The sequence below is a fragment of the Pseudorhodoferax sp. Leaf274 genome, from assembly GCF_001422445.1.
Classification (GTDB): domain Bacteria; phylum Pseudomonadota; class Gammaproteobacteria; order Burkholderiales; family Burkholderiaceae_C; genus Pseudorhodoferax.
On record NZ_LMNA01000028.1, the window covers coordinates 278,781 to 320,836 of the forward strand.

Here is a 42,056-nt window from a genome sequence, read left to right on the forward strand (position 1 = left end):
AACAGTTCTTTCCATCGGACCGCCTGCGGCGTCCGCTGAAATCAGGCGTTAGCCAGACCATGGATGCACTGATCGACTTGCTTATGCTGCTGGTGTTCCACTGGCGGCTGGGGTTGTCAGTAGTCTGCACAACCGTTTTTGCTGTATTTCTCGCCGCCACCCTCCCATGGTTCTCCGGGGCTTTCGGTCTTGCGCTCGTGATTGGCTCTGTCGGCTTGGGGCTGTTGTGGGAAGGCGCTGCCGATAAAAATCGAGCAGAGCGCGTTGCCAAGGTGAAAGAGGGACGTTGAAATGGCTAACATTTCTTTCCATCGGACCGCCTTCGGCGTCCGCTGAAATCAGACGTTAAACCTCACGCAAGACATGTTTGTGTTCGAGCTTCTGTTCCTCTTGGGCCTTCCGCTTCTCTTTGCTTGTGGCACGACCTACATGACTTGGAGGGCCCTGTCGCGGCCATTGGTATTCCTAATAGTTGCGACGGTAGTTCTGTATCTTGTCTACGCCGCGTCAATGTGGCTGCTGGCCGCCGGGCCTGTTGGCTACACACTTTCGATCCGGTCGCCAGGCGAGGCTCCCGCCTCTGAACCGTTGTTCCTACTGCTCCCGCCGTACAAGATTCCGCTCATCGCATTTGCGGGGGGCCTCAATTCCGGTGCTGGCAGTACTGCTGCGCGCGTTTAGGAAGGAGCGTGCCGATGAGGTTTAACCTGCCATTCGAGCGGACCGCCTACGGCGCCCGCTCACTTTCACGTTAGAGCGCAATCGGCGCATCTGTGGCTATTCGAATGAACCCGTTCCGGTGGTTTCTTAATCTCAGCGCAAACTTGGCGCAAAGAAGAGGTGGCTCACGCGATCCTTGGGCTTACTCATACGACGCCTCGGTTGACTCACGCGAGTACGAAGCCTGGATCGAATTCGATGGCGCCGGACTCTTTGTCGGGAACAAAAAATGGCCAGAGTGCTGGTCACTGCTTTCGCCGGATTCAATGCGGTATGCAAGGGTGGTTGAAGCGGGGGATGGATCAGTCCGACTCACGGTCTATGAACGTCGAGATTCCGAGCGCTACGGCCCTGTATGGAGTGAATGGGAGGGGCCGTCGTGCTTGCAACCCGTGACGAGGCAATGGCTTTAGGCCAGCAACTACTAATACGCTGAGAAGCATGCGCTCTAACATGTCGGTCAACGCGGACGCCTTGCGGCATGCGCCCACTTCGCGGCCTCTTGCCGCAAGTCACCGGTTACCTTTACGTTAGCCACCTAGGAAACTCATGCGACATCTCTACCAGACCCTCGTCTTGGCATTTTGCGCCGCTCTTATCAGCGCATGCTCAAACACTACGCCATCCCCCTCCCCAAAAATCGAGTCCAGAACAACCCAAGCTGGCAAGGGTGTCCCCAATGGTCGAAGTGACTCAGCAGCGCCATTTGCCAAAGTGGCAAGCGTCTCTACCGACTCAACCTACGGGCGAACCCCCAGCAATCCAATCAAGGTTGGTACTGGCACAGGCGACCCAAGGCAAGGTTCCCTCGTCTCTCGCATGTATCTCAATGCGCTTCGAGGCGCAAACGGCCAGCCCCTTGAGTACGAGCGTCGCGGCTCTTGTTGTGCTTTCGCTACACCAAACGGCGTAATGGGCGGAGGGCTTCTTGATGTCTACGACATAAAGGTTGACGGAGTTAAAGAGCCCGTTGTGCTTTATGTAAACATGTATGACCCTGGCACTCTTATGGCTCCTACGGGCTTTACCGCTAGGTCACAATAAATGTGGCTAACCCCTCGTTCCAGCGGATCGCCTACGGCTCCCGCTGACCTCCAACGTTATGCGTCAGTACCCACACGCTAGGCTTATTCGCTGGGATGCTTCAGTCGTCGTCGCGACTTGGGTGTTGCTGGTCGTCGCAGGCGCCGCCGTTTTGCTTGCTGGGCTGATCCAGCCGGCGGCTATGCGATGGGCAATGTTGGTGCTATATGTGGCCCTCGGCTTTGGGGCGTTGCACGCTGTCCTTGCCTTTATTCATAAGTGCCCGATGTGCGCAAAACGTCCGATGGTTGAAGGCTTCACCCAGATTCACCCCGACGCGGTCTCGCAGTCCAAGTTAAGAGGATGGGCCGGCGTGGCCTGGAATGTGCATCGCAATCAACGTTTCGTTTGTATTCACTGCGGAACTCCATTCAAATGCGACCTGTGACGCATAACAGGCCGCTGCATCCGACCGCCTTCGGCGTCGGCTGAGCGGCGGCGTTAAGCTCAGTCATGGGCGTCGAGAACTCGTTGAATGAATCCCGGCAGCGAGAGTTGCGCGCGGAAGTTGCAGCCGTTGCGCCCGGCATTTACTTGCGCACTACGCCCCTTCTAGACGGCGCTCGCCGAATTGCCGCATTGAGATTTGACGTTGCTGGATGTGAGCATGACGAAGACTTCATGCTGTTTGCTGTGATCGATTCCGAGACGGACCACATTCCAAAAGAGTCAGCTCGTGAGTTTTGCGCCTCAACTTGGCTTGCGCAGCGCGATCTGGAAATTCATGAGACTTGGGGGGTTTATGAGTGTCGTGTCAAAGCCTCCTGCGAGCGTCTTTGCGCTCGGTTCGCAGATGAGGCTTAACCTTTCATTGCAGCCGACCTGCGCCAGCTTCGCTGGCTGGTCGGCTGAATTCAAACGTTAGACCAATGCCGCTGTACACATACATCGCGACCTTCAAAGGGGCCTCCTGCGTTGTGCAGGGCAGCTACAGCAATTTCAGAGGTTTCGTATCTGCGTGGTCGGGTGATCTTCCAGACAACGCGCTGCCAGGGCTGACGGTAGCGCTGCGAAAGGAACTAAGCAGCAAAGCCTATCGAAGCGACTTTGTGGAAGTCCCGAATCGCAAGCATGTTTGGCGGAAAGTGATTGACTTAAATGGCGCGGAATTCTTGGTATATGCAATCCAAACTCAGGTCTAACATTTCGCTCCAGCGGATGGATTCGCCGTCCGCTGAGCTCGAACGTTAGACGCTGTCATATGCTTACCGAAATACTTGGTGTCCTCGAAAAAACAAATACACGTCCAGTCTTAACTGCGTTTGTAATCTTGTCATTGATGATTAAGGCAACAGATGGTGGTTTGATGAGAAACCCAGTATCTTGGGAAATGGCCCTACTGCTCGTTTTTGGTCCAATGGCTTATGCAATGGTTTTCTACTGGATAATTGGAGTGACTCGTTTAAATTCAAGTCTCCCAGAAAATGACGTTGTCAGCTATGGACCAATGCTCGGCAGCAGTCTGCTTGCGGTGTGCCTCATATTTGCTTTTTCGTACTTGGCAAATCATCCTGAGGGCTTATCATTTTCTCTTCTCGGGCAGCCAAACTTCATCTATTTTTGTACCTTGTTGCTCCTTTCGGCAGAAACAACAAAGATCCGCAGGCACTGAATGGCTAAGCACATGCTTTTGCCAGTATGGTCTAACTTTGCAGTCGAGAGGGACAGCCACAAGCTGCGCTTGTGGTTCCCTGCGCTTCGCTCCGTCTGCCCCTCAATTCCACGTTAGCAGGACAATCGCAATGAAGCGCGCTGCCACCGTACTTTTCTTGCTTGGTTGCTTTGCGACCGCGCGAGCCCAGCCTCTTCAGAACCCAGAGATCGCGGCCAAACTACTTCGCTGTTCTATTCTCTATCTGGCTATTTCAGATATCCGAGGCGAGCAGCAATCAGCAAGGAAGAGGTCCCAGCCCGTTCCTGTCTCAGGGTATGACGTACCGTGGAATGGCGTTGGCACTCACGAACTCGGAATTCGTAACTTCCGAACTTGAAATTATCGGAAAAACAATAGGTAGCCGCTCCGCCGCAGACGCTGTCGCATTGCTGAACAATGCCCAGCCAGCATGCATGGAGCTGCCCGTTGCCCATGCGCAGTCAATCACCGAGGCTTTCGAGCGCACGAAGGCTAAAAAGCAAGTGGAGGCGAGCACGAAATGAATGACAGTCCACCTGCTAACAGGTCATTGCAGCGGACGCCTTCGGCGCCCGCTGAATTCCAGCGTTAGGCCTTTCGGGCGTGGCAGCACGCCTATCTCCGTTGTCGCGGGTGTGACGAGCCGAAGGTTGCCCCTCGGCTAGGCTTGTTTCGTCCAAAACAGTTGAGGTAAATGTATGAGCCAAGACTGTCCGCCGCTCGAATCTCTGAGATCTCTCAATGCACTCGCTGCATTTAATCGTTGGTGTGCAATTGAAGTTGTTGAAGCATAGGTTGGGCGGGTTGTCATCGAAATGCCATGGCGCGCTGAGGTCGGCCAGTACGTTGGATTTATGCATGCTGGCGTTGTGGGGGCCTTGGTCGACACAGCATGCGGTGATGCGGCAGCCACAATGGCGGGCCACAACTTGTTGGCCTCCCACTTCTCTGTGAACTGCCTTCGTCCCGCAGTCGGGGAGCGCTTCTCAGCAAGGGCGCGAGGCATCAAGCCTGGAAAGTCCCAGGTATTTACGTCTTGCGAGCTGTATGCGCTATCGGAAGGAACGGAAGTTCTCGTGGCCACCGGAGAAACGCTGCTCACGGTGGTTGCCAAATGACAGATAGGCCTAAACGGTCTACAGGGACTTGCCCTTTTCAACAGCGGCTCTCTTCTTGATTGACGGCATTCGTATTCATTGATCGCAGATGCACGATGGATTCACAAGCCACCGCAAAAGGGACAGACTGCACATCGACAGACAGGCTTTTTTCGGCCAATGGTCCAAGCCCCCAGATACGAGCCGCTCGGCAGGACCCCACTCACTCGACGTGATTGAAGCACGCAAGGGTTATCGAGTTCCCCTGCCGCCGGTCTGATCTGTGGTGGGTATCTGCCATCGCACCTCCGACTCAGAGAATCAATTCGTACCGGTTGCGGCTTTTGCTGCGCTGCGGGCATCTGCAGCACATGGTCGGGGTCGAACTGGCCAGCGCGCGCGAGTACGGCCCCACGGGATGCGCTTGCTTTATTGGCCATCGCCACCATGGCTTTATGCCAGCACTGGCCGGCCGACGAGAAGCCGGGCGCGTCGCGCTGGGGGCACCGACGATCGGGTGCGCCTGCTGACGCCGTTCGACCCGGTCGTCTGGGACCGGCGCCGCTTCGAGCTCTTCTGGGGTTGGGCGTATCGGGTCGGGGCCTACACACCCGCGCCGAAGAGGAAGCTCGGCTACTACGCGCTGCCGTTGCTCTGGGGCGAGCGCGTGATCGGCTGGGGCAATGTCGCGATGCTCGAGTGGCGCTTGCAGGCGGTGATCGGGCGCGCTTCGGGCAAGGGCATCGAGCCGGCGTTGCGGCTCAGGCTCGATGCCGAGAGGGAACGCTTCGGCGCGTTCATGGGCGCGAGCAACGCACGCTGGGCACGCGCCTGAACCGCGCCTGCGTTCACTGCACGACGAGTTCGACGCGCCGGTTGCGCGCACGGCCGTCTTCGGCCGCGTTCGAGGCCACCGGCGCGAGGTTCGCCACGCCCTTCGCGACGAGACGTTTCGCGTCGACCTTGTACGTGCCGCTAAGCGCCGCGACCACGGCTTGCGCGCGCTGCTGCGAGAGCGCGAGGTTGGCGTCGAGCACGCCCTGGTTGTCGGTGTGGCCGACGATGTAGACCTTGAGCGACGGCTGCGATTGCAGGAGCTTCGCCATCTGTTCGAGCTGCGGATTCGACTCCGGCTTGAGCTGGGCTTTCGCGGTGTCGAAGTAGATGCCGTAAAGGGCGATCTTCCCGTCGGCCGCGAGGCCGGTCTGCAGCGCCTTCGCGTCGACCGTGACCTGGCCGGTCGGCATCGCTTTCGGCTCGACGATGATGAGCGTCGTGCCCGCTGTTTCGGTGGTCGGGTTCGCTGCGACGCCGGTGTAGAGAAGCACGTGCACATCCGCGCCACCGCGGGCGATCGTGCCGTAGAGGAAGCGGCCTTCTTCGGGCGCGATGGCGCCGTACATCGAGTAGCGGCTGCCGCTCGGCGTCGTGATGCTGCCGTCCGCCCACTTGAAGCCGGTCACGACGTTGAAGGTGTCGAACCAGGCGAAGTACAGGTCGGCGCAATCCTTCTCGCAGGCGAACTTGCGCTTGAAGCCGGCGGCCGTGAGCGCCTGCTCGTAATTGCGCTGCACTTCGAGCGGGCTCTTGCCGCGCGGCGCGAGGTAGACGAGCTTCGTCACCTTGCCTTCGAGCGTGACGCTCTCCTTCATCTTCTTGTCGGCGACAGCCATGCCGGTCGGCAGCGTGATCTGCTCCCAGTCGCTGTAGCGATAGCCGACGAGCGACGAGCCTGTGAAGCGCTTGATCAGCGGGTGGTCCTGCGCGCCGGGCACGTCGGGGACGGGCTTGTCGGCGGCGGGTGCCGCGGCCAGCGCCGACAGCGCGACCGACGCAAGGGTGAGGGCGAAGAACGAGCGAAGGCGGGTGAGCGGGAAGGTCATCGTCGACGATTGGGATGGATCGAGATGCCGAGGATAGTTCCTCGACCCGGCGGCTCAGCCCGCGGCGTTCGCCAGCGGCTTCTGCCCCCACGCGATCCCCGCGCCGAGCAGCAGCACTGCCGCCGAACACGCGAGCCCGCCGCGCAGGCCACCGGCGCCGTCGGCGACGAGGCCCACCAGCGTCGGCCCGACGATTTGCCCGGCCGCGAACACGATCGTGAAGGCCGCGATGCCGGCCGGCCAGGCGGCAGCTGGCAGGTTATGGCGCACCAGCGCGGTCGTCGAGGCGACCACCGAGAGGAACACGCCGCCGAACAGGACGCCCGACGCGAACACCGCGACCGGGTGCGCGCTCGCCACCGGCAGCACCGTCGCGACCGCGAGCAGCGCGTTCAGCAGCCGCATCGCACCGCCGCCACGGTGGCGCTGCAGGAGCCCCGCCCAGACGAACGACGAACCGAGCACCGCGACGCCGAGCAGCGCGTAGAACACCGTGATCGCGACGCTGCCGAGATGCTGCTCGCGCAGCAGCGTCACGACGAAGGTCATGTAGCCGATGTAGCCGAGTCCGAACAGGAAGTACGAGGCGAGGCCGGCCGCGAAGCGCGGCCACACGAAGCCGCTGCCGCCGGCCGGCGCCGCGCCGGCCGGATCGAGCGTGCGCGTTGCCGCCGCCGTGATGGCCGTCGCGACCAGCGCCGCAACGCCGAGCGCGATCCACGCGCCGTGCCACGCGTGCGGATGCGGCATCGCGCTGAGCGGCGGCACCAGCAGCGCCGAGAGCACGATGCCGACGCCCGTGCCGCCGTAGTAGATGCCGAGCACCAGGCCGGGCGACGGCGCGACCGTGCCGGCGCGCGGGGCGCGTCCGCTCAGACGCGCCGCGAGCAGGCCGCCCGAGACGAAGGTCGCCGCGCTGGCGACACCGGTCAGCGCGCGCAGCACATAGAGCGCCGCGTCGCCCGTCACCATGCCGTGCGCGGCCAGCAGGATTGCCGAGCCGATGCCGCCGGCGAGCAGCGCGCGTCGAGCGCCATAGCGCCGCAACCATCCTGGCGCGAGCAGCGCGCCGACGAGGTAGCCGGCGGCGTTCACCGTGTTCATCGCACCGGCCGTCGTGTAGCTCCACCCGAGGTCCGCGCGCATCGGCGGCAGCAGCAACGCGTAGGAGAAGCGCGAGAGACCGAGCGAGACGGCGGCGGCGAGCGCGAGCGCCGCGGCGATGGCGAAGGTGGGCAGTTCGCTTGGGGCGGGTGAGGCGGTCGCCTTTGGCATGGGCTCGACGGTATCAGCAGGCTGGCCGGGACGCCGGCGCCGGGAAATGCATCGCACGATGCGCGGTCTCCAGCATGACAATGGGCAAGGGGGCTGACAAGTCTTTCCAGCAGGCCGCCTTTCAAGGTGGCTCGATTGCAGGAGTCATCAACGACTTCAATGGAGGAAGTTGGTCCCGATGCGAGACTGCTTGTGTGGTACTTCCTGCTGGAGCGTCTATCAAAGAAATAAAGATTTCGAGTCGAGCGGGTGTAGAACGGGTTTCGTACCTGGCCAGTGGTTCGAATCCGCACGATCCGAATTCGCCAAACGTTCTCAAGTACGGCGGCGTTCTCAACGCCGGGTCAATGGGAGACTTCTCAGGTTATCAAGGACTTCAGTTCAATCCCAAAAGCCATTCTGTATGCACTACCGCCAAGAATTGGAGCGGCGACCAACCAACCGCACAGACGGTTCGCGTCATATTCGAACGCTAGACATTGGTGATGCAGTTCCGTTTAGCAACGCGGCAAGACCTTGCCAGCGTTGCCGACGTACTTTCTGCTGCTGAGGCTTGCTACTGCGTCATGCGGTCGAAGTGACGTCGGTGCGCGCAATGTCTAATATTTCTTTCCATTGGACCGCTTTCGGCGTCCGCTGAAATCAGACGTGAGGTGCCATGAAGGGTACTCCGCGCCGGTCGCGAGGGCGCAGCGGAGTTCTTTTCCCGTTGGGTTTCGAGCCCTCGGCTCTTGCCATGGAACGACGGCGCAGGTAGCGTGCGCTTGACCATTCCATCGAGCGGACGTCCATGGGCTGGCCGCGCTGCTCTAGTTTTTACTGGTAGCGCCTCAGATATGATGTGCAGCGCCCGTGAGAGCAGTCGGCATGACAGTCCTGATCGCGCGATGGTTTGCGCGCAAGTGACGCGGATTTACTGGCAACGATGGGACATCGCGGAACCGACAACACGCCGACCAAGGAGAAAACATGCCTATCATTTCTCTCGATGTCTATGCGCCTTTCGAGCCGACGCTGCCCGAGTTGGCGGCGCAGATCCTTCAATCCAACGCGATGCAGCACCTGCATTTCGACCCGGGCCTGACGACGGTGCGCATATCGTTCGCGTCTTCGAACGATCAATGGTTTCAGGATTCCAGGTTGTTGAATCGGCAGCAGGAGCCCACTTTTCACGCGAACACCATCATTGGAAACAAGACGGCGACCAATCTAGAGATCGCTTATTTCGTGACGGAGACAAGAAACGCGCTGGAACAACTGTTTTCACAGATTTTCCCGGGGACCCAATACCCACAGCTACCCGATCGGAACAAGGTGACGGTCGTTGAAATGCCATGAGTCGGCGGGCCAAAAACTTGTTTTGACAACGCCTGACCATCCTCGAAGCCCAATCCACCTCCAGCAAACAGACGCCCGCGGTCGATCCGGGATCGATGGGCTCGAACCTCTTGCATCTGGCCAGTCAGCAGCTTGCACATCAACTCAACCCACCCCAGCCTACCCCCCACCCCATGATCGACCACACCGGCATCACCGTCAGCGACTTCCCCAACAGCAAGTCCTTCTACGCCTGCGCATTGGCCCCGCTGGGCTACGCGATGGTCATGGAGCTGTCGGCGGCCGTCACGGGCCACACCGACACGGCAGGCTTTGGCGAGCCGCCGAAGCCGGATTTCTGGATCAGCACGGGCAGGCCGAACCAGCCGCCGCTCCACATCGCGTTCCGCGCACCGTCGCGTGCCGCGGTCGATGCGTTCTACGCCGCGGCCATGGCGGCGGGCGGCAGGGACAACGGCGCACCCGGGGTGCGGCCGCACTACCACCCGGACTACTACGGCGCCTTCGTGCTCGACCCGGATGGGCACAACATCGAGGCCGTCTGCCACGCTCCGCAGTAGGCGCAGGGCCATCTGCCGGGTCCGCGCAGGCGCGGCACGGCCGGGATGGTGGGCGCGCAGGGCTCAGCCCTGCGCTGCGCCGGCCAGCCAGCCCCCCAGCGCATCGCCCGCCATCGGCCGCGCCACAAGGTACCCCTGCGCCACCCCATACCCCTGCGCGCGCAGCAACTGGTCCTGCGCGGCCGTCTCCACGCCCTCGGCCACCACCGTCAGCTTGAGGCTGCGCCCGATCTCCAGCACGGCGTTGCTCAGCGCGCGCGCGGCGCCGTCGCTCTCCAGGTCGGCGACGAAGCTGCGGTCCAGCTTGATCTCGTCCACGGGCAGGCGGCGCAGGTAGCTCAGGCTGGAGTAGCCGGTGCCGAAATCGTCCATCGACATGCGCACGCCCAGCGCGCGCACGTCGGCGATGGTCTGCAGGGTGCTGGGGTTGGTGTCCAGCAGCACGCTTTCGGTCAGCTCCAGCATGAGGTCCTGCGGGGCCAGCGCGTGCTGCGCCAGCAGGTCGGCGATGGTGCGGGTGAGTTCGCGGTCGTGGAAGCTGGTGGGCGAGAGGTTGACGGAGACCGAGGGCACCAGCAGCCCTTCGCCGCGCCAGCGCGCGAGCTGGCGGCAGGCTTCGCGCAGGGCCCAGCGGCCGATGTCGGCGACCAGGCCACAGTCTTCGGCCAGCGGGATGAAGCGCGCGGGCTCGATCTCGCCCAGCACGGGGTGGCTCCAGCGCGCCAGGGCCTCCACGCCGTGCAGGGCGCCGCTGGCCATGTCGATCTGCGGCTGGTAGTGCAGCTGCATCTGGGCCGTGCCGATGGCCTGGCGCAGCGCGGTCTCCAGCGCCAGCTGCTGTTGGACCAGGTCGTTCATGTCGGCGCTGAAGAAGCGGAATCGCCCGCGGCCGCCGCTCTTGGCCTGGTACATGGCCATGTCGGCACGCTGCAGCAGCGCGTCCATGTCGCGCCCGTCGGCCGGGAACATGGCCACGCCCACGCTGGCGGTGACCGACAGCGTGGTGCCCGCCACCGCCAGCGGCGTGGCGAGCAGGGCCTGCAGCCGCGTGGTGATCTCGGCCGCGTGTTCGGCGTCGCATTGCGGCAGCACGACGACGAACTCGTCGCCCGACAGGCGCCCGGCGATGTCGGAGCCGCGCAGCTCCAGCTGCAACTGCGCCGCGGCGTGGCGCAGCACGGCGTCGCCGGCCGGGTGGCCGAGCGAGTCGTTGACCTGCTTGAAGCGGTCCAGGTCGACGAACAGCACGGCCAGCATTTCCCGGTTGCGCGACGTGGCGGCGATGGCCTGGTCGGCCTTGGCGTGCAGCAGGCTGCGGTTGGGCAGCCCGGTCAGGCTGTCGTAGAAGGCCAGCTGGCGGATGTGCTGGCGCGTGCGTTCGCGCTGCAGCGCCAGCGCGCACAGGTGGGTGCAACTGTCCACCAGGCGCTGGTGGAATGCCGCGCCCGCCGGGTTGCGCGGCTGGCGGAAGTAGAAGGCGAAGGTGCCCAGCACGCCGCCCTGGCTGTCGCGGATGGGGGTGGACCAGCAGCCGGAGTAGCCCAGCGGCAGGATCAGGTCGCGGTAGGGGGCCCACAGCGGGTCGGTGGCGATGTCGTCCACCATCACCGGCGCGTTGCGCCAGGCCGATGTGCCGCAGGAGCCGACGCCCGGGCCGATGGGCAGGCCCTCGATGTGCTGCGAATAGCTGGCCGGCAGGCTGGGCGCGGCCAGCGGGTGCAGCCGGCCCTGCTCGTCGACCTCCAGGATGCTGGCGCTGACCTCGGGCGCCAGGTGCTCGACCTGGCGGCAGATGAGCTCCAGCACCTCGGCCAGCGGCCGTTCGCGGGCCATGGCCTCCAGCACGCGGTGCTGCAGCGCGGCGTGGGTCTTGGCCAACGTGATGTCGGTGTAGACCGAGACGGTGTAGCGCCGGCCGTCGTGGTCGTCGAAGATGGGGTGGCTGATGATCTTGACCCAGCGGCTGTGCCCGTTCTTGCCCAGGGCGATGCGTTCGCGCTCCACGGGCCGGCCCGCGCGCAGCGTGGCGCGGAAGGCCTCGATGGCCACAGGGTCCTGGTTGGACATCAGCCACACCACGGCGTTCTGGCCCGCCACCTCGTCGGCGCGCCAGCCCAGCATGCGCGTGAAGCCGGCGTTGACATAGAGGATGCACGCCTGCGCGTCGGTGATGACGATGGCGGCATCGGTGGTGTCGGCCGCCAGCGAGAGGCGGCGCAGGTGGGCCGCGTCGGCCCGCTCGCGCAGCAGGCGTTCGGTCACGTCGGCGGCCACTTCCAGCACTTCGGTGACTTGGCCGCCGGCGTCCATCACGGGGGCGTAGGTCGATTGCAGCCAGCAGCTGCTGCCGTCGTGGCGCTCGCGTTCGACCGGGCCGGCTTGGGCCTGGCCGCGCCGCAGGGCCTGCCACAGCTCGGCGTATTCCGTGCTGACGGCCGTGGCCGGCGTGCACCAGCGGCTGTGGTGGCTGCCCACGGCCACGTCGGCCGTGCAGCCCAGCAGGGCAAGGTAGCGCGCGTTGGCGCGGCGCAGGGTGCCCTCGGGCGAGAACTCGGCGATGGCCATGACATCGTCCAAGGCACGCAGCTGAGCCAGCTGCTGCGCAGCGGGTATCTGGTCTGCCCCACGGATCATCGTGCCTCCCGATGGTGTTGGCGCCGGCATGGGCACGAGGCGGTGCCATGGTTTTGGTGGTGCCAACTTCTGTGTCGGGATGTTATTCGATACCACGTTGTGCAGATGGAGCGGTTGATCTGGCGCTAAGAGCGCGCTTATCGAATGCCGCGGCCGACATGGCGGCGCAGGGCTTCCAGCGCCTCGGTGCCGGCGCGGAACAGGGCCAGCGGCAGTTCATGGCTGCCGATGGCGGGCACGGCGGTGGCGGCCTCGGGCACCGCGACATCGGGGTCGTGGCGCACATGGCAGCGCATGAGGCGCAGGCCGGCGCGGCCCATGCGCGCGGCGATGGCGCCGACCTGCGCGCGCAGCGGCGCGACGCTGGCGGCGTCGGCCACGGTGAGCGTGAGGCCGACCTGCACGTCCAGCACGTCCAGCTGGAGCCCGACCGTGCCCAGTGGCGCCAGCGCCACCGACAGGCACAGGCGCGTGCCGGCGCGGCGGCGTGCGCGGCGGTTCGGCCCGCCGGTCCAGCGCCGTTGCTCCAGCCACAGGGTGAGCGGCCAGCCATGCCAGGGCAGCACGCGCAGCAGCAGGCCGGCTTCGGTGGCGCTGGGGGCATTGGCCGCGTTGGCGGCGGCTGGCGCCATTGGCGCCAAATTGGCCGATGGGGCGGCGGATGCGGCGGGGGCTTCGGCGCCCGCGATGCTGGCATGCGCGGGCGCCAGCGTGGCCGCCTGCTGCAGCGCGGCCAGCGTGCGTTGGCGCCAATGGGCGGCCAGTGCCATGGTGTCGTTCGACGCGGCGGCCAGGCGCAGGATGGCGGCCTGGTCGGGCCGCAGCGCGGGTGGCTCGGCATCGGAGCCGTCGTGCGGCCCGGCGGCCGTGCCGCCTTCGGGCGCCAGCACGCCGAGCACGCGCACTTCCATGGGCGGGCCGGCGCGCAGCACCTGCACCAGCACGGTCTGGCCTTCGCGCCACTGCGGCAGGCCGTCGCCGCCGCCGAGCCGGTAGACCTGGCCATGCTCGCCGCGGGCCAGCTTCTCGCCCGCGGCGCCGGCGCCCAGCACCAGGCGCAGCGTGAGGGCCGGGTCGGGCGGGGCGCGCTCCTGCGGGCCGGACGCGGCCGCGCGCATGGCGGCGGCGCGGCTGGCGGCGGAGATCGGCTCCAGGTTCATCGGTGGGCGGCGCGAGGCATTCGGGCATGAAAAAGCCAACCGGATCGCGGTTGGCTTCAGGGGGCGGCGTGGCCGCTTATTGCAGCAGCGACAGGGCCAGTTGCGACATCGCGTTGGACTGCTTGAGCATGGAGGTGCCGGCCTGCATCAGCATCTGCTTGGTCGTCATGTTGGCCGACTCGGAGGCGTAGTCCACGTCCATGATGCGGCCGCGTGCGGCCTCGGTGTTGGTGCTCATGTTGCCCAGGTTGTTGAACACATGGTCCAGGCGGTTGGAGATGGCGCCCAGGCCCGAGCGGAAGGTGCTCAGCTCGGTGATCTTGGTGTCGATCGTCGTGATCGCCGCGGTGCCGGTGGCCGCATCGGTGACGGCCGTGACCGTGCTGGCGAACGTGGTGGGGATGGTCAGGCTGGCCAGGGTCAGGGTTTCGCTGGCGGAGGCACCGATCTGGAACTGCGTCGCGGTGGTCAGCGCATTGGTGCCCGTGAACAGCGTGCGGCCGCCGAACGAGGTGTTGGTGAAGATGTTGGTCAGCTCGGCTTCCAGCGCCGTCAGCTCGGCGCTGATCGCGGTGCGGTCGTCGGTGCTGGCGGTGTCGGACGCGGCTTCGGTCGCCAGGTCCTTCATGCGCAGCAAGATGTTGGTGGACTCTTGCAGCGCGCCTTCGGCGGTCTGCAGCATGGAGATGCCGTTCTGCGTGTTGCGCTGGGCCACGGCCATGCCGCGGGTCTGCGAGTTCAGGCGGGTGGCGATCTGCAGGCCGGCGGCATCGTCCATGGCGGAGTTGACGCGGTAGCCGGTGGACAGGCGCGTCAGCGAGGTGGTCAGTGCCTTGTTGGTCGAGGTCAGCGTGTTCTGACCGGTCAGCGACGCCGCGTTGGTGTGCAGGCTCAGCATGGTGGTTACTCCTTGCGGTTGATGGGGTACAGGCCACTGTTGCGCCCGTACCTGGACAAGGCGGTCAATCGCAGGAAAAAACTAAATCGAAGTTTGCCGGGGGTGGCGCGGCGGGTGCGTGGTGCGCCGAACTGCGGGTGAAGCGGCAGTCCGTGTGGCGTCCCTACAGCGGTTCATGCGCCGGCCCGCAGGCTGTCCCCACCGCGGCCCACGCCGCGGTCCAGCAGGCCAGCCGTTCGGCCGGACTGCCCGCGGCCTGCGGCAGGCCCAGCCGGCCGGCGGCAGCCTGCAGCGCGGCGGCAGGGTCGCGCAGGTCCAGGGCCTGCGCGCCGTTCTGCTTGGACAGCTTCTCTCCGTCGGCCGCCAGCACCAGCGGGGTGTGCAGGTAGCGGGGGCTGGGCAGGCCCAGCGCGCGTTGCAGCAGGATCTGGCGCGGCGTGTTGTCGGCCAGGTCGGCGCCGCGCACCACGTCGGTGATGCCCTGGGCCGCATCGTCCACGACCACCGCGAGCTGGTAGGCCCACAGGCCGTCGGCGCGGCGCAGCACGAAGTCGCCCACGGCCCCCTGCACGTCCTGCTGCTGCGGCCCGAGCCGGCGGTCCTGCCAGGCCACCGGGGCCGCACGGTCGGTGCGCAGGCGCCAGGCGCGCGCGCGCCGGCCGTGCAGGCCGTTGCGGCAGGTGCCGGGGTACACCAGCTCGCCGTGGCGCTGGGTTGGGTCGGCCGCCTGGGCCAGCGCGATCTCGCTGCGCGAACAGGCGCAGGGGTAGGCATGGCCGGCGGCGACGAGGCGCTCGAGCGCCGCCGCATACAGGGCGCCGCGCCGGGACTGCCAGGTGGGGGCCTCGTCGGGCAGCAGCTGGCAGGCGGCCAGCTGGGACAGGACCAATGCGTCGGCGCCGGGCGGGCAGCGCGGGGTGTCCACATCCTCGATGCGCACCAGCCAGCGGCCGCCGTGGGCGCGGGCGTCGAGCCAGCTGGCCAGCGCGGCGACCAGCGATCCGGCGTGCAGCGGCCCGGTGGGCGAGGGCGCGAAGCGGCCGGTGTACGGGTGCGGCAGGGGGCGTGGCGCGGGGTTCACGCCATCTGCAGCGCCAGCTCCAGGCCCGAGACGAAGGCGTCCTCGACGCGGTGGCCCAGGCACCAGTCGCCGGCCACGCCGATGCGCAGCGCTTCGTCCCAGACATGGCTTGCGCCCAGCGGCGCCAGGGTCTGGGCCTGGTGCCACAGGTGGGCGGTGGCGAAGGCCGGCGCGGCGCGGATGCCGGTGACTTCGGCGAACGCGCGCAGCAGCTTGGCCTGCACGCGGGTGGGGTCGTCCTGCAGGTGCTCGGCCGACCAGGCGGTGGAGGCCTGCACGGTCCAGCGTTCGATGGTGCCGCGGCCGGGCTTGGAGTTCTCGCGCGCCAGCCAGGCGATGCGGTGGTGGGTGCTGCGCGCCGCGTTCCACTGCGGCCCCAGGTGCGGCAGGCCGACCTGCTGCGCCTGCGGAAAGGCCAGCAGCAGCGTCCAGCACGGGCCCACGCTGACGGCGGCCATGCGCTCCTGCAGGGCCGGCGCCAGGCTGCTGGCGCGCAGCAGCTGCAGCGCCTGCACCGACGGCACGGCCAGCACCACGTCCACGAAGCCGCCGAACACGCGCTGCGCATCCGGCGTGCCGAGCATGCCTTCGGTGGTCAGCTGCCACTGCTGCGGCTGCAGCCGGTCGGGGGCGATGCCGGTCACCCGGGTGCCGAACTCCACGGCCAGCGGCGTGGCCCAGTGCGCGGGCAGGGCCTGCATGCCGGGCGCCGGCACCCAGTGGCGCTCGCCGGTCGGCAGCGCGGCGGCGGCCACGCGGCCATAGGGGTCCAGCACGTGCACGGTGTTGGCGCTCCAAGGCCGGCACATGGTCTTGGCCGTTTGCTCCAGCGCCTGGGCGAAGCGCGTGTCGCGCACGGTGAAGTACTGGGCGCCGTGGTCGAAGCTGCCGAAGGCCGTGTCGGCCGTGGCCATGCGGCCACCGGGCACGGTGTTGGCTTCGAACACCTGCACGTTGTGGCCGGCCTGCGCCAGCGTGCGCGCGCAGGCGATGCCGGCGATGCCAGCGCCGATGACGGCGATGCGCCGCGCGGGCGCGGCGGATGTTGTGGATCTTGTGGGCCGGGTGCGCGTGTTCATGGGCCGACTCTACACGGTGGGCGCGGGGCTTTGCCCGGCGCACCCACCCGCATCAACCCGCATCAACCCGCATGAAGGGCATTGAGCAGCGCCGCGCGCGTGGCCGGGCTTTCCAGCTGCTGCAGCCACCACTGCACGGCGCGGCCCAGGCCCAGCCCGCTGGAGGCGGCATGCCAGGCGTAGCCCACGTCGACGATGCGCTCGGGCTGCTGCACGCGGCGCGCCACCAGGCGGCCGGTGTCGATGTAGGGGCGGGCCAGGCTCTCGGGCAGGAAGCCGCAGCCCAGCCCACGCAGCTGTGCCTCGAGCTTGGCGCGCATGGTCGGCACGGTCAGCACGTCCTGCCCGCCCAGCAGGCCCAGCGTCACATTGGCGCGCTGCGCCGAATCGGCCACCGCCACGGCGCGGTGTTGCTGCACCAGCGCGTCGGGCAGCGGTTCGTCGGCCTGCGCCAGCGGGTGGTGCGGCGCCATGGCATAGACGAAGCGCATCTTGCCGAGCGGCTTGACCTGCAGGTCGCGGATCGCGCCGCCGTGGGTGACGACGCCGATGGCCAGGTCGGCCTGGCCGGTGACGAGCGCCTCCAGCGTGCCCGAGAGCACTTCTTCGCGGATCTTCAGGCGCGTGGGCGGCGCGGTGGCGTAGAAGGCCTCGCACAGGTCGAGCATGGTGGTGCGCGAGATCACGCTGTCCACCGCCAGCGTGAGCTGGGGCTCCCAGCCCGTGGCCACGCGGCGCACGCGGTTGGCCACCGCGTCGATCTCGTGCAGCAGGCGCTGGCCTTCGCGCATGAGCTCGGCGCCGGCCTCGGTCAGCCGGGCCTGGCGCGAGCTGCGGTCGAACAGCAGCACGTCCAGTGCATCCTCGATCTGGCGCACGCGGTAGGTGAGCGCGCTGGGCACCAGCCCCAGCGCGCGGGCGGCCGCCGCGAAGCTGCCGGACACCGAGATGGCCTGCAGCATGGCCAGCGCATCGGGGGTCAGCACGTCGCGGGGGCTGGGAGGGCTGTGGATGGGCATGGCTTTGTTCAGTGGCTTTGAATGATGACGCGAATTCGCGTGCATTGTCTTTGAATGCCCGCCACCTAAAGTTCTCGCCATGCGCCGCCTGGCGCACGTCAAACCAAGGAGCCCCACATGCTGACACTGCGCAAATCCGCCGACCGGGGCCATGCCGACCACGGCTGGCTCAAGTCCCACCACAGCTTCTCGTTCGCCGGCTACCACGACCCGGCGCACATGGGCTGGGGCAACCTGCGCGTGATCAACGAAGACCGCGTCGCCCCCGGCAAGGGCTTCGGCACCCACGGCCACCGTGACATGGAGATCATCAGCTATGTGCTGTCGGGCGAACTGGCGCACAAGGACACTCTGGGCAACGTCAAGGGCATCCCGCCCGGCGACGTGCAGCGCATGAGCGCCGGCACCGGCGTGATGCACAGCGAGTTCAACCATGCGCCGGACCAGACCACGCACTTCCTGCAGATCTGGATCGAGCCGGCCAGGAACGGCATCGCGCCGAGCTACGAGCAAAAGCGCTTCGAGGCCGACGAGAAGCGCGGCCGGCTGCGGCTGGTGGCCTCGCCCGACGGTGCCGACGGCTCGGTGACGGTGCATGCCGATGCCGCGCTGTACGCCGGCCTGTTCGACGGCGCCGAGGCCGCCACGCTGGCCCTGGACCCGGCGCGCAAGGGCTACGTGCACCTGGTGCGCGGCGCGCTGGACGTGAACGGCCAGCGCCTGCTGGCCGGCGATGCCGCGCTGCTGCAGGGCGAGTCGCAGCTGGCGCTGTCGGGCGGGCAAGACGCCGAAGTGCTGGTCTTCGACCTCGCGGCCTGATACTGCGGGGCCTGCGCGCCAGGGTGGTGCGCAGGCCGTTTCCCTTGGGTTTCCACACGGAGCACGACATGAACACCTCGACCTCTCTTTCCCCCAGCCCGGCACAGGATGGCCTGGCGCTGCTCGGCCGCATCCTGCTGGCCGTGCTGTTCATCCCGGCCGGTTTCGGCAAGCTGACCGGTTTCGCCGGCACCGTGGGCTACATCGGCTCGGTCGGCCTGCCGCTGCCGCAGGTGGGCGCGGCGCTGGCCATCGTGGTCGAGCTGGGCCTGGGGCTGGCGCTGCTGCTCGGCTTCAAGACGCGCCTGGCGGCGCTGGTGCTGGCGCTGTTCACGCTGGCGGCCTCGTTCTTCTTCCACAAGTACTGGGCGCTGCCTGCCGACAAGGCCATGGTGCAGCAGCTGATGTTCATGAAGAACGTGGCGATCACGGGCGGCCTACTGGCCTTTGTGGCATTCGGCGCAGGGCGGCTCAGCATCGACCGGCGCTGACTACACTGCCCCGATCCACGATCAGAAAGTGCACACGCATGGCCATCGAACTGCTGTTGAACGGACACGACAAGGACCTGGGCGGCGGCTTCACCGTGCGCCGCCTGCTGCCGGCGGCGAAACGCCAGGCGGTCGGCCCCTTCCTGTTCTTCGACCATTTCGGGCCCGCCGAGCAGCGGCCCGAGGACAACCACGACGTGCGGCCGCATCCCCACATCGGCCTGGCCACGGTGACCTACCTGTTCGAGGGCGCGATCTTCCACCGCGACAGCCTGGGCTCGGAGCAGGAGATCCAGCCCGGCGCGGTCAACTGGATGACGGCCGGCCGCGGCATCGCGCATTCCGAGCGCCGGCCGGCCCGGCTGGCGCAGCAGGCTTACGTGAACCACGGCCTGCAGCTGTGGGCGGCGCTGCCCGAGGCCAACGAGCACGATGCGCCGAGCTTCCAGCACACGCCGGCCGGCAGCATCCCGGAGCTGAGCGTCGACGGCGTGCAGGTGCGCGTGCTGATCGGGCAGGCCTTCGGCAAGGTCTCGCCCGTGACCACCTTCTCGGAGACGGTGTACCTGGACGTGGCGCTCAAGGGCGGCACCAGCTTTGTGCTGCCGCCGCTGGCGCCCGAGCTGGCGGTCTACGCCGTCGACCATGCGCTGACCGTGGACGGCGAGGCGCTGGCCCCGCGCCAGATGGCGGTGCTGCGCCCGGGCGCCGGCGTGGCCATCCACAGCACCGCGCCGGCGCGCGTCGCCGTGATCGGCGGCGAGCCACTGGGCCACCGCCACATGTGGTGGAACTTCGTGGCCAGCCGCAAGGAGAGCATCGTGCAGGCGGCCGACGACTGGGAGGCCGGCCGCTTCGGCCGCGTGCCGGGCGAACGCGAGTTCATTCCCTTGCCCGAGCGGCGTTTCAGCGCGTGAACGGCTGAGCGCCACGCCACGCCACGAAAAAAGGCCGGCACCTCGCGGTGCCGGCCTTTCGCGTTGCGGCGGTCGACGATGGCTGTACTACGCAGATTTCTGCGAGATGCTCAGCGCACCAGCAGGGCCTCGATGGCCAGCAGGTCCTCGGCGCGCAGGCTGCCGCTGGCCTGGCGCAGGCGCAGGTCGCCCAGCAGCACGTTGTAGCGGGCCTGGGCGAGGTCGCGCTTGGTCTGGTAGAGCTGGCTCTGCGCGTTCAGCACGTCGATGTTGATGCGCACGCCCACCTGGTAGCCCAGTTTGTTGGCGTCCAGAGCGCTCTGGCTGGAGGCCTCGGCGGCCTGCAGGGCCTCGACCTGGCCCTTGCCCGACATCACGCCGAAATAGGCCGTGCGGGTGTTCTGCACCACGGTGCGCCGTGCCGCCTCCAGGTCGGCCGCGGCCTTCTCTTCGAGCGACAGGGTCTCGCGCACGCGGTTCTGCACCGAGAAGCCGGCGAACAGCGGCACCGTCATCTGCACGCCCAGCACGGCCTGGTTCTGGCGGGTGCCGAAGGCCAGGCTGTTGCTCGGATAGCCCTGCGGGTAGCGGTTGACGCCGTAGCTGGCCTGCAGGTCGACCGTGGGCTTGTGGCCGGCGCGCGCCTTCTCGGTTTCCAGCCGCGCGACATCCACGCCGATCCGGGCCTGCAGCACGACGGGATGGCCCTCGGCCTGCTGCACCCAGCCCTCGACATCGCCCGCCAGTGCGGGCAGCGGCACCGGCTGGGCCAGCGGCGTGGGCCGCGCGTCGGTGCGGCTGACCACGGTGTCCAGCGCCAGCTTCTTCACGCGCAGGTCGTTGGCGGCGGCGATCTCCTGGGCCATGACCAGGTCGTGCCTGGCCTGGGCCTCGCGGGTGTCGGTGATGGTGGCGGTGCCCACCTCGAAGTTGCGCCGCGCCGAGGCCAGTTGCTCGGCCACGGCCGTCTTCTGCGCCTGCACGAAGGCGAGCGTGTCCTGCGCGGCCAGCACGTCGAAATAGGCCTGGGCCACGCGGATGACGAGTTCCTGCTCGGCCACCAGCAGCTGGGCACCGGCGATGTCGGCCAGCTTCAAGCCCTGCTCGTAGCCGGCCCAGTTGCCGGGCCGGTACAGCGGCTGCGTGGCACCGATGCTGGCCGTCAACGAGGTGTAGGTGCCGTCGACGGGCGGCGTGGTGCTGTCGTAGGTGTTGCGCGACGCGCCCGCCGTGAGGTTGGCGCTGGGCAGGATCAGCGCGCGCGACTGGTCGGCCTTGGCCAGGTTGGCGTCGTACTGAGCGCGGGCGCCCTGGTAAGTGGCATCGGTGGCGCGTGCCGCCTCGAACAACTGCACCAGCGTCTGGGCCGACGCCGCCGGCACCACGCCCAAAGCCGAGAGGAGCAGCAGGCTGGAGGTGCTGCGCCGGAGTGCGATCTTGTATTTTCTCGTCTGCACCATGGCCTGCCTTCGTCCTAGTAACGGGGAACGGATGGGTCGCGCTGCTGCGACCAGGCGTCGATGCCTCCGCTGATGTTGGCGACGTGCTCGAAGCCCTGCTGGACCAGGAACTGCGCCACGCGCATGCTGCGCGCGCCGTGGTGGCACAGGCAGGCGATGGGCTGGCTGGGGTCGAGCTCGGCCAGGCGGGCCGGGATCTCGCCCATCGGAATCGCCAGCACGGCGAAACCATCGGGCTGGACGCTGGCCACGGCCAGCTCCGCAGGTTCGCGCACGTCCAGCACGGTGACCTGTCCTTCGGAAGCCTTGCCCTGCTGCCAATCGCCGAGCAGGGCGGGGGTGACGTGGTCGATCATGGTCTCAGAACTGGAAGGACGAGGGTTCCGCGAAGTTCTGCAGGCGCGGCACGATGGCGTCCCAGGGCGAGGCGGTCTCGAAGCGGCCCTCTCCCACGCGGGTGATGACCTGGGCGCGCATCATCGGCTCGCCGCCGACGATGGCGAACAGCCGGCCGCCCGGCTTGAGCTGCTGCAGCAGCGCCGGCGGCACGGCAGCCACCGAACCGCTCAGCAAGATGGCGTCGAACGGGCCATCGGCGGCGGCGCCCTTGGCACCGTCGGCATGGCGCACCTCGGCGTTGGCGATGCCGGCCTCGCGCAGGTTGGCGCGGGCGGTCTCGGCCAGCGCGGCCTCGATCTCCAGCGTCAGCACGCTGGCGGCCAGGCTGGCCATCAGCGCGGCGGAATAGCCGGAGCCGGTGCCGATCTCCAGCACGCGGTCGGTCTTCTTGAGCTTGAGGTCCTGCACGCTGCGCGCCTCCACGCGCGGGGCCAGCATGCAGTGGCCCTGGCGCAGGGCCGCTTCGTGCGGGGTGCGCAGCGGCACCTCGGTGTCCATGAAGGCCAGGCCGCGCAGTGCGGCCGGCGTGAACTGTTCGCGCCGCACCTGCCCCAGCAGTTCCAGCACGGCGGGATCCAGCACATCCCAGGGGCGGATCTGCTGCTCGATCATGTTGAAACGGCTGAGTTCGATTTCGGCGGAATTCATTTTTCGGGGGGGCGTAGCAGGGGACGCGGAGTCACGACAGAGCCGGGATTCTAGAGGCCGGTGCCTGGCCGGGCTGCAACAGTCCATGCAGGATGATGTCCAGCTGGGAGGCGATGTAGCGTTCCGGCATCAGTTGCTCGGGCACGGGGGCAACCAGGCTCAGCGCATGCTTGTGCATGACCAGGTAGAGGATGGTGCTGGTGATGCTGTAGACGGCGTATTCGGCATCGAGCGCGCGGAACTCGCCGCGGTCGATGCCGCGCTGGATGAGGCCGCGCAGCAGCTGCTGCGACGGCCGCACCACCTCGGCGTGGTAGCAGGCGGCCACCTCGGGGAAGTTCTGCGCCTCGCTCATGACCAGCTTGGTCAGGCCGGTGAGCTTGGTGGCACCCACCCGCGTCCACCAGGACTGCAGCGCATGGTGCAGCATCTCCACCGCGCTGCCGTCCATGGTCTCGTACTCGGCTTTCCAGTCGGCGAAGCGCGTCGACAGGTTTTCGTGCACCACGGCCCGGAACAGCTCTTCCTTGCTCGGGAAGTACAGGAACAGCGTGCCCTTGGAGACGCCGGCCCGCGCGGCCACGGCCTCCACCCGCGTGGCGGCGAAGCCCTTTTCGACGAACAGGTCCAGCGCCGCGTCCAGCAGTTCGCTCGGGCGGGCGTCCTTGCGCCTGGCGTGCCTGACGGCAGCCTTGGCGCGGGGGGAGTGGGAGGGTTCGACCATTCTTAATGACTGACCGGTTAGTAATGTAGGCAGCCGGGAAATGGCCTGTCAAGGCGGCGCGGGTGTGGCTGGCGTCAGCGCCCCAGGCGCAAGGCCAGCCACTCGCGCACGACGGCCGATGTGTTGGACAGGCCATGCGTCGACGGCAGCCACTCCAGCAGCGGCCGCTGCAGCGGCACCGCAAAGCCCATGGGCGCTGGCAGCACCTGGAGCCCGGCCGCCTCGAAGGCCCGCACGGAGCGCGGCATGTGCCAGGCGCTGGTCACCAGCGCGATGCGCTCGATGCCGTCGCGGCGCAGCAACGCGGCCATGTTCCGGGCGTTCTCGATGGTGTCGCGCGACTGGCCGTCGGCCCAGCGCAGCGGGGCCAGCCCGGTGCGGGACAGCATGCGTGCCACGGCATCGGCCTCGTCGGGGTGCTCGGCCTCGCCGGCATTGGCCCATCCGATGCCGCCCGCAAAGCCCAGCGGCAGGCCGCTCTCGCGCGCCAGCCAGGCCGCGTACAGCGCACGCGTGCCGGTCTGGCTGGATGGCTGGGGTCCTTCCAGCTCGGGCACGCGCGGGTACAGGCCGCCGCCGAGGGCGATCACGGCCTGCACCTGCCGCGCCTGCAGCATGGCCACGGCCTGGGCCGGCGGCAGCGCCACCACCGGCGGCAGCAGCAGGTCGGACAGCCGCACGGCCACCGCATTGCTGCACAGCAGCCACAGCAGCACCAGGCCGGCCAGGCCGAGCGCACGCCCGGCCCGGCGCCGACGGCGCGCGAGCAGCCAGCCGAAGGCGATCAGCAGCAGCGGGCCGGCCGGCGGCAGCACCAGCGTGGAGAGGATGGGGCGCCACTCGGCAGGGTTCATGGGCAGGCGGACCGGCGAAGGGTTGATGGAGGCGGGCGGGCATTCTCGCGGATGGCCACGGCACAATGCCGGCTGCAAATTCTGGCGAAGGGCATGGCATGGCAACGGAAACCATCACACTGGGCGGCGGCTGCTTCTGGTGCACCGAGTCGGTGTTCAAGGAGGTCGAGGGCGTGCTCGACGTGGAGAGCGGCTACAGCAATGGCCAGCTGTCCAACCCCAGCTACGAGCAGGTCTGCACCGGCCGCACCGGCCACAACGAGGTGGTGCGCCTGCAGTTCGATCCGGACCGGATCAGCCTGCGCGAGATCCTGGAGATCTTCTTCGTCGTGCACGACCCCACCACGCTGAACCGCCAGGGCAACGACGTGGGCACGCAGTACCGCAGCGGCATCTACCTGGACAACGCGGCGCAGGAGCCCGTGGCACGCGAGGTGATCGCCGAGCTGGCGAGCCACAGCGCCGCGCCCATCGTGACCGAGGTGCTGCCGTTGTCCAACTACTCGGCGGCCGAGGAGTACCACCAGGACTTCTTCGAGAAGAACCCGCACCAGGGCTACTGCATGGCGGTGGCCGCGCCCAAGGTGGCCAAGTTCCGCAAGACCTTCAGCCGCCTGGCCAAGCCCTGATCCTGGTCTGATGCACCGCCTGCGCCTGTTGCAGCGCCGGCCACTGTGGTGGCTGGGCCTGCTGCTGGGCGTCTGGCTGTCGGCGCAGACGCTGGCGCTGGCCCACCGCGAAGTGCATGGCAGCGCCAGCGACCATTTCCACCCCGGCCATGCCGCGGCCGATTGCCAGCTCTACGACCATGCCGGCGCGGCCGACGTGCTGGCCGGCGTGCCGCTGCCGGCACCGGCACTGCTCGATGCGCCGGCGCCCCATGCGCCGCAACGCCCGGCGCTGCGCGCGCCGGCGCCACCGCCGTTCCACGCCCGCGGCCCGCCCGCGCTTCGCTGAATTCCCTCGCCTTGGCCGCGCGCCTGCCCACACGGCAGGTGCGCGGCCGCATGCACGACCGATTCAACGAAGCCATTCCATGTCTCCTCATTTCTCGCGCGGCGCCGTCGCCGCCGCCGTTTCCTGCGCCTGCCTGGCCAACTGCTGGGCGCAGTCCGATGCCGCCACGCTGAAGGAAGTCACCGTCACGGGCAACCCGCTCGGTTCGGCCGACGCCGTCGCTCCCACCACGCGCCTGGAAGGCGACGAGCTGACCCTGCGCCGCCAGGGCACGCTGGGCCAGACGCTGGACGGCCTGCCCGGCGTGGGCAGCACCTACTTCGGCCCCAATGCCAGCCGGCCCGTCATCCGCGGGCTGGATGGCGACCGCATCCGCGTGCTGCAGAACAGCGGCGCCATGCTGGACGCCTCCTCGCTCAGCTTCGACCATGCCGTGCCCTCCGATCCGCTGACGGTCGAGCGCATCGAGGTGCTGCGCGGCCCCGGTGCGCTGCTGTATGGCGGCAGTGCCGTGGGCGGCGTGGTCAACCTGATCGACAACCGCATTCCGCGTGCGCCGCTGTTCGACGCCAAGGGCGGCGTCACGGGCGCGGCCGAGGCGGGCCTGTCCACCGGCGACAAGGGCCGCGACGGCGCGCTGCTGCTCGAAAGCGGCAACGACCGCTACGCGCTGCACGCCGATGTCAGCAAGCGCCGCACCGACGACGTCGCGGTGCCCGTCGAGCTGGCCTGCAGCAAGCCCGGCAGCGCGCAGCTGGCCCGGCGCATCTGCAACTCCGCCAGCGACACCGAGAGCGGCTCGGTCGGCGGCTCGCTGTTCTTCGACCACGGCTACCTGGGCGCATCGGTCACCGACTACCGCAGCGACTACGGCACCGTGGCCGAGGACGATGTGACGATCGGCATGCGCTCGCGCCGCTATGCGCTGGCCGGCGAATGGCGCCAGCTGCCAGGCTGGTTCAGCAGCGTCAAGCTGCAGGCCGCGCACACGCGCTACCGCCACACCGAGTTCGAGGGCGATGAGGCCGGCACGCGCTTTCGCAACCAGGGCAATGACCTGCGCCTGGAAGCGCGTCACCAGCCCATCGGCCCGCTGGAGGGCGTGGTCGGCCTGCAGCTGGACAGCAACCGCTTCTCCGCCGAGGGCGAGGAAGCCTTCGCGCCGGCCAGCCGAACGCGTCAGCAGGCGCTGTTCGTCTACGAGGAACTGCCCACCGGCTGGGGCAAGTGGACGCTGGGCGGCCGCGTGGAGCGTGTCAAGGTGCGCTCGGACCGCAGCAGCGATCCAGACGTCACGCGCTTCGAGACGGGCGAGCGCAGCTTCACGCCCCACAGCCTGGCCGGCGGTGCGCTCGTGAAGCTCTCGCCGGCCTGGCAGTTCACGGCCAATGTGGCGCACAGCGAACGTGCCCCGCGCGACTACGAGCTGTTCGCCAACGGCCCGCACCTGGCCACGGCCGCCTGGGAGACGGGCGATGCCTCGCTTGCCAAGGAAAAGTCCAACAGCGTGGACCTGGGCCTGGCCTGGCAGTCCGGCCCGCACAAGGCGGCGCTGAACGTCTATGCCAGCCGCTTTTCCAACTACATCGGCCTGGTGGACACCGGCAACACGCGCAACGCCGAGGGCGAAGTCAATCCCACGGACGGCGACGAGGCGCTGGCCGACCTGCGCTACGCCGGCGTGCGTGCGCGCTTCCATGGCGCCGAGGCCAGCGGCACCGTGCGCCTGCTGGGCGCGGGTGGCCTGGGCCGCGCGGACACCATCGGCACGCTGGACTTCCTATGGCGCGCCGACCTCGTGCGTGCGACCAACCTGGACAGTGGCGAGCCGCTGCCGCGCATCGCGCCGGCCCGGCTGGGCGGCACGCTGTCGTGGGCACAGGGCGCCTGGGGCGCGCAGCTCGGCGTGGACCTGGTGCGCGCGCAGCGCCGCGTGCCGGCCGAAGGCCAGCGCGCGACGGACGGCTATGCACTGTGGAACGCCGCGCTGAGCTACCGCGTGCCACTGGGCGGCTCCGAACTGCTGTGGTTCGCGCGCGTGGACAACATCACTGACGCGCTGGCCTACAGCGCGGTTTCGGTGCTGACCACCACGGCCTTCCCGAAGTCGCCGCTGCCCGGGCGCAGCGCGCGGCTGGGTGTTCGGCTGACCTTCTAGCCCGCGCAGACGCGGTTGCGGCCGGCGTGCTTGGCCGCGTACAGCGCGCTGTCGGCGTGGCCCAGCAGCGCGTCGGCACCTTCGCCGTCCTGCCACTGGGCCACGCCGAAGCTGGCCGTCATGCGCAGCGCGCAGTGCGGCGACAGCGGCACGTGCATGGCGGCGATGCGCTCGCGCAGCCGCTCCGCCAAGTGCAGCGCGGCCTCCATGTCCGCCTCGGGCAGCAGGATGCCGAACTCCTCGCCGCCCAGGCGGCCGACCAGGTCCTGCTGGCGCACCATGGCGCAGCAGGCGGCCGTGGCCTGGCGGATCGCCTCGTCGCCGGCCGAGTGGCCGTACTGGTCGTTGATCTGCTTGAAGTGGTCGATGTCCAGCATCACGATGGCCAGCGGCCGGCCGTAGCGGCGCGCGCGCTGCAGTTCGGACGCGGCCCGCGCCATGAAGTGGCCGCGGTTGGCCACGCCGGTCAGCGCGTCGGTGGTGGCCAGGCGGCGCAGCTCCTCCTCCATGTGCTTGCGGGCCGTGATGTCGATGACGGTGGCCATGACCGAGGCCTCGCCGTCGTAGACCATGGGCACCAGCGTGACCAGCCCCCAGCGGTCCTCGTCATCGCGCGTGCGCAGCAGCACCTCGAAGTCGCGCACCACGCCGTCGCGCCGGTAGTGTGCGTACAGCCGTTCGCGGTCGCGCACGTCGCGGTAGAGCATGGCGGCCGGCTGGCCGATGAGCTCTGCCGGCGTCATGCCCATGCCCGCGGCCGCCGGTCCATTGGCGTAGACGAAGATGCCGTCGGATGCGCGCGTGACGGTCATCGGCACCGGCGCGTTGCCGAGCAGGGCGAGCATGCGCTCCTCGCTCTCGCGCAGCGCGCGCGTGCGGTCGGCCACGCGCTGCTCCAGCGTGGCGTTGAGTTCGCGCAGGCGCTCGACCAGCTGCGCGTTGTCCAGCGCCGCCACCACGTTGCCCGACAGCAGCCGCAGGAACGCGGTGCGCTCGGACGAGAAGGCGCCGCCGGTGGCCTCGTTCTCCAGGTACAGCGCACCGACCACCTGGCCTTGCCGCAGCAGCGGCAGGCCCAGCACCGAGCGCCCGCCGTGCCGCGCGAAGTAGGGCAGGGCCTGCCAGGCGGGCGCGTGGCGCAGGTCGTCCACCAGCACCGGCTCGGCGCTGTTGAGCACCGTGCGCAGCAGGGGCAGCGGCAGGCTGGCATCGCAGTCTTCCAGCGCGCCCAGCCGGGCCGCCGCGCCGGTGTCGGCCGCCACCTGCCAATGCCCTGCGCTGCCGGTGCCGCCGCCGGTGCCGCCCAGGACGATGGCGGCGCGCTGGGCGCCGGCGTTCTCGCGCAGCAGGTGCAGCAGCCTTGCCAGCAGCGGCGCCAGCGCGGTCTCGGTGGTGATGGCCTCCACCGATTTCATGAGCGATGCCAGGTCGAGCGCGGCGCTCGGACCCTGGCTGGTGGCCGTGACGGTGGCCGGCGCGCTGCCCGCCAGCGCCACCGCCCCCCAGCGCAGGAAGGCGGCGCGGGCCTCGGCGGCGTCGGCCGCGGCCTGGCGCGGGGTGCGCTGGTGCCGCCAGCCGGCCCGGCCCTGCAGGGCCAGTGCCTGCAGCAGCGGGTGGTCGCCGGCCGCACCCAGCGCCCGCGCGTGCGCGGCCTCTGCTTCGTCCTCGGGCGCCAGCAGGGCCTGCAGCAGCAGGGCCAGCGGCGCCAGTTCGGGGTTGTGGGCGGTGTTGCGCTGCAGCTGGGCCAATGCCGTCTCGGCGCGCGCGCGGCGCTCGTCGGCCAGTCCGGGTTCGGCCGCGGCCAGGCGCAGTGCGGCGCTGGCCGTGAAGAACAGGCAGAACGGCACGATGAGCATGCCGCGGCCGGCGCTGAACAGCCGGGCGGCGGCCTGGCCTTCGGCCTCCGCGCGCGCGTCCTGGCCCGACAGGGCCAGCAGCATGCAGGCGAAGGCATGGCGGAACATGGCGCCGGTCTGGTCGCCGCGGGCCGCGTAGGTGGCGTCCAGCGCGGCGGTGGAGAAGCCTTCGCCGTCCAATGGCGGGTCGGCCAGCGCGCCCCCCTGCAGCACCGCCACCACGCGCTGCAGCACCCGCACGTAGTCCAGCGCGACGGGCTGGCGGATGCGCCGCAGCACCTCGGCGTGCGACTGCAGCACGGGCGCCAGCGCGGCCAGCGGCTCGCCGGCCAGCAGCGCATGGCAGCCGTGCAGGTACAGCGCCAGTCCGGCATGGCGCAGGTTGCCGAAGGTCTGGCCGTTCTCGGCCACCTCGCGCAGGGCCGGCAGGCCGGTGCGGATGGGTTCGATCCAGTGCCGCAGGAAGGCGTTGAACGAGAAGCCCGCGTGCGCCTGCACCTGCCGCCAGCCGTGGCGTTCGATCAGGCCCATGGACATGCGGCCGAGCCGGTAGCCGAACGGGTAGTCGCCCAGGAACTCGGCCACCATGAGCCCCAGCACCGAATAGGCCGACAGCGCCGCCGGCGCGTGGCCGCGCGCCACCATGAGGCGCACCTGCAGCACGGTCAGCAGCGGCAGCAGCGCCGGACGGCCGATGTAGGCCGCTGCCGTCATCTTGGCGGCGATGGCCAGCTGCAGCAGCGCATCGGCGTCCTGCATGGCGGGGCGCTCGGCCAGGGCGTCGACGCCGATGGCCTCGATCTCGGCGCGCAGCGCGGCCACCAGGGCCACGACCTCCTGCGCGCTGGCCGCCTCGGGCAGCACGGCGCCGAGTTCGCGCAGCGCCTGCAGGCCCAGGTCCAGCGTGCCGGCGAGCTGGCCGGCCGCGTACAGCGACTCGATGCGCACATCCATCAGCTGGGCGCGCTCGGCTGCGTTGCGGGCGTGGGGCAGGGCCGCGTCCAGGCAGGCGTCCAGGCGCGCCGGCCGGCCGGCCAGCGCGGCCATGCGGGCCGCGTGCACGTGCAGGGCGAGATGGGCCGCATGGTTCTGCGCCCAGGCGTCGGCGGGGGCCAGCGCCAGTGCGTGGTCGGCATGCGCGGCGGCCAGGTCGAAGGCGGCGGCGTCGCGGGCGCGCTGCGAGGCCCGCAGGTTCAGCGCGGCCAGTGCGGCGCGCTCGCGCGCATCGCCGATCAGCGCGGCGCCGCGGTTGAGGTGCTCGACCACGTCGAAGGCCGGCCGCTGCGGGTCCGTGCGCGGCAGCAGCAGCCGGCCGATGCGCAGGTGCAGCGCCGGCATCTCGGTCGGTGCGGCCAGCGCATAGGCGGCTTCCTGCACGCGGTCGTGGGCGAAGTCCAGCACCACCTGCAGGCTGGCACGCTCCTCGGCCTGCAGCACGCCGACCCAGCGGTACTGCCCGTCCGTGGGCTGCAGCAGGCCGGCCTGCAGGGCCGGCGCCAGGTGCGCCATGGCCTGGTCGTCGGCCTGGCCGCTGGCGGTGGCCAGCGTGCCCAGGTCGAAGCGCCCGCCCAGGCAGGCGGCGACCGAGAGCAGCGCCTGTGTCGGCGCCGGCAGGCGCTGCAGCTGGCCGGCCATCAGCGCGGCCACGTTCTCGGCCAGGCGTTCGCCGGCGATGGCCTCCAGCGACCAGCGCCAGCGCGCCGCGGGGCGGTCCAGCCAGAGCAGCTGGCGCTGGGCCAGGTCCTCGACGAAACGGCGCAGGAAGAACGGGTTGCCGCCGGTCTTGGCCTGGCACAGCGCGGCCAGCGCCTGCACCTCCTCGCCCTGGCAGTACAGCGTGTCGGCCAGCCACTGGCGCGTGTGCTGCGGCGCCAGCGGGCCGACCTCGAGCAGCAGCGCCTTGTCCTCGCCCAGGCTGGCGTACAGCGCGAGGTCCTGCGCCAGCGGATGGTCGGCCGGCACCTCGTTGGAGCGGTAGGCGCCGATCAGCAGCAGGTGGCGCAGGCCTTCGTCCTGCACCATCTCGCGCAGCAGGCGGCGCGCGGCGCGGTCGGACCACTGCAGGTCGTCGACGAACAGCACCAGCGGCTCCTCGGCACTGGCCAGGGCCGCGCAGCACTGCAGCACGCTGCGCACGAAGCGGTTCTCGGCCTCGGCAGGGCCCAATGGCAGCAGCGGCGGCACCGGGCCGAGCAGGCGCGCCAGGTCGGGCACGGCCTCGGTGACCACGGCGGCGTTGTCGGCCAGCGCGTCCAGCAGGGCGGCGCGCCAGCGTGCGCGGGCCGCGTCGGGCAGGGCGAGGATCTGCCGGCCGCGCTGCTGCAAGGCCTCGAAGAAGGGCGCGCAGGGCGCGTGGCCGCCGTACTGGTTGAACTTGCCCGAGACGAACTGGCCGCGCAGGCCCAGCAAGGCGCGCTGCACCTCGTGCACCATGGCCGTCTTGCCGATGCCGGGCTGGCCGGCGATCGCCAGCAGCCGGGCCGGGCCCTGGGCGGCGGCCTGCACGCAGCGCAGCACGCGCTCGACCTCGGCATCGCGGCCGTACAGCCGGCCGGACAGCTGCAGCTGCTGCGGCAGGTCGCCCTGGGCCAGGCGGTGCGCCGCCAGCTGCGCGGGCTGGTCCAGGTGCGCCAGGAGGTGCAGCAGGTCGCGGCGCAGCGCGTGGTGGCTCTGGTAGCGGGCCTCGGGCGCCTTGGCCAGCAGCCGGGCGACGAGCGCGTCGAGCAGGGCCGGCACGTCCGGGCGCCAGGTGGCGAGTGCCGGCGGGGCCAGCGTGAGGTGGGCATGCACCGCGGCGACCGGGTCGTCGAAGGCGAACGGCGGGCGGCCGGCGATGCATTCGTACAGCGTGGCGCCCAGCGCATAGAAGTCGGCGCGGTAGTCGACGTCGCGGTTCATGCGGCCGCTCTGCTCGGGCGCCAGCGTCGCCAGCGTGCCTTCCAGCGCGTCGGGGCGGGCCAGCACCGGGCGTTCGCTGGACAGCTCGGCCGCGATGCCGAAGTCGATCAGCCGCACCACGCCGCGGTCGAGCTCGGCGATCACGTTGCCGGGCGAGACGTCCTTGTGGATCACATGCCGGGCGTGCACGGCCTGCAGCGCATCGACCACCGCCAGCGCCACGCGCAGCACGGCCGCCAGCGGCAGCGGCCCCTGGCGCAGCAGCTCGCGCAGCGACAGCGCGCCGTCGTCGGGCATCTCGTAGTACAGGACGCCCTCGAAGCTGGCGCGCCGCGTGGGCCGCAGCACGTGGGGATGCTCGATGCGCCGCGCCAGTTCGTACTCGTGGCGAAAGCGCGCCATGGCCACCGCCGGCTGCGCGGCCGCGGGCCGGTGGATCTTGACGACGACGGGCGCGGTGGCGTCGTCGCGCGCACAGCGCAGCACCAGGGAGCGGTCGCTGTGGTGCAGTTGCTGCAGCACCGTGTAGCCGGCCCAGCGCCGGCCGGGAACCGCCAGCTCCCGTGCGTTCAGCTGCATGGCAGGCGGGGGCGCATCAGGCACCGCGGAAGCAGGAGAGCCCCCAGGGGGTCAGCTTCACCGGCAGGTGGTAGTGGCGCGTGGTGTCGGCCACCGCGAAGCGAAAGACCTGCACGTCCATGAACGCCGGTTCGGGCAGCGCGGTACCGCGCGCGCGGTAGTAGTCGGCCACGTGCAGGCGCAGCTCGTAGCGGCCGGCGCCCATGGGTTCGGCCACCCCCTCGATGGCCGCGACCAGGCCGTTGCCGCCCACCGTGCCCGACACCAGCTCGCGCCATTGCCCGGCCTCGTGGAACAGCACGTCCACGCGCATGTTGCGCGCGACCAGGCCATTGGCGACATCGACGACGTGGACGGAAATGGTTTGCATGGCGGGGGTGCGGAGTGAAGGCGGCGCATCCTAACTTGCCGCAGGGCAGTCCGAAGAGGCGGCCGGCGGGGCGGCGCCGTCGCGCTCCGCCGCGTAGCGCAGTGCCTCCTCGCGCAGCCAGCCGATGAAGTCCATGGGCGGCGTCTGCGCGCCGGCCGGCTGCGGCCACACCAGCCAGTAGGGGTAGGCGTAGGGCGCGCGGATGCCGGTCAGCGCGACCAGCTCGCCGGTGCGCAGCAGGCCATCGACCAGGCTCAGCCGCTCCAGCGCCACGCCCAGCCCCAGGCGCACGGCCTGCAGCGAGAGGTTGGAGTCGTTGATCCACAGCCCGCCCGCGGGCGAAGGCTCGGGCAGGCCGGCCCGCTGGCACCAGGGCGCCCAGGACTCGGCCGAGCGGATCAGCGGGCACTGCAGCACCTCGGCCGGGGTGTGCGGCAGCGCGCCGCCGTTCAGGCCGGGCGCGGCCACCATGACCAGCTCGTCGGTGAACAGCTGCTCCTGCACCATGCCGTCCCACGGACCCTGGCCCATGCGGATGGCCAGCTGCGCACCGGCCTGGCGCAGGTCCTGCAGGTCCAGGCTGGCCTGCAGCCGCACGCGCCGGCCCGGGTGCGCCGCCAGGTAGCGCGGCAGCCGCGGCAGCAGCCAGTGCTGGCCGAACGAGGGGATCAGCGCCACCACGAGTTCGCCCGCGCGCGGGCGGATGCGCAGCGCGCGCGTGGCGTCGCCGATGCCCTGCAGCGCATCGCGCACCTGCAGCGCGTAGAGGCGGCCGTTCTCGGCCAGCCGCACGCCGCGGCCCTCGCGCTCGAACAGCGCCAGGCCGAGCATCGCTTCGAGCTGGCGCAACTGCTGGCTCACGGCGGAGTGCGTGACGTGCAGCTCGTCCGCCGCGCGGCCCACGCTGCCCAGCCGGGCCACGGCCTCGAAGCAGCGCAGCGCGTTCATGGGAGGAAGGTCGCTCATGTCAGTGGCGCCAGGCCGCCCGAAGACACGGACGCCCCTCGGGGGGGCCGCGGACCGCGCGAAGCGGGGAAGCGTACGGGCAGTCTCATGTCAATTTTTCTAACGGTTTGGCCAAGAAAAAAGCGATGGATGGTAGTTGCAATGCCAGATAGATTCATAGCCACTGAAAGGAAAACTGCAATGTTGGAACTCATCGGCATGCTCGACTCGCCCTATGTGCGCCGTGTCGCCATCAGCCTGGAACTGCTGGGCCTGCCCTTCGTCTCGCGGCCGATCTCGGTGTTCCGGCAGGTCGATGCGTTCCGCGCCATCAACCCCGTCGTCAAGGCGCCCACGCTGGTGGCCGCGGACGGCACGGTGCTGATGGATTCCAACCTGATCCTGGACCACGCCGAGGCCCTGGCCGGCCCGGCGCGCAGCCTGTGGCCGGCGGCGCCGGCCGAGCGCCTGCGCGCCTTGCGCCTGACCGGCTTGGCGTTGGCGGCCTGCGAGAAGGCGGTGCAGATCGTCTACGAGCAGCAGCTGCGCCCGCCCGAGAAGCAGCACCAGCCCTGGCTGGACCGCGTGCACGCCCAGATGCTGGCCGGCTTCGGCGCGCTGGAGGACGAACTGCGGCGCGGCCCGCCGCCTGCGCCGGCCGGTGGCCAGCCGCTCGGGCAGGCCGGGCTGACCCTGGCGGTGGTCTGGCATTTCGCGCGGCAGCTGGTGCCAGGCCATCTGCCCGAGGCGCCGTTCCCGCTGCAGCGCGCGGCCTCGGTGCAGGCCGAGGCCATGGCCGCGTTCGCGGCCTGGCCGCACGGCTGATCAGCGCCAGCCGAGCCGCCGCGACACCTCGGCCGCGGCCGCGCGCACCGCCTGCGCGGCGGCCGAGTCCCAATCCGCCGGGAAATGGTCCTGGTGGCCCAGCGCAGTGACCACGATGGCGGGCTGGCCCTCGTGGTCCAGCGCCGCGGCGCTGAAGGCGTTGACGCCCGGCATCGGCCGGCCGTTGGCGCGCGCCACGCCGTGGGCGCGGTGCTCGGCCACGGCCGTCTCCAGCTCGGCGCGCTGGGCGGGCGGCAGGGGCCGGCCGGCCTGGTCCGGATCGCCCAGCGGGCCGGCCAGCGTGCGTTCGATGCGTTCGAGCGGCAGCACGGCGGCGAAGGCGCGGCCGGTGGCGGTGTTCAGCAGCGACATCACCGTGCCCGCCCGCATCGACACATGCAGCGGCTGGCGCGCGTCCACCATGCGCACGATGGTGGCGCCGAAATTGCCCCACACCGCCAGCGCCACCGCATAGCCCGTGCGCTGCGCCAGCTCCTCGGCCACCGGCACCGCGGCCTTCACGGGGTCGAGCTGGTGCAGGTAGGTCAGCCCCAGTTGCAGCGCCGCGGGCCCCAGCGCATAGTGTCCGGTGCCGGTGTCCTGGGCGATCAGCTCCAGCTTGGCGAAGCTCACGAGGTACGGGTGGGCGCGCGATGACGGCATGCCGGCGGCCGCCGCCAGGTCCTTGAGCGACATCGCGCCGGGCTGCCCGGCCAGCGCCAGCAGAAGCCGCGCGCCGACCTCGGCCGACTGCACCGCGCGCTGGCCCTTGTCTTCTTTCTTGTCCATGCCGTGAGTTTGCAGGATGCAAATGGGTTTGACAAACGCGAATATTGCGAAATAATGCGAACCAGTTTGTCAATGACAAATCCCGATCCCTAGGAAACCGCAGGAGACACCCCCGATGAGCACGCAGAAAAAGTTTGCCTCCCAGGCCGATCTGGAAGAGAAGAAGGTCACCTTCAGCCAGATCTCCGAGCACGCCTGGGCCTACACGGCCGAGGGCGATCCCAACACCGGCATCGTGATCGGCGACGACGCCGTGCTGGTGGCCGACACCCAGGCCACGCCCGCGATGGCGGCCGACGTGATCCGCCGCATCCGCGAGGTGACCGACAAGCCGATCAAGTACGTCGTGCTGACGCACTACCACGCCGTGCGCGTGCTGGGCGCCAGTGCCTACCAGCCCCAGCAGATCCTGGCCAGCCAGGACACCTACGACCTCATCGTCGAGCGCGGCGAGCAGGACAAGGCCAGCGAGATCGGCCGGTTCCCGCGCCTGTTCCAGAACGTGGAGACGGTGCCCGCGGGCATGACCTGGCCGACCATGACCTTCACCGGCAAGATGACCGTGTGGCTGGGCAAGCTGGAGGTGCAGCTGCTGCAGCTGGGCCGCGGCCACACCAATGGCGACACCGTGGTCTGGCTGCCGGGCGAGAAGGCGCTGCTGTCGGGCGACCTGGTGGAGTTCGGCGCCACCCCGTATGCGGGCGATGCCTACTTCAAGGACTGGCCGAAGACGCTGGACAACCTGGCCGCCTTGCAGCCCCGGGCCCTGGTGCCGGGTCGCGGCGCGGCGCTGACCACGCCCGACGACGTGGCCAAGGGCCTGCGCGAGACGCGCGACTTCATCGCCGATGTCTACGCCAACGTGCAGAAGGGCGTGGCGGCCGGCAAGGACCTCAACGCCGTCTACAAGGACACCTTCGCGGCGCTCAAGCCCAAGTACGGCCACTGGGTCATCTTCGACCACTGCATGCCCTTCGACGTGACGCGCTGCTTCGACGAGGCCACGCAGTACGCCGACCCGCGCATCTGGACCGCCGAGCGCGACATCCAGATGTGGAAGACGCTGGAAGGCTGAGCGGGCGGCGAAGGAGGAGACAAGACATGCAGCTCCAAGAGCTCACCGAAGCCGCGGCCCGCGGCCCCATCGACTACCAGAAGCTGGTGTTCGACTACCGGCCGCACGCGGACCAGCGCGCCGCCACACCCGCGCGGCATCCCGTCGTCGTGGTCGGCGCCGGCCCGGTCGGCCTGGCCCTGGCCATCGACCTGGCCCAGCAGCAGGTGCCCGTGGTGCTGCTGGACAACGACCACCGGCTTTCCACCGGATCGCGCGCGATCTGCTTTTCCAAGCGCTCGCTGGAGATCTTCGACCGCCTGGGCTGCGGCGAGGCCATGGCCGCCAAGGGCGTGTCGTGGAAGGTCGGCCGCGTGTTCCTGCGCGGCGAGGAGGTCTACAGCTTCGACCTGCTGCCCGAGCATGGCCATGCGCGCCCCGCCTTCGTGAACCTGCAGCAGTACTACGTCGAAGGCTTCCTGGCCGAGCGCGCCGCCGCGCTGCCGTCGATCGACGTGCGCTGGCAGAACAAGGTCACGGGCGTGGAGCAGCGGGGCGACCACGCGCTGCTGACCATCGAGACGCCCGACGGCCCCTACCAGCTGCAGGCCGACTGGGTGGCCGCGTGCGACGGCTCACGCTCGGCCATGCGCCAGCTGCTGGGGCAGGAGAGCCACGGCCGCGTGTTCCGCGACCGCTTCCTGATCGCCGACGTGAAGATGAAGGTCGATTTCCCGGCCGAACGCTGGTTCTGGTTCGACCCCGACTTCCACCGCAACCAGAGCGTGCTGCTGCACCGGCAACCCGACGGCGTCTGGCGCATCGACTTCCAGCTCGGCTGGGACGCCGACCCCGAGGTCGAGAAGCGGCCCGAGAACATCATGCCGCGCGTGCGCGCGCTGCTCGACGCCTCGCCGTTCAAGGGCGCCGAGGTCGAGCTCGAATGGGCCAGCGTCTACACCTTCGCCTGCCAGCGCATGGACGCGTTCCGCCATGGCCGCGTGCTGTTCGCGGGCGATTCGGCGCACGGCGTCTCGCCGTTCGGCGCGCGCGGTGCCAATTCGGGCCTGCAGGATGCCGAGAACCTGGCCTGGAAGCTGGCCGCCGTGGTGCGCCGGCAGGCGCCCGACGCGCTCCTGGACAGCTATGCCCGCGAACGCGAGCTGGCGGCCGACGAGAACATCGCGGCCTCCACGCGCGCCACCGACTTCATCACGCCCAAGAGCGAGATCAGCCGGCTGTTCCGCGATGCCGTGCTGCAGCTGGCGCGCAAGCACGACTTCGCGCGGCGCATGGTCAACAGCGGGCGGCTGTCGGTGCCGGCCACGCTGCAGGGGTCGGCGCTGAACACCGAGGACGCGGACGGTTTCGCCGGCCGCATGGTGCCGGGCGCCGTGGCCGCCGATGCGCCCGTGGCCGATGGCTGGCTGCTGCGCCGGCTCGGCAGCACGCGCTTTGCCGCGCTGGTGTTCGGCGAAGGCGAGGGTGCCCAGGCCAGCCTGCGTGCGCTGGCCGCGGCCGAGCTGCCGCTGCAGGTCGAGCGGGTGCCGCTGGACGCGGCCCACGCCTTGGCGGCCGCGCGCTACGACGCGCAGGACGGCACCACCTACCTGCTGCGCCCGGACCAGCATGTCTGCGCGCGCTGGCGCCGGCCCACGGCCGCCGCGCTGCGTGCGGCGCACGACCGCGCGCTGGCCAGGGCCTGAAGGAGACACGCATGCAAGCAATGCCGGAACACCTGGACACGGGCGCGCGCCTGGCCGCGCCCGACGATTTCTACGAAGCCCTGATCGACGCCCACCAGGGCCTGTCGACCGACGAGAGCCATGCGCTCAACGCGCGCCTGGTGCTGCTGCTGGCCAACCAGGTCGGCCAGCTGCCGGTGCTGCGCGAGGCCCTGGCCGCGGCACGCGAAGCCTGACGATTTCACAACCACTGGAGACACAACATGATGCGCTTTCTGACCACCGGCCTCGTGGCCGCCACCCTGGCTTTCACGGCATCGGCGCAGTCCGGCAAACCCATCGAATGGGTCGTCGGCTACGCGGCAGGCGGCGGCTCCGACGCCGTGGCGCGTGCCACGGCCGAGGCCATGGCCAAGACGCTGGGCGCGCCCGTGCTCATCAACAACAAGCCGGGCGCGGCTACCAACATCGCGGCCGAGTACGCGGTGCGTGCCAAGGACCTGGAGCACACCTTGTTCACGGCCGACTTCGCCACGCTGGCCGCCAATCCGTTCCTGTTCGCCAAGCTGCCCTACAGCGCCGAGAAGGACTTGAAGCCCGTCGGCCTGCTGGCGCGCTTCCCGCTGGTGCTGGTGGTGGGCCCGCAGGTGCCGGCCAGCAACTGGCGCGAGTTCGTGGCCTGGGCCAAGGCGCAGAACGGCAGCGTCAACTACGCCTCGGCCGGCGTGGGCAGCCCGCACCACCTGGCGACCGAGCTGCTGGCAGAGCAGGGTGGCCTGAAGCTCACGCACGTGGCCTACAAGGGCGCGGCGCCCGCGGTGGCCGACGTGCTGGGCGGCCAGGTCCCGTTCATGCTGGTGGACACCGCCAGCGGCAACCAGTTCGTGCTGTCGGGCAAGCTCAAGGCCATCGGCGTGGCCAGCGCCCAGCGCATCGCCAGCTTGCCCAATGTGCCCACGCTGGCCGAGCAGGGCCTGTCGGGGTACGAGGCCTATGCCTGGCAGGGCCTCACGGTGCCGGCCGGCGCGACCGACGCCACCGTGGCCCGTTACAGCAAGGCGCTGCAGGAGGCGCTGGCGTCGCCGACCGTGAAGGCACGCTACGAGGCCCTGGGCGTGGAAGGCCTGCCCGGCACGCCCGAGCAGATGGCCGCCTACGCCAAGCAGGAACGCGAGCGCTGGGGCCGCCTGATCCGCGCCAACAACATCCGCATCGATTGAAAGGAAGACCATGGCCCAGGACCCGCTGCGCTACCAAAGCGGCTTCGGCAACGAGTACGCCACCGAGGCCGTGCCCGGCAGCCTGCCGCAGGGCCGCAACAGCCCGCAGCGCGCGCCGCACGACCTGTACCCCGAGCTGATCTCGGGCACGGCGTTCACGGCGCCGCGGCATGAACAGCGGCGCAGCTGGATGTACCGGCGCCAGCCCTCGGTGGTCGCTGGCCGCTACCAGCCCTACGCGCAGCCGCTGTGGACCACGGGCGGCGACCGCGGCATCGCGCTGGCGCCCGAGCCGCTGCGCTGGCATCCGACGCCGCTGGACGGGGCAGAGTTCGACTTCGTCGACGGCATGCGCACGCTGGCCGCCAACGGCGACGCCGACGCGCAGACCGGCGTGGGCTCGCTGGTCTATGTGGCCGGCAAATCCATGGGCCGGCGCTCCTTCGTCAACGCCGACGGCGAGCTGCTGGTGGTGCCGCAGCAGGGCCGGCTGCGGATCACGACCGAACTCGGCGTGCTCGAAGTTGCGCCCGGCGAGATCGCGCTGCTGCCGCGCGGCCTGGCCTTCAAGGTGGCCTTGCCCGATGGCCTGTCGCGCGGCTATGTCTGCGAGAACTACGGCGCGCAGTTCCGCCTGCCCGAACTGGGACCGATCGGCTCCAACGGCCTGGCCAATGCGCGCGACTTTCTCGCGCCCGTGGCCGCCTACGAGGACGAAGCGGGCCCTTACGAGCTCATCAAGAAGTTCGGCGGCCGCTTCTGGCGCGCGCCGGCCAAGGGCACGCCGTTCAACGTGGTGGCCTGGCACGGCAATCTGGCGCCCGTGAAGTACGACACCAAGAATTTCATGACCATCGGCTCGATCAGCTTCGACCACCCGGACCCGTCGATCTTCACGGTGCTGACCTCGCCCAGCGACACGCCGGGCACGGCCAATTGCGACTTCGTGATCTTCCCGCCGCGCTGGCTGGTGATGGAAGACACCTTCCGTCCGCCCTGGTACCACCGCAACCTCATGAGCGAGTTCATGGGCCTGGTCTACGGCGAGTACGACGCCAAGCCCGGCGGCTTCAGGCCCGGCGGCGCGAGCCTGCACAATGCAATGGTGCCCCACGGCCCGGACGAGGAGGCCTTCGAGAAGGCGTCCTCGGTCGATCTCAAGCCGCAGAAACTCGACAACACGCTGGCCTTCATGTTCGAAAGCCGCTGGCGCTTCATTCCCACTGCGTGGGCGCTGAACACCGCACCGCTGGACCAGGACTACGCCGACTGCTGGGCCGGCCTCCAAGACCACTTCAAGCCATGACCTCTGTGAACTCCACCCACGCCCCCCAGCTGCGCAGCTGGGTCGCGTCTGCCAACGTGGCGGGCTGCGACTTCCCGATCCAGAACCTGCCGTTCGGCCGCTTCCGCGCGGCGGGCAGCCTGGATGCCTTCCGCATCGGCGTGGCCATCGGCGACCAGGTGCTGGACCTCCGGGCCGCGGGCCTCGTCGACCACGGCGACATGAACGCGCTGATGGGCGCCACGCCGGCCGAGCGCCAGGCCCTGCGCGCACGCCTGTCCGCCGGGCTGGCCGAGGGCAGCGCCGAGCAGGCCGCATGGGCCAGCGCGCTCGTGCCGCAGGCGCAGTGCGCCTACACCGTGCCCTGCGATGTGCGCGACTACACCGACTTCTACACCAGCGTGCACCACGCCACCACCATCGGCAAGCAGTTCCGGCCGGACAACCCGCTGCTGCCCAACTACAAGTGGGTGCCCATCGGCTACCACGGGCGTGCCAGTTCCATCGTGGTCAGCGGCAACGCCTTCAAGCGCCCGCACGGCCAGACCAAGGCGCCCGATGCGGACGTGCCCAGCTTCGGCCCCTGCAAGCGGCTGGACTACGAGCTGGAGCTGGCCTACTTCGTGGGCCAGGGCAATGCACTGGGCGAGCCGGTCGGCATCGATGCGGCCGAGGCGCACCTGTTCGGCGTGGGCCTGTTCAACGACTGGTCGGCGCGCGACCTGCAGGCCTGGGAATACCAGCCGCTGGGGCCCTTCCTGTCCAAGAACTTCGCATCCACGGTGTCGCCCTGGATCGTCACCATGGAGGCGCTGGCGCCGTTCCGCGCGCCGTTCACGCGGCCGGCGGACGACCCGCAGCCGCTGCCCTACCTGGACGGCGCGGCCAACCGCGCGCAGGGCGCGCTCGACATCACGTTGGAGGTCTGGCTGCAGACCGCCAGGATGCGCGCGGCAGGCGAGGAGGGCGTGCGCCTGACGCGCGGCAACACCACGCGGGCCGCCTACTGGACGGCCGCGCAACTCGTGGCACACCACACCGTGAACGGCTGCAACCTGAACCCGGGCGACCTGCTCGGCTCGGGCACGCTGTCGGGCCCCACGCCGGGCGAGGCCGGCTCGTTGCTGGAACTCTCGCAGGGCGGCAAGCAGCCGATCAGCCTGCCCAACGGCGAGACGCGCAGCTTCCTCGAAGACGGCGACACGCTGGTCCTGCGCGGCTGGTGCGAGCGCGAAGGCGCGGTGCGCATCGGGCTGGGCGAGGCGCGCGGGACGGTGGTGGGCTGAGAACGTGTGAGCGAACCGCTCACACCCACGCGCGGCCCCATGAGCGCCTGTTGTCATCAGGGTCGCCGCGCCCAGGGCCTCGCCCTGCGGGCCGTTGCGCGCCCTGTCGAATGCCCGGGCAGCCACGAACTGTTGTTCACCGGTCTCGTGCGGCTGGCGCGCGCGGTGGTGGAGGCGGGCAGGGGCTAGGCGATCAAAGCCGCGTGGCCCTGGCTTGCCCGGGAAAATCCTGAGTCGCAAACGTTTGCGCAAACGTTTTTGCAGCCCTATATTGCCTGCCTGTTCCGGCACGCATCACAAGGAGACACGCATGCACCCGACCCGCCGCACCCTCACCTCCGCGCTGGCCCTGGCCGGTGTCCTGGCCTTCGCACCGT

At 69.4% G+C, this 42,056-nt stretch carries 39 protein-coding genes; 22 read left to right on the forward strand and 17 right to left on the reverse strand.

What is annotated here, in order from left to right:
• Positions 1–59 precede the first annotated feature (59 nt).
• The 6 genes from ASF44_RS32100 to ASF44_RS25195 all read left to right on the forward strand — a co-directional run bounded on the left by ASF44_RS32100 (position 60) and on the right by ASF44_RS25195 (position 5,368).
• Positions 60–290: a hypothetical protein gene (locus ASF44_RS32100; protein ID WP_156374675.1), complete on the forward strand. Its 231-nt coding sequence runs from the start codon at positions 60–62 to the stop codon at positions 288–290.
• A gap of 1,595 nt (positions 291–1,885) precedes the next feature.
• On the forward strand, positions 1,886–2,191 hold the full coding sequence (locus ASF44_RS32105) for a hypothetical protein (protein WP_156374676.1): 306 nt from the start codon (positions 1,886–1,888) through the stop codon (positions 2,189–2,191).
• An 813-nt stretch (positions 2,192–3,004) separates the two neighbouring features.
• Complete coding sequence (locus ASF44_RS32115) at positions 3,005–3,415, forward strand: hypothetical protein (protein ID WP_156374678.1); 411 nt, start codon at positions 3,005–3,007, stop codon at positions 3,413–3,415.
• Positions 3,416–3,753: 338 nt separating this feature from the next.
• On the forward strand, positions 3,754–3,960 hold the full coding sequence (locus ASF44_RS32120) for a hypothetical protein (protein ID WP_156374679.1): 207 nt from the start codon (positions 3,754–3,756) through the stop codon (positions 3,958–3,960).
• Positions 3,961–4,245: 285 nt separating this feature from the next.
• Positions 4,246–4,554, forward strand: a complete 309-nt coding sequence (locus ASF44_RS32995; protein WP_255358227.1) for a PaaI family thioesterase — start codon at positions 4,246–4,248, stop codon at positions 4,552–4,554.
• Positions 4,555–4,951: 397 nt separating this feature from the next.
• The gene (locus tag ASF44_RS25195) at positions 4,952–5,368 is read left to right on the forward strand and encodes a DNA glycosylase AlkZ-like family protein (protein ID WP_156374680.1); all 417 of its coding nucleotides are present in this window, start codon (positions 4,952–4,954) and stop codon (positions 5,366–5,368) included.
• A 13-nt stretch (positions 5,369–5,381) separates the two neighbouring features.
• Here ASF44_RS25195 and ASF44_RS25200 read toward each other — a convergent pair whose 3' ends face one another.
• The gene (locus tag ASF44_RS25200) at positions 5,382–6,416 is read right to left on the reverse strand and encodes an OmpA family protein (protein ID WP_056901993.1); all 1,035 of its coding nucleotides are present in this window, start codon (positions 6,414–6,416) and stop codon (positions 5,382–5,384) included.
• A gap of 54 nt (positions 6,417–6,470) precedes the next feature.
• Positions 6,471–7,691 (reverse strand): YbfB/YjiJ family MFS transporter, encoded by a 1,221-nt coding sequence (locus tag ASF44_RS25205; protein WP_056901994.1) that lies wholly within the window; start codon positions 7,689–7,691, stop codon positions 6,471–6,473.
• A 74-nt stretch (positions 7,692–7,765) separates the two neighbouring features.
• Between ASF44_RS25205 and ASF44_RS32125 the strand changes: the two genes are divergently transcribed.
• The 3 genes from ASF44_RS32125 to ASF44_RS25215 all read left to right on the forward strand — a co-directional run bounded on the left by ASF44_RS32125 (position 7,766) and on the right by ASF44_RS25215 (position 9,589).
• The gene (locus ASF44_RS32125; protein ID WP_156374681.1) at positions 7,766–8,167 is read left to right on the forward strand and encodes a hypothetical protein; all 402 of its coding nucleotides are present in this window, start codon (positions 7,766–7,768) and stop codon (positions 8,165–8,167) included.
• 493 nt (positions 8,168–8,660) lie between these two features.
• Entirely contained in the window at positions 8,661–9,029 is a 369-nt protein-coding gene (locus tag ASF44_RS25210) for a hypothetical protein (RefSeq protein WP_056901995.1), read from the forward strand.
• A 173-nt stretch (positions 9,030–9,202) separates the two neighbouring features.
• Positions 9,203–9,589 (forward strand): VOC family protein, encoded by a 387-nt coding sequence (locus ASF44_RS25215; RefSeq protein WP_056901996.1) that lies wholly within the window; start codon positions 9,203–9,205, stop codon positions 9,587–9,589.
• Between the two features lie 63 nt (positions 9,590–9,652).
• Here the strand turns inward: ASF44_RS25215 and ASF44_RS25220 are convergent, their stop codons facing one another.
• From ASF44_RS25220 to ASF44_RS25245, 6 genes are all read right to left on the reverse strand, one after another.
• Positions 9,653–12,223 (reverse strand): GGDEF and EAL domain-containing protein, encoded by a 2,571-nt coding sequence (locus tag ASF44_RS25220; RefSeq protein ID WP_056901997.1) that lies wholly within the window; start codon positions 12,221–12,223, stop codon positions 9,653–9,655.
• A gap of 137 nt (positions 12,224–12,360) precedes the next feature.
• Positions 12,361–13,383: a hypothetical protein gene (locus tag ASF44_RS25225; RefSeq protein WP_056901998.1), complete on the reverse strand. Its 1,023-nt coding sequence runs from the start codon at positions 13,381–13,383 to the stop codon at positions 12,361–12,363.
• A 76-nt stretch (positions 13,384–13,459) separates the two neighbouring features.
• Entirely contained in the window at positions 13,460–14,281 is an 822-nt protein-coding gene (locus tag ASF44_RS25230; RefSeq protein WP_056901999.1) for a flagellin, read from the reverse strand.
• A 163-nt stretch (positions 14,282–14,444) separates the two neighbouring features.
• The gene (gene gluQRS, locus ASF44_RS25235; RefSeq protein WP_056902000.1) at positions 14,445–15,362 is read right to left on the reverse strand and encodes a tRNA glutamyl-Q(34) synthetase GluQRS; all 918 of its coding nucleotides are present in this window, start codon (positions 15,360–15,362) and stop codon (positions 14,445–14,447) included.
• A complete protein-coding gene (locus tag ASF44_RS25240) occupies positions 15,359–16,441 on the reverse strand; it encodes an NAD(P)/FAD-dependent oxidoreductase (protein WP_056902001.1) in 1,083 nt (360 codons plus the stop codon). Before ASF44_RS25240 ends, gluQRS begins: the two co-directional genes overlap by 4 nt.
• A gap of 62 nt (positions 16,442–16,503) precedes the next feature.
• Positions 16,504–17,460, reverse strand: coding sequence for a LysR substrate-binding domain-containing protein (locus tag ASF44_RS25245; RefSeq protein ID WP_056902002.1), 957 nt, complete (start codon positions 17,458–17,460; stop codon positions 16,504–16,506).
• Between the two features lie 117 nt (positions 17,461–17,577).
• Between ASF44_RS25245 and ASF44_RS25250 the strand changes: the two genes are divergently transcribed.
• From ASF44_RS25250 to ASF44_RS25260, 3 genes are all read left to right on the forward strand, one after another.
• Positions 17,578–18,279: a pirin family protein gene (locus ASF44_RS25250; protein ID WP_056902003.1), complete on the forward strand. Its 702-nt coding sequence runs from the start codon at positions 17,578–17,580 to the stop codon at positions 18,277–18,279.
• A gap of 68 nt (positions 18,280–18,347) precedes the next feature.
• The gene (locus ASF44_RS25255; protein ID WP_056902004.1) at positions 18,348–18,770 is read left to right on the forward strand and encodes a DoxX family protein; all 423 of its coding nucleotides are present in this window, start codon (positions 18,348–18,350) and stop codon (positions 18,768–18,770) included.
• Between the two features lie 38 nt (positions 18,771–18,808).
• Complete coding sequence (locus ASF44_RS25260) at positions 18,809–19,687, forward strand: pirin family protein (protein ID WP_056902005.1); 879 nt, start codon at positions 18,809–18,811, stop codon at positions 19,685–19,687.
• 110 nt (positions 19,688–19,797) lie between these two features.
• On the opposite strand, the gene ASF44_RS25265 is transcribed toward ASF44_RS25260, so the two are convergent.
• The 5 genes from ASF44_RS25265 to ASF44_RS25285 form a co-directional block, all read right to left on the reverse strand.
• Entirely contained in the window at positions 19,798–21,147 is a 1,350-nt protein-coding gene (locus ASF44_RS25265; RefSeq protein ID WP_056902006.1) for a TolC family outer membrane protein, read from the reverse strand.
• A gap of 14 nt (positions 21,148–21,161) precedes the next feature.
• On the reverse strand, positions 21,162–21,503 hold the full coding sequence (locus ASF44_RS25270; protein ID WP_056902007.1) for a rhodanese-like domain-containing protein: 342 nt from the start codon (positions 21,501–21,503) through the stop codon (positions 21,162–21,164).
• A 4-nt stretch (positions 21,504–21,507) separates the two neighbouring features.
• Positions 21,508–22,194 (reverse strand): protein-L-isoaspartate O-methyltransferase, encoded by a 687-nt coding sequence (locus ASF44_RS25275; RefSeq protein ID WP_056902008.1) that lies wholly within the window; start codon positions 22,192–22,194, stop codon positions 21,508–21,510.
• 31 nt (positions 22,195–22,225) lie between these two features.
• Complete coding sequence (locus tag ASF44_RS25280; protein WP_056902009.1) at positions 22,226–22,918, reverse strand: TetR/AcrR family transcriptional regulator; 693 nt, start codon at positions 22,916–22,918, stop codon at positions 22,226–22,228.
• Positions 22,919–22,992: 74 nt separating this feature from the next.
• The gene (locus ASF44_RS25285; protein WP_056902010.1) at positions 22,993–23,772 is read right to left on the reverse strand and encodes a YdcF family protein; all 780 of its coding nucleotides are present in this window, start codon (positions 23,770–23,772) and stop codon (positions 22,993–22,995) included.
• A gap of 98 nt (positions 23,773–23,870) precedes the next feature.
• Between ASF44_RS25285 and msrA the strand changes: the two genes are divergently transcribed.
• The 3 genes from msrA (at position 23,871) to ASF44_RS25300 (ending at position 26,887) form a co-directional block, all read left to right on the forward strand.
• Positions 23,871–24,401: a peptide-methionine (S)-S-oxide reductase MsrA gene (msrA, locus tag ASF44_RS25290; protein WP_056902011.1), complete on the forward strand. Its 531-nt coding sequence runs from the start codon at positions 23,871–23,873 to the stop codon at positions 24,399–24,401.
• A 10-nt stretch (positions 24,402–24,411) separates the two neighbouring features.
• On the forward strand, positions 24,412–24,729 hold the full coding sequence (locus ASF44_RS25295; RefSeq protein WP_056902012.1) for a hypothetical protein: 318 nt from the start codon (positions 24,412–24,414) through the stop codon (positions 24,727–24,729).
• A gap of 79 nt (positions 24,730–24,808) precedes the next feature.
• Positions 24,809–26,887, forward strand: coding sequence for a TonB-dependent receptor (locus ASF44_RS25300; RefSeq protein WP_056902013.1), 2,079 nt, complete (start codon positions 24,809–24,811; stop codon positions 26,885–26,887).
• Here ASF44_RS25300 and ASF44_RS25305 read toward each other — a convergent pair.
• The 3 genes from ASF44_RS25305 to ASF44_RS25315 are packed head-to-tail and all read right to left on the reverse strand — an operon-like array spanning position 26,884 to position 33,556.
• Complete coding sequence (locus ASF44_RS25305) at positions 26,884–32,220, reverse strand: diguanylate cyclase (protein ID WP_056902014.1); 5,337 nt, start codon at positions 32,218–32,220, stop codon at positions 26,884–26,886. The two genes, ASF44_RS25300 and ASF44_RS25305, sit on opposite strands and share 4 nt — an antisense overlap.
• Before the next feature lie 16 nt (positions 32,221–32,236).
• On the reverse strand, positions 32,237–32,590 hold the full coding sequence (locus ASF44_RS25310; protein WP_056902015.1) for a hydroxyisourate hydrolase: 354 nt from the start codon (positions 32,588–32,590) through the stop codon (positions 32,237–32,239).
• 30 nt (positions 32,591–32,620) lie between these two features.
• Positions 32,621–33,556, reverse strand: a complete 936-nt coding sequence (locus tag ASF44_RS25315; RefSeq protein WP_056902016.1) for a LysR substrate-binding domain-containing protein — start codon at positions 33,554–33,556, stop codon at positions 32,621–32,623.
• A 183-nt stretch (positions 33,557–33,739) separates the two neighbouring features.
• Here ASF44_RS25315 and ASF44_RS25320 point away from each other — a divergent pair, with 183 nt between their 5' ends.
• Positions 33,740–34,360, forward strand: coding sequence for a glutathione S-transferase family protein (locus ASF44_RS25320; RefSeq protein ID WP_056902056.1), 621 nt, complete (start codon positions 33,740–33,742; stop codon positions 34,358–34,360).
• Here ASF44_RS25320 and ASF44_RS25325 read toward each other — a convergent pair whose 3' ends face one another.
• Positions 34,361–35,149 carry an IclR family transcriptional regulator gene (locus ASF44_RS25325; RefSeq protein ID WP_056902017.1) on the reverse strand — a complete coding sequence of 263 codons (789 nt, stop codon included), beginning with the start codon at positions 35,147–35,149 and terminating at the stop codon, positions 34,361–34,363.
• Positions 35,150–35,264: 115 nt separating this feature from the next.
• On the opposite strand from ASF44_RS25325, the gene ASF44_RS25330 reads away from it, so the two are divergent.
• Genes ASF44_RS25330 through fahA form a run of 6 tightly spaced genes read left to right on the forward strand, consistent with a single transcriptional unit; the run spans position 35,265 to position 41,679 of the window.
• Positions 35,265–36,224 carry an MBL fold metallo-hydrolase gene (locus ASF44_RS25330; protein ID WP_056902018.1) on the forward strand — a complete coding sequence of 320 codons (960 nt, stop codon included), beginning with the start codon at positions 35,265–35,267 and terminating at the stop codon, positions 36,222–36,224.
• A gap of 26 nt (positions 36,225–36,250) precedes the next feature.
• On the forward strand, positions 36,251–37,909 hold the full coding sequence (locus ASF44_RS25335) for an FAD-dependent oxidoreductase (protein WP_056902019.1): 1,659 nt from the start codon (positions 36,251–36,253) through the stop codon (positions 37,907–37,909).
• Positions 37,910–37,920: 11 nt separating this feature from the next.
• Positions 37,921–38,124 carry a DUF2783 domain-containing protein gene (locus ASF44_RS25340; RefSeq protein ID WP_369820957.1) on the forward strand — a complete coding sequence of 68 codons (204 nt, stop codon included), beginning with the start codon at positions 37,921–37,923 and terminating at the stop codon, positions 38,122–38,124.
• A 27-nt stretch (positions 38,125–38,151) separates the two neighbouring features.
• Positions 38,152–39,108 (forward strand): tripartite tricarboxylate transporter substrate binding protein, encoded by a 957-nt coding sequence (locus ASF44_RS25345; protein WP_056902021.1) that lies wholly within the window; start codon positions 38,152–38,154, stop codon positions 39,106–39,108.
• A 10-nt stretch (positions 39,109–39,118) separates the two neighbouring features.
• Positions 39,119–40,414, forward strand: a complete 1,296-nt coding sequence (hmgA, locus tag ASF44_RS25350) for a homogentisate 1,2-dioxygenase (RefSeq protein ID WP_056902022.1) — start codon at positions 39,119–39,121, stop codon at positions 40,412–40,414.
• The gene (gene fahA, locus ASF44_RS25355; RefSeq protein ID WP_056902023.1) at positions 40,411–41,679 is read left to right on the forward strand and encodes a fumarylacetoacetase; all 1,269 of its coding nucleotides are present in this window, start codon (positions 40,411–40,413) and stop codon (positions 41,677–41,679) included. Before hmgA ends, fahA begins: the two co-directional genes overlap by 4 nt.
• Positions 41,680–42,056: the final 377 nt, after the last annotated feature.

Excerpts from the sequence above, each read along its gene's own strand:
- ASF44_RS32100 (WP_156374675.1), top strand. The coding sequence starts at position 60 with ATGGATGCACTGATCGACTTGCTTATGCTGCTGGTGTTCCACTGGCGG.
- ASF44_RS32115 (WP_156374678.1), top strand. The coding sequence starts at position 3,005 with ATGCTTACCGAAATACTTGGTGTCCTCGAAAAAACAAATACACGTCCA.
- ASF44_RS25195 (WP_156374680.1), top strand. The coding sequence starts at position 4,952 with ATGCGCTTGCTTTATTGGCCATCGCCACCATGGCTTTATGCCAGCACT.
- ASF44_RS25200 (WP_056901993.1), bottom strand. The coding sequence starts at position 6,416 with ATGACCTTCCCGCTCACCCGCCTTCGCTCGTTCTTCGCCCTCACCCTT.
- ASF44_RS25205 (WP_056901994.1), bottom strand. The coding sequence starts at position 7,691 with ATGCCAAAGGCGACCGCCTCACCCGCCCCAAGCGAACTGCCCACCTTC.
- ASF44_RS32125 (WP_156374681.1), top strand. The coding sequence starts at position 7,766 with ATGACAATGGGCAAGGGGGCTGACAAGTCTTTCCAGCAGGCCGCCTTT.
- ASF44_RS25210 (WP_056901995.1), top strand. The coding sequence starts at position 8,661 with ATGCCTATCATTTCTCTCGATGTCTATGCGCCTTTCGAGCCGACGCTG.
- ASF44_RS25215 (WP_056901996.1), top strand. The coding sequence starts at position 9,203 with ATGATCGACCACACCGGCATCACCGTCAGCGACTTCCCCAACAGCAAG.
- ASF44_RS25220 (WP_056901997.1), bottom strand. The coding sequence starts at position 12,223 with ATGATCCGTGGGGCAGACCAGATACCCGCTGCGCAGCAGCTGGCTCAG.
- ASF44_RS25225 (WP_056901998.1), bottom strand. The coding sequence starts at position 13,383 with ATGAACCTGGAGCCGATCTCCGCCGCCAGCCGCGCCGCCGCCATGCGC.
- ASF44_RS25230 (WP_056901999.1), bottom strand. The coding sequence starts at position 14,281 with ATGCTGAGCCTGCACACCAACGCGGCGTCGCTGACCGGTCAGAACACG.
- ASF44_RS25240 (WP_056902001.1), bottom strand. The coding sequence starts at position 16,441 with ATGAACACGCGCACCCGGCCCACAAGATCCACAACATCCGCCGCGCCC.
- ASF44_RS25245 (WP_056902002.1), bottom strand. The coding sequence starts at position 17,460 with ATGCCCATCCACAGCCCTCCCAGCCCCCGCGACGTGCTGACCCCCGAT.
- ASF44_RS25250 (WP_056902003.1), top strand. The coding sequence starts at position 17,578 with ATGCTGACACTGCGCAAATCCGCCGACCGGGGCCATGCCGACCACGGC.
- ASF44_RS25255 (WP_056902004.1), top strand. The coding sequence starts at position 18,348 with ATGAACACCTCGACCTCTCTTTCCCCCAGCCCGGCACAGGATGGCCTG.
- ASF44_RS25260 (WP_056902005.1), top strand. The coding sequence starts at position 18,809 with ATGGCCATCGAACTGCTGTTGAACGGACACGACAAGGACCTGGGCGGC.
- ASF44_RS25265 (WP_056902006.1), bottom strand. The coding sequence starts at position 21,147 with ATGGTGCAGACGAGAAAATACAAGATCGCACTCCGGCGCAGCACCTCC.
- ASF44_RS25270 (WP_056902007.1), bottom strand. The coding sequence starts at position 21,503 with ATGATCGACCACGTCACCCCCGCCCTGCTCGGCGATTGGCAGCAGGGC.
- ASF44_RS25275 (WP_056902008.1), bottom strand. The coding sequence starts at position 22,194 with ATGAATTCCGCCGAAATCGAACTCAGCCGTTTCAACATGATCGAGCAG.
- ASF44_RS25280 (WP_056902009.1), bottom strand. The coding sequence starts at position 22,918 with ATGGTCGAACCCTCCCACTCCCCCCGCGCCAAGGCTGCCGTCAGGCAC.
- ASF44_RS25285 (WP_056902010.1), bottom strand. The coding sequence starts at position 23,772 with ATGAACCCTGCCGAGTGGCGCCCCATCCTCTCCACGCTGGTGCTGCCG.
- msrA (WP_056902011.1), top strand. The coding sequence starts at position 23,871 with ATGGCAACGGAAACCATCACACTGGGCGGCGGCTGCTTCTGGTGCACC.
- ASF44_RS25295 (WP_056902012.1), top strand. The coding sequence starts at position 24,412 with ATGCACCGCCTGCGCCTGTTGCAGCGCCGGCCACTGTGGTGGCTGGGC.
- ASF44_RS25300 (WP_056902013.1), top strand. The coding sequence starts at position 24,809 with ATGTCTCCTCATTTCTCGCGCGGCGCCGTCGCCGCCGCCGTTTCCTGC.
- ASF44_RS25305 (WP_056902014.1), bottom strand. The coding sequence starts at position 32,220 with ATGCAGCTGAACGCACGGGAGCTGGCGGTTCCCGGCCGGCGCTGGGCC.
- ASF44_RS25310 (WP_056902015.1), bottom strand. The coding sequence starts at position 32,590 with ATGCAAACCATTTCCGTCCACGTCGTCGATGTCGCCAATGGCCTGGTC.
- ASF44_RS25315 (WP_056902016.1), bottom strand. The coding sequence starts at position 33,556 with ATGAGCGACCTTCCTCCCATGAACGCGCTGCGCTGCTTCGAGGCCGTG.
- ASF44_RS25325 (WP_056902017.1), bottom strand. The coding sequence starts at position 35,149 with ATGGACAAGAAAGAAGACAAGGGCCAGCGCGCGGTGCAGTCGGCCGAG.
- ASF44_RS25330 (WP_056902018.1), top strand. The coding sequence starts at position 35,265 with ATGAGCACGCAGAAAAAGTTTGCCTCCCAGGCCGATCTGGAAGAGAAG.
- ASF44_RS25335 (WP_056902019.1), top strand. The coding sequence starts at position 36,251 with ATGCAGCTCCAAGAGCTCACCGAAGCCGCGGCCCGCGGCCCCATCGAC.
- ASF44_RS25340 (WP_369820957.1), top strand. The coding sequence starts at position 37,921 with ATGCAAGCAATGCCGGAACACCTGGACACGGGCGCGCGCCTGGCCGCG.
- ASF44_RS25345 (WP_056902021.1), top strand. The coding sequence starts at position 38,152 with ATGATGCGCTTTCTGACCACCGGCCTCGTGGCCGCCACCCTGGCTTTC.
- hmgA (WP_056902022.1), top strand. The coding sequence starts at position 39,119 with ATGGCCCAGGACCCGCTGCGCTACCAAAGCGGCTTCGGCAACGAGTAC.
- fahA (WP_056902023.1), top strand. The coding sequence starts at position 40,411 with ATGACCTCTGTGAACTCCACCCACGCCCCCCAGCTGCGCAGCTGGGTC.